General features: G+C 72.0%; 52 protein-coding genes, 1 tRNA gene and 1 pseudogene (1 of these 54 running past the window's edge). 18 read left to right on the top strand and 36 right to left on the bottom strand.

Features of this window, described 5'->3' with window-relative positions; all coding sequences use genetic code 11:
- Both ACGFMM_RS11265 and ACGFMM_RS11260 read right to left on the bottom strand, forming a co-directional pair.
- A protein-coding gene (locus tag ACGFMM_RS11265) for a hypothetical protein (RefSeq protein WP_393645372.1) crosses the window boundary here: on the bottom strand, positions 1-408 show its 5' end (the start). It extends 879 nt beyond the left edge of the window; only the first 408 of its 1,287 coding nucleotides appear in the window; its start codon is at positions 406-408; its stop codon lies off the left edge, out of view.
- Between the two features lie 89 nt (positions 409-497).
- Entirely contained in the window at positions 498-1,007 is a 510-nt protein-coding gene (locus ACGFMM_RS11260) for a SigE family RNA polymerase sigma factor (RefSeq protein ID WP_393645371.1), read from the bottom strand.
- A gap of 170 nt (positions 1,008-1,177) precedes the next feature.
- On the opposite strand from ACGFMM_RS11260, the gene ACGFMM_RS11255 reads away from it, so the two are divergent.
- Both ACGFMM_RS11255 and ACGFMM_RS11250 read left to right on the top strand, forming a co-directional pair.
- Complete coding sequence (locus tag ACGFMM_RS11255; RefSeq protein WP_393645369.1) at positions 1,178-1,549, top strand: DUF6479 family protein; 372 nt, start codon at positions 1,178-1,180, stop codon at positions 1,547-1,549.
- An 18-nt stretch (positions 1,550-1,567) separates the two neighbouring features.
- Complete coding sequence (locus ACGFMM_RS11250) at positions 1,568-2,407, top strand: sigma-70 family RNA polymerase sigma factor (RefSeq protein ID WP_393645367.1); 840 nt, start codon at positions 1,568-1,570, stop codon at positions 2,405-2,407.
- On the opposite strand, the gene ACGFMM_RS11245 is transcribed toward ACGFMM_RS11250, so the two are convergent.
- From ACGFMM_RS11245 to ACGFMM_RS11235, 3 genes are all read right to left on the bottom strand, one after another.
- Entirely contained in the window at positions 2,352-3,701 is a 1,350-nt protein-coding gene (locus ACGFMM_RS11245) for an MFS transporter (protein ID WP_393645365.1), read from the bottom strand. The two genes, ACGFMM_RS11250 and ACGFMM_RS11245, sit on opposite strands and share 56 nt — an antisense overlap.
- Before the next feature lie 97 nt (positions 3,702-3,798).
- Positions 3,799-6,540, bottom strand: a complete 2,742-nt coding sequence (locus ACGFMM_RS11240) for an ATP-binding protein (protein ID WP_393645363.1) — start codon at positions 6,538-6,540, stop codon at positions 3,799-3,801.
- Positions 6,541-6,812: 272 nt separating this feature from the next.
- Positions 6,813-7,577: a multiprotein-bridging factor 1 family protein gene (locus ACGFMM_RS11235; protein WP_393645361.1), complete on the bottom strand. Its 765-nt coding sequence runs from the start codon at positions 7,575-7,577 to the stop codon at positions 6,813-6,815.
- A 307-nt stretch (positions 7,578-7,884) separates the two neighbouring features.
- Between ACGFMM_RS11235 and ACGFMM_RS11230 the strand changes: the two genes are divergently transcribed.
- From ACGFMM_RS11230 to ACGFMM_RS11190, 9 genes are all read left to right on the top strand, one after another.
- Positions 7,885-8,367, top strand: coding sequence for a DUF6907 domain-containing protein (locus tag ACGFMM_RS11230; protein WP_393645359.1), 483 nt, complete (start codon positions 7,885-7,887; stop codon positions 8,365-8,367).
- The gene (locus tag ACGFMM_RS11225) at positions 8,364-8,723 is read left to right on the top strand and encodes a DUF6907 domain-containing protein (protein WP_393645357.1); all 360 of its coding nucleotides are present in this window, start codon (positions 8,364-8,366) and stop codon (positions 8,721-8,723) included. Before ACGFMM_RS11230 ends, ACGFMM_RS11225 begins: the two co-directional genes overlap by 4 nt.
- Positions 8,720-8,920, top strand: coding sequence for a hypothetical protein (locus ACGFMM_RS11220; protein ID WP_393645355.1), 201 nt, complete (start codon positions 8,720-8,722; stop codon positions 8,918-8,920). Before ACGFMM_RS11225 ends, ACGFMM_RS11220 begins: the two co-directional genes overlap by 4 nt.
- Complete coding sequence (locus ACGFMM_RS11215) at positions 8,917-9,693, top strand: DUF2637 domain-containing protein (RefSeq protein ID WP_393645353.1); 777 nt, start codon at positions 8,917-8,919, stop codon at positions 9,691-9,693. The genes ACGFMM_RS11220 and ACGFMM_RS11215 overlap by 4 nt, the downstream gene beginning before the upstream one ends.
- Positions 9,690-9,998, top strand: coding sequence for a hypothetical protein (locus tag ACGFMM_RS11210; protein ID WP_393645351.1), 309 nt, complete (start codon positions 9,690-9,692; stop codon positions 9,996-9,998). Before ACGFMM_RS11215 ends, ACGFMM_RS11210 begins: the two co-directional genes overlap by 4 nt.
- Positions 9,995-10,150, top strand: a complete 156-nt coding sequence (locus ACGFMM_RS11205) for a hypothetical protein (protein ID WP_393645349.1) — start codon at positions 9,995-9,997, stop codon at positions 10,148-10,150. Before ACGFMM_RS11210 ends, ACGFMM_RS11205 begins: the two co-directional genes overlap by 4 nt.
- Positions 10,147-10,323 carry a DUF6257 family protein gene (locus tag ACGFMM_RS11200; RefSeq protein WP_393645347.1) on the top strand — a complete coding sequence of 59 codons (177 nt, stop codon included), beginning with the start codon at positions 10,147-10,149 and terminating at the stop codon, positions 10,321-10,323. The genes ACGFMM_RS11205 and ACGFMM_RS11200 overlap by 4 nt, the downstream gene beginning before the upstream one ends.
- The gene (locus ACGFMM_RS11195) at positions 10,320-10,508 is read left to right on the top strand and encodes a hypothetical protein (protein ID WP_393645345.1); all 189 of its coding nucleotides are present in this window, start codon (positions 10,320-10,322) and stop codon (positions 10,506-10,508) included. Before ACGFMM_RS11200 ends, ACGFMM_RS11195 begins: the two co-directional genes overlap by 4 nt.
- Before the next feature lie 86 nt (positions 10,509-10,594).
- Positions 10,595-12,727, top strand: coding sequence for a cell division protein FtsK (locus ACGFMM_RS11190; RefSeq protein ID WP_393645343.1), 2,133 nt, complete (start codon positions 10,595-10,597; stop codon positions 12,725-12,727).
- 219 nt (positions 12,728-12,946) lie between these two features.
- Here ACGFMM_RS11190 and ACGFMM_RS11185 read toward each other — a convergent pair whose 3' ends face one another.
- From ACGFMM_RS11185 to ACGFMM_RS11135, 11 genes are all read right to left on the bottom strand, one after another.
- Positions 12,947-15,160 carry a hypothetical protein gene (locus ACGFMM_RS11185; RefSeq protein WP_393645341.1) on the bottom strand — a complete coding sequence of 738 codons (2,214 nt, stop codon included), beginning with the start codon at positions 15,158-15,160 and terminating at the stop codon, positions 12,947-12,949.
- A complete protein-coding gene (locus tag ACGFMM_RS11180; RefSeq protein WP_393645339.1) occupies positions 15,153-15,581 on the bottom strand; it encodes a hypothetical protein in 429 nt (142 codons plus the stop codon). Before ACGFMM_RS11180 ends, ACGFMM_RS11185 begins: the two co-directional genes overlap by 8 nt.
- 318 nt (positions 15,582-15,899) lie before the next feature.
- The gene (locus ACGFMM_RS11175) at positions 15,900-16,292 is read right to left on the bottom strand and encodes a hypothetical protein (RefSeq protein WP_393645337.1); all 393 of its coding nucleotides are present in this window, start codon (positions 16,290-16,292) and stop codon (positions 15,900-15,902) included.
- The gene (locus tag ACGFMM_RS11170) at positions 16,289-16,762 is read right to left on the bottom strand and encodes a hypothetical protein (RefSeq protein WP_393645335.1); all 474 of its coding nucleotides are present in this window, start codon (positions 16,760-16,762) and stop codon (positions 16,289-16,291) included. The genes ACGFMM_RS11175 and ACGFMM_RS11170 overlap by 4 nt, the downstream gene beginning before the upstream one ends.
- Positions 16,759-17,034, bottom strand: a complete 276-nt coding sequence (locus ACGFMM_RS11165; protein ID WP_393645333.1) for a hypothetical protein — start codon at positions 17,032-17,034, stop codon at positions 16,759-16,761. The genes ACGFMM_RS11170 and ACGFMM_RS11165 overlap by 4 nt, the downstream gene beginning before the upstream one ends.
- Positions 17,031-17,249 (bottom strand): hypothetical protein, encoded by a 219-nt coding sequence (locus ACGFMM_RS11160; protein ID WP_393645331.1) that lies wholly within the window; start codon positions 17,247-17,249, stop codon positions 17,031-17,033. Before ACGFMM_RS11160 ends, ACGFMM_RS11165 begins: the two co-directional genes overlap by 4 nt.
- Positions 17,246-17,422 carry a hypothetical protein gene (locus ACGFMM_RS11155; protein ID WP_393645329.1) on the bottom strand — a complete coding sequence of 59 codons (177 nt, stop codon included), beginning with the start codon at positions 17,420-17,422 and terminating at the stop codon, positions 17,246-17,248. The genes ACGFMM_RS11160 and ACGFMM_RS11155 overlap by 4 nt, the downstream gene beginning before the upstream one ends.
- Positions 17,419-17,673, bottom strand: coding sequence for a hypothetical protein (locus tag ACGFMM_RS11150; RefSeq protein ID WP_393645327.1), 255 nt, complete (start codon positions 17,671-17,673; stop codon positions 17,419-17,421). Before ACGFMM_RS11150 ends, ACGFMM_RS11155 begins: the two co-directional genes overlap by 4 nt.
- Before the next feature lie 176 nt (positions 17,674-17,849).
- On the bottom strand, positions 17,850-19,484 hold the full coding sequence (locus ACGFMM_RS11145) for a phage/plasmid primase, P4 family (RefSeq protein WP_393645325.1): 1,635 nt from the start codon (positions 19,482-19,484) through the stop codon (positions 17,850-17,852).
- On the bottom strand, positions 19,481-19,957 hold the full coding sequence (locus ACGFMM_RS11140) for a hypothetical protein (protein ID WP_393645323.1): 477 nt from the start codon (positions 19,955-19,957) through the stop codon (positions 19,481-19,483). Before ACGFMM_RS11140 ends, ACGFMM_RS11145 begins: the two co-directional genes overlap by 4 nt.
- Positions 19,954-20,160 carry a helix-turn-helix transcriptional regulator gene (locus tag ACGFMM_RS11135; RefSeq protein WP_393645321.1) on the bottom strand — a complete coding sequence of 69 codons (207 nt, stop codon included), beginning with the start codon at positions 20,158-20,160 and terminating at the stop codon, positions 19,954-19,956. Before ACGFMM_RS11135 ends, ACGFMM_RS11140 begins: the two co-directional genes overlap by 4 nt.
- A 125-nt stretch (positions 20,161-20,285) precedes the next feature.
- Between ACGFMM_RS11135 and ACGFMM_RS11130 the strand changes: the two genes are divergently transcribed.
- Together ACGFMM_RS11130 and ACGFMM_RS11125 are read left to right on the top strand one after the other, a co-directional pair.
- Positions 20,286-20,768, top strand: a complete 483-nt coding sequence (locus tag ACGFMM_RS11130) for a helix-turn-helix domain-containing protein (RefSeq protein ID WP_393645319.1) — start codon at positions 20,286-20,288, stop codon at positions 20,766-20,768.
- On the top strand, positions 20,761-21,963 hold the full coding sequence (locus tag ACGFMM_RS11125; protein WP_393645317.1) for a tyrosine-type recombinase/integrase: 1,203 nt from the start codon (positions 20,761-20,763) through the stop codon (positions 21,961-21,963). Before ACGFMM_RS11130 ends, ACGFMM_RS11125 begins: the two co-directional genes overlap by 8 nt.
- A 94-nt stretch (positions 21,964-22,057) precedes the next feature.
- On the opposite strand, the gene ACGFMM_RS11120 is transcribed toward ACGFMM_RS11125, so the two are convergent.
- The 11 genes from ACGFMM_RS11120 to bldG form a co-directional block, all read right to left on the bottom strand.
- A tRNA-Thr gene (locus tag ACGFMM_RS11120) sits at positions 22,058-22,131 on the bottom strand.
- A gap of 85 nt (positions 22,132-22,216) precedes the next feature.
- Entirely contained in the window at positions 22,217-23,746 is a 1,530-nt protein-coding gene (locus ACGFMM_RS11115) for an alpha/beta hydrolase (protein ID WP_393645315.1), read from the bottom strand.
- A gap of 58 nt (positions 23,747-23,804) precedes the next feature.
- The gene (locus tag ACGFMM_RS11110; RefSeq protein ID WP_393645313.1) at positions 23,805-25,007 is read right to left on the bottom strand and encodes a DNA polymerase III subunit delta'; all 1,203 of its coding nucleotides are present in this window, start codon (positions 25,005-25,007) and stop codon (positions 23,805-23,807) included.
- A gap of 179 nt (positions 25,008-25,186) precedes the next feature.
- Positions 25,187-28,384 carry a dTMP kinase gene (gene tmk, locus ACGFMM_RS11105; RefSeq protein ID WP_393645311.1) on the bottom strand — a complete coding sequence of 1,066 codons (3,198 nt, stop codon included), beginning with the start codon at positions 28,382-28,384 and terminating at the stop codon, positions 25,187-25,189.
- Positions 28,385-28,563: 179 nt separating this feature from the next.
- Complete coding sequence (gene topA, locus ACGFMM_RS11100) at positions 28,564-31,434, bottom strand: type I DNA topoisomerase (RefSeq protein ID WP_393645309.1); 2,871 nt, start codon at positions 31,432-31,434, stop codon at positions 28,564-28,566.
- A gap of 259 nt (positions 31,435-31,693) precedes the next feature.
- Entirely contained in the window at positions 31,694-31,891 is a 198-nt protein-coding gene (locus ACGFMM_RS11095; protein WP_393645307.1) for a hypothetical protein, read from the bottom strand.
- Positions 31,892-32,119: 228 nt separating this feature from the next.
- Entirely contained in the window at positions 32,120-33,670 is a 1,551-nt protein-coding gene (locus ACGFMM_RS11090; protein ID WP_393645305.1) for a methyltransferase, read from the bottom strand.
- Positions 33,671-33,782: 112 nt separating this feature from the next.
- Complete coding sequence (locus ACGFMM_RS11085; RefSeq protein WP_393645303.1) at positions 33,783-34,415, bottom strand: small secreted protein; 633 nt, start codon at positions 34,413-34,415, stop codon at positions 33,783-33,785.
- 163 nt (positions 34,416-34,578) lie between these two features.
- Positions 34,579-36,975, bottom strand: a complete 2,397-nt coding sequence (locus ACGFMM_RS11080; protein ID WP_393645301.1) for a sodium-translocating pyrophosphatase — start codon at positions 36,973-36,975, stop codon at positions 34,579-34,581.
- A 271-nt stretch (positions 36,976-37,246) separates the two neighbouring features.
- Complete coding sequence (locus tag ACGFMM_RS11075; RefSeq protein ID WP_393645299.1) at positions 37,247-37,705, bottom strand: ATP-binding protein; 459 nt, start codon at positions 37,703-37,705, stop codon at positions 37,247-37,249.
- Positions 37,706-37,727: 22 nt separating this feature from the next.
- A complete protein-coding gene (gene bldG / locus ACGFMM_RS11070) occupies positions 37,728-38,081 on the bottom strand; it encodes an anti-sigma factor antagonist BldG (protein ID WP_393645297.1) in 354 nt (117 codons plus the stop codon).
- Between the two features lie 79 nt (positions 38,082-38,160).
- Between bldG and ACGFMM_RS11065 the strand changes: the two genes are divergently transcribed.
- The gene (locus tag ACGFMM_RS11065; RefSeq protein WP_393645295.1) at positions 38,161-40,704 is read left to right on the top strand and encodes a DEAD/DEAH box helicase; all 2,544 of its coding nucleotides are present in this window, start codon (positions 38,161-38,163) and stop codon (positions 40,702-40,704) included.
- Positions 40,705-40,744: 40 nt separating this feature from the next.
- Here the strand turns inward: ACGFMM_RS11065 and ACGFMM_RS11060 are convergent.
- The 7 genes and pseudogenes from ACGFMM_RS11060 to ssd all read right to left on the bottom strand — a co-directional run.
- Positions 40,745-40,942, bottom strand: a pseudogene (locus tag ACGFMM_RS11060) (Rv3654c family TadE-like protein); the annotation flags it as partial.
- A gap of 59 nt (positions 40,943-41,001) precedes the next feature.
- Positions 41,002-41,394 (bottom strand): TadE family type IV pilus minor pilin, encoded by a 393-nt coding sequence (locus tag ACGFMM_RS11055; protein ID WP_393645293.1) that lies wholly within the window; start codon positions 41,392-41,394, stop codon positions 41,002-41,004.
- A complete protein-coding gene (locus tag ACGFMM_RS11050; RefSeq protein WP_393645291.1) occupies positions 41,381-41,587 on the bottom strand; it encodes a DUF4244 domain-containing protein in 207 nt (68 codons plus the stop codon). The genes ACGFMM_RS11055 and ACGFMM_RS11050 overlap by 14 nt, the downstream gene beginning before the upstream one ends.
- Before the next feature lie 61 nt (positions 41,588-41,648).
- The gene (locus ACGFMM_RS11045) at positions 41,649-42,422 is read right to left on the bottom strand and encodes a type II secretion system F family protein (RefSeq protein WP_393645289.1); all 774 of its coding nucleotides are present in this window, start codon (positions 42,420-42,422) and stop codon (positions 41,649-41,651) included.
- Complete coding sequence (locus tag ACGFMM_RS11040) at positions 42,419-43,273, bottom strand: type II secretion system F family protein (protein ID WP_393645525.1); 855 nt, start codon at positions 43,271-43,273, stop codon at positions 42,419-42,421. The genes ACGFMM_RS11045 and ACGFMM_RS11040 overlap by 4 nt, the downstream gene beginning before the upstream one ends.
- A gap of 20 nt (positions 43,274-43,293) precedes the next feature.
- Positions 43,294-44,475, bottom strand: a complete 1,182-nt coding sequence (locus ACGFMM_RS11035; RefSeq protein WP_393645287.1) for a TadA family conjugal transfer-associated ATPase — start codon at positions 44,473-44,475, stop codon at positions 43,294-43,296.
- Complete coding sequence (ssd, locus tag ACGFMM_RS11030; protein ID WP_393645285.1) at positions 44,472-45,575, bottom strand: septum site-determining protein Ssd; 1,104 nt, start codon at positions 45,573-45,575, stop codon at positions 44,472-44,474. Before ssd ends, ACGFMM_RS11035 begins: the two co-directional genes overlap by 4 nt.
- Positions 45,576-46,056: 481 nt before the next feature.
- On the opposite strand from ssd, the gene ACGFMM_RS11025 reads away from it, so the two are divergent.
- Positions 46,057-46,893 carry an HAD family hydrolase gene (locus ACGFMM_RS11025; RefSeq protein ID WP_393645523.1) on the top strand — a complete coding sequence of 279 codons (837 nt, stop codon included), beginning with the start codon at positions 46,057-46,059 and terminating at the stop codon, positions 46,891-46,893.
- A 323-nt stretch (positions 46,894-47,216) separates the two neighbouring features.
- Here the strand turns inward: ACGFMM_RS11025 and ACGFMM_RS11020 are convergent, their stop codons facing one another.
- Positions 47,217-48,035: an oxidoreductase gene (locus ACGFMM_RS11020; protein ID WP_393645283.1), complete on the bottom strand. Its 819-nt coding sequence runs from the start codon at positions 48,033-48,035 to the stop codon at positions 47,217-47,219.
- Positions 48,036-48,137: 102 nt separating this feature from the next.
- Between ACGFMM_RS11020 and ACGFMM_RS11015 the strand changes: the two genes are divergently transcribed.
- The gene (locus tag ACGFMM_RS11015) at positions 48,138-49,124 is read left to right on the top strand and encodes an ATP-binding protein (RefSeq protein WP_393645281.1); all 987 of its coding nucleotides are present in this window, start codon (positions 48,138-48,140) and stop codon (positions 49,122-49,124) included.
- Positions 49,125-49,294: 170 nt separating this feature from the next.
- On the opposite strand, the gene ACGFMM_RS11010 is transcribed toward ACGFMM_RS11015, so the two are convergent.
- Positions 49,295-50,608 carry a hypothetical protein gene (locus ACGFMM_RS11010; protein ID WP_393645279.1) on the bottom strand — a complete coding sequence of 438 codons (1,314 nt, stop codon included), beginning with the start codon at positions 50,606-50,608 and terminating at the stop codon, positions 49,295-49,297.
- Positions 50,609-50,837: 229 nt separating this feature from the next.
- On the opposite strand from ACGFMM_RS11010, the gene ACGFMM_RS11005 reads away from it, so the two are divergent.
- Together ACGFMM_RS11005 and acs are read left to right on the top strand one after the other, a co-directional pair.
- On the top strand, positions 50,838-53,204 hold the full coding sequence (locus ACGFMM_RS11005; RefSeq protein WP_393645277.1) for a SulP family inorganic anion transporter: 2,367 nt from the start codon (positions 50,838-50,840) through the stop codon (positions 53,202-53,204).
- A gap of 232 nt (positions 53,205-53,436) precedes the next feature.
- Entirely contained in the window at positions 53,437-55,392 is a 1,956-nt protein-coding gene (gene acs / locus ACGFMM_RS11000) for an acetate--CoA ligase (RefSeq protein ID WP_393645275.1), read from the top strand.
- Positions 55,393-55,528: the final 136 nt, after the last annotated feature.

The following is a 55,528-nucleotide window of genomic DNA, read 5'->3' as shown; positions in this document are numbered from 1 at the left end:
GGTCACGGACTGCCCCGTGCCGCCGAGGTTGTCGATCTTCCAGTCGCCGGCCGGGGTGTTCTGCTTCAGGACCCTGGCCAGGTCCTGGACCGGGATCCGCGCCTCCGGCATCGGCTTCCGGGCCTTCCCCGTCCCGTTCGCGCCGACCGACGACTGGGTCGCGACGTCGGCCGAGCCGTTCCCCCCGAACAGCCCGCCGCCGTACGCGCCGGCCGTGCCGACCAGGGCGAGCGCGAGCACGCTGCCGCCCACGGCGACGGCGCGACGGCGCGCCAGCCGGCGCCGGCCGCGGCTCAGCCCGCCGGAGGCGAGGTCCGGCAGGGTGACGGCGCTGAAGCTGTCCCCGGCGCGGTGGAGCACCGTGCCGAGTTCCTCCTCGAACGGGTTCGGGTCCTGGTCCTGGCGCATGCCGAATCAACTCCGGTCGGTGTGTGCGGTCATCGGAAACGGTGTCTCGTCGGGCTCGGCGGGGCCCGGCGCAGTCACCGCGGTGTCTCTCAGCGGGCGGCGAACTCGGCGATGCTGCCGCCGAGCCGTTCCCTGAGCTTCGCCAGGGCCCGCACCGAACGGGTGCGGACCGCGGCGGAACTGACGTGCAGGGCGTCGGCGGTCTCCTCGATGCTGCGGTCCTCCCAGTAGCGGAGCACCACGACCGCCCGGTCCTTCGGCGCCAGCGCGGCCAGCGCGTCGAGGAGGGCGATGCGCAGCGCCGGGTCGTCCCCGTTGTCGGTGACGCGGTCGGGCAGCTCCCCCAGCGGCCGCTCGGTCGCGGACCTCCTGCGCCGGTGGCTCAGGAAGGTCCGCACCAGCACGGTCTGCGCGTACCCGGCGGGGTTGCCGATCCGGGAGGCGCGTCCCCACAGCGCGTACATCCGGCCCAGCGTCTCCTGCACCAGATCCTCGGCCAGGTGGACGTCCCCGCTGGTCAGCAGGCATGCCGACCGGAAGAGATGCCCGGAGCGCGCGGAGGCGAACTCCATGAACTCGTCCGTGCGGGACCTTCTCATGCGCCGCGTCTCCCCCGTTGTCCTTCGTTCTTCGCCCTACACCTCAATGACGCGATGGCCCGCACGGAATGTTTCACACGGATTCCCTGTGGTGCCGCGAACAGGACTGATACGACCTCGGACCGGGTATTTGTCCGGTTATGAACGCATTTGCCCTGCACTCCGCAGACATGACGTCGGCAGCCGGGGTCTGGCAGTCAGGACTGGGCCAGGTCCTGGGCGGTCTGATCCTCGTCGCCCTTCTGCTCGGCGCCTTCGCCTGGGGGTGGTACCTCCGGAACCGCGAGTCCCGGACCCCGAAGCCGGAGGAGCAACCGCACCGGCCGGAGACCGACGAGCTGCCCGGCGAGATGACCGAGTACCGCCGACCTGCGGTGATGCCGCAGACGGACGGGGAGCACCGGCTCATGCCCTACCAGCTCAACGACTCGGGCACCTCCGGCACCGAGACCTCCCCGGAGCCACCGAGCGAGGAGAAGCGGCGCTGGGGCGGCATCTCCAGCGGCGGATTCGGCAGCGGCGGCCCCGGCCACGGCGACTGAGCGGCGCCGGAACGCGCCATGCCGTCGCAGGAGACCGTCGCGGCCCTGCCCGCGCTGTTCGAGGAGCACCGGCCGCAGCTGCGCGCGGTCGCGTACCGGATGCTCGGCTCGTTCGCCGAGGCGGACGAGGCCGTACAGGAGACCCGCCGACGCCTGGAACGTACGGGCGCCGCACCCGTCGCGGATCCGGGCCGGTGGCTGGTCACGGCCGTCGGCCGGGTGTCGCTGGAGATGCTGCGCGCCCGGCCGCCGGGCCGTGAGCCGCCGACCGCACCGGACGCGGAGGCCGCCGATCCGGAGGAGCGGGGGCTGCTCGCCGACACGGCGGATCACGCCGTACTGCAGGTCCTGGACACGCTCACCCCCGCCGAGCGCCTGGCGTTCGTCCTGCACGACCTGTTCTCGGTGCCCGTCGACGAGATCGCGCCGCTCGTCGAGCGCACCCCGGCCGCGACCCGCCAGCTCGCCGCCCGGGCCCGCCGGCGTACCGAGGGCCTGGACGACCTGCCGGAACCCGACCCCGAGCAGCAGCGGCAGGTCGTCGCGGCGTTCCTGGCGGCGGCCCGAAGCGGCGACGCGGAGGCCCTGGAGGCCCTGCTGGACCCGGACGCGGTGCTGCGCACCGACGAGACGACCACCGCCCACGGCGCGCGGCCGGTCGCCCGGACCGTCGCCGAGCGGGCGGCGGCGGCGACGCCGGCGCTGGTCAACGGCGTCGCGGGCCTGGTGTGGCCCGCGGAGGGCTCGCCGCGGACGGTCCTGGCCTTCACGGTCCTGGACGGCCGGATCACGGCGATCGACGTCATCGCGGACGAGCCCCATCTGGCCCGCGTGCACCTGAGCCCGACCGGGCCGTGACGATCCCGCCGCCCTCCTGCGGCAGCTCCCGCCGCGTGCGAACGGGCGACAGGAGGACGGGCAGGAACGAGACGGCCATCACGACGCCGCCGGCCCACAGGGCGAGGCGGAGTCCGACGAGTTCGCCCAGTACCCCGGACAGTGCGGCGCCGACGGCCAGCGCGCCCGTCAGCAGGAAGCGGAAGGTCGCGTTCATGCGGCCGAGGAGCGTGTCGGGGGTCATCCGCTGACGCAGGCTGACGCCGACGACGTTGTTCGTACCGACCATGAAGAGCACGAGCAGCCAGCCCGCGGCCGCGACCCACAGCCAGGCGCCCCGGTCGATCAGCGGGACCAGCAGCCCGGCCGGCGCCAGACACACCCCGACGACGCTGAGGGACCGCCCGTACCCGAGCCGCGCCGCGAACCATCCGGCGCAGCGCGACCCGAGCAGGATCCCGAGCCCGCCGACCGCCCAGAAGGCCCCCAGCGCGCCCGCGGACAGCCCGAGTTCGCGCACGAACAGCACGGGGAGCATCGTGTTGACGATCTGCATGCCGAAGTTGACGACGGCGGCGGAGAGGGCGAGCGCCCGCAGCTCGCGGTTCCCGAGCACATGCCGCAGTCCTTCGGCGATCTGTGCCCGCAGCCCGGCGGCCGCCTTGCCCGCCCCGTCTGCCTCGTCCGCCCTGTCCGCATCGTCCGCCTTCTCCGGCGCCCGAGGCGGAACCGCGCCGCCGTCCCGCACCCCGGCGAGCCGGATCGCGGAGCCGAGATGGCTCACCGCGGTCCAGACGAGGGCGAGCGGCGCGGTCAGCCACTGCACGAGCGCCCCTCCCGCGCCGCGGCCGGCGACGTTCGCGGCGGCCTGGAGGCCGACCATCGCGGAGTTGGCGGCCACCAGGCCGTCCCGGCCCACGAGTCGGGGCAGCACGCTCTGCGAGGTGACGTCGAAGAACACGGTCGCGCAGCCGCCCAGGAACACGATCGCGTACAGCTGCCCGAGCGTGAGGACGTCCAGCCACCAGGCGAGCGGCACGGAGGCGAAGAGCAGGCCCCGGGCGAGATCCGCGACGATCAGCACCCGCCGCTGCCGCATCCGGTCCACCCAGGCCCCGGCCGGCAGCCCGATCAGCAGGAACGCCACGGTGCTCAGCGTCGCCAGCGCCCCCACCTCGCCGGGCCCGGCGTCCAGGGAGGCGACGGCGACGAGCGGCAGCGCGACGTAGCCGACGTTGGTTCCGAGATTGCCGAGCACGGCGGCCGAGAACAGGGCCCGGAAGTCGGCCACCCGCCAAGGGGAGTCAGCACGCATGGTTCTGACGCTGCCGCAGATGAATCGACAGCACAATCAAATAATCCTCAGGGAACGCTTAAGCACAGCTAACCGAACGAGCACCTGCCACGGGGTACTAGTCCTCCTCGGCGTCAGGAGTCGGGCGCGGCTTGCGGATGGGGCGGGAGAACGCCTTGAGCGCGGCTGCGAAGCGCTTCGACCACTCCTCGGAGGGGTCGAGGCAGCCCGTGATCTTCTCGAGGCGGGACGGGGCGTAGCGCCCGTGGTAGTACTGCCGGGTCTTGGTGCCCTTGCGGGCCTTCCAACGAGGTTCGCCGACCGGACAGGGGTCGTCGCCGTCGAGCTGGGCGCGCATCGTTTCGGCGACGTGTCCCGCGAGTGCGGCCGGTTCGCCGATGGCACCGCCCCGGTCGGCGACCGCGCGGTCCACGGCCTGGCCGATGGCGCACTCGACGAGGCGGCGGTCGCCGGTCCACAACGGTTGCAGGGAGCGACGCATCGCGTCGCCGGGGAGCGGCGTGGTCCAGCCGAGCATGTGGGCCGCGACGGACATCTCCGCCCAGAGGGTGATCCGCAACTCCTGCTGTTCGGTGAGGTGCTGTGCGGTGCGGAGCTGCCGGAGCGTACACGGCATGGCGTGGCACTCCTTGCCGCAGGCGCGGCTGCGCGGGGCGACGAGCGGAGCCGGTGAGGCGGGGCGGATCACCGCACCGTCCTCCCGCTCGGTGCCGTCTTCCATGCGCACGAGCAGGGGGTAGTCCATGCCGTCGGTGAAGACGGCGGCCTCGCCCGGCTTGAGGGTGACGAGGTATTCGGACTGGGATTCCGTGATGTTCATGGTCGCGCCGACCGCCTCGCGATCGTCCTGGGCCGGAAGCCGGTGGACGATCTTGACGGCGGTGTTCTTGATGAGGTCGGGGACCAGCCTGCTGGGTATCTGGTCGGCGACGACCAGGCCCTCCCCGTAGGCGCGGATCTCCGCCAGCAGGCCGGCGAACATCTCCACGGCGTGTGCGCTCGCCCCACTGCTCTGCGAGCGGCGCAGCAGCCGGTGGGCCTCCTCGAAGACGGTCAGGTGCCGCAGGGGGAAAGCCAGCCGGCGGGTCGTGCGCTGCTCCATGCGCAGGTACTCCACGAGCCTGATGAGGACGGTGCCCATCAGGAACGCCTTGTCCTTGTCGTCGCCGACGTCCTCGATCTCGAACACGACGTTGTGTCGCAGCAGTTCCCCGAAGTCGATGGGGTGCCCGCCCTCGAAGAACCGACCCGTGGTGCCGAGCCGCAGGCTGGTGAGGCGGATCTTGATGAAGCCGCGGACGTTGCCGGTGATCTCCTTGCCGTAGCCGATTTCGGAGACCACCTTCAGGGCGGTGTCCTCCAGGTCCTCCAGGGTGGGATAGCGGGGTTCGGTGCCGGGGAACCGCGGCTCGCCCAGCGTCAGGTCCCAGCCCAGGTCCTCGTACACCCGCGTCAGGGCTGCGCTGAGCACCTGGGGGAACGGATCCTGGGGGTCGAAGGAGGCGAGGAACAGCGCCCGGACCATGTCCAGGTGGGTCTGGAGCGGGAAGCGTTCACCGTCGCCGTAGACGGAGGGTTCCAGTGGGTTCAGCCCGGCGGGGAGGGCGGCGAGCTCGCCCGGCTTGATGACGATGACCTCGCCTTCGTCGCCGAGGCGCGCCGACATGAACCGGTACTCGGCCTTGGCCGGTTCGACGACCAGCCACGGCAGACGTTCCCGGGATGCGGCTTCGAGCAGGCCGCGTACGGTCTGGGACTTGCCGCCGCCGGTCGCGCCGCAGACGAAGGTGTGCCGGTTGAGGCTGGATCGCGGGAGCGAGAAGTCGCCGACGGGGTGGAGGTTGCGGTCGAGGACCGAGCCGAGGCGGACCGGGATCCCACCGGACTCGGCGGCGGGGCGGCTCTCGGGGGTGACGTCGAACTCGGGCCGGAGGGCGAACCGCACTCCGGGGATCTCCTGGACCGGGGGCCGGGCGAGCGCGGCCAGCAGATCGGACGAGGCGTCGAATCCGACGTTGCGGTCGATGACGGAGCTCAGTCCGGCTACCTCGCCGTGGGGCTTGAGGGCGTACGGCAGGCCTTCCAGGTCGGCCGACGAACACACCAGGGACGCCACCCGGGTCGCCGCCTGCGGGGTGCGGCCGCCGGCGAGCAGCCGGATGTGCCACAGCCCCCTCGACGAGGCCTTGGCCAGCTCGCGCTGGCGGCGGTTCAGCCTGGTGGCGTCCATGGCGTATTCGGGGGCGATGATCGACGTGAGCTCCGCGCTGTGCTTGCGGTCCGCGACGTCGTTGATCAGTTCGTCGATCACGCCGGCGCCTACGGGTTCCGCGAACACCAGCCAGGCGAAGGGCCCCTGCCACACGCTCAGCAGGCAGTCCTCCAGGGTCGGCCGGAGCACGGAGGACACCGGATCCCGCGGCTGCTCGTCCATCAGCAGCCCGTCGGTGATCCCGGATATCGACGTCCAGTACGGGAACGCCTCCAGCGCATCCGCGACGACGCCGCTGCCCTGCCGCCTCGCCCGCGCCCCGGCCGGAAGGCTCAGAAGTGCCGTGTCCGTTCCGGGCCCGGCCGGGTCGCCCACCAGGGCGGAGCCGCCCACGAACACGTCGAGAGGCCGACCCGCCACGGGGCGGGACCAGCCGAGCAGAACGGCACCGCTGTCCGGCCCGGCCGAGTGGTAGGCGGAGACGAGCGCGGCGAGCCGCTGCCCCCGCAGTTCGTCGAAGCCCCCGGAACCCGCGGGCCGGGAGACCGCCGGCCTGGGGATCTCCTCGACCAAGCAGGTGTCCATGGACTGGAGTTGCTGCCAGGGCCCGAGCCGCATCGCCGTCATGAACACCAGAGCCTACGGTGATCATGAAACGCAGTCATCCGAGGGGCCGCAGGAAAAGCAAAAGCCCCAGGTCACGGCGAGTGAGTCCTGAGGCCTTCGACAGAGCCGCCTTCGGGATTCGAACCCGAGACCTACGCATTACGAGGTCTTGATGACCCCTGCCCGGACCAGCATCTAAGCCGTGACAGCGCCCTGACCTGCGAGTTTTCTTTCCCGGGCAATCTTCGACTATCCCCAACTTTCCCGGAGTCACGTGTACGGCATGTGTACGGCTACTCCGGCGGCCGGTTGTACCTGGCGAGGGTGGACTGCGTCGTCGAGGCGTCGCGGAAGACCAGCTCCCACGGCCCGGTGTTGATGTCCATGTCCTTGCCGAAGCCGACCCACTTGCCCGCCATGCGCCGGCCTGTCGGTTCGACGAGCATCTGCACGGCTCCGTGGTAGCGGGCGCCGCGGTAGTAGCCGTCGGTGGCGGTCTGCTCGACCCATGTGCCGGTGACGACGCTTCCGTCGGCTGTGAGGTCCATGGTGAGCGGGGAGTCGGGGTTGGTGGAGGCTCCGGGCAGGGATCGGACGGTGAGCCGGTTGCCGTGCTGCAGGACGACGACGTGGTGCTGGCAGATGTAGGTGGTGTCGCGGCCGCTGGAGTAGAACTCGTAGCGGGAGAGCCAGACGCCGGAGTAGTTGGCGCGCGGTTCCTGCTGGGTGCCGGCGACGGTTACGGGCGGCGCTACGCCTTCCTCGGTGGCGGCGACGTCGTGGCCGCCCTGGCCGTCGTTGCCGACGCGTGCTGTGGGGACGATGCCGGCGAAGCCGAGTGAGGCGATGGGGAGGCCGGTGACGGTCTCGAGGGCGCGGGCGTATTCGGGGCGGGGTGCGGTGACGGTGCCGGATTCCCAGCGCTGTACGAGCCGCTTGGTGGCTCCGTTGGGGCGGCCGACCCGTTCGCCGGCCTGGCGGATTGCGTGGGCGAGATCGTCCTGGCTCATGAGCATTCCCATGCGTACAGCCCGGAGTGTCGGGTTCGGTGTGGTCATGGGCTCAACGTAGCGCGAACGCGCGTTCAGTGACACCGAAATGACGCCCCATCGGACGCCGAAGTGTCGCCTCCCGTGACGCCGCGCCAGGCGTCAAACGGGCGTCATGGTGAGACCGTCCAGCGCCCTCACCAGGAGGAATGGCATGGGGTTACGACGGGATACCCAAGAGTCGTCGCGTGAGTTGCTTTTCGACTCATCCAGGCTTACAGTCGACTCATCGCTTCCGAAAACGGAAGCGGCCCCAGACGGTGCTACCAACACCGAAAGGGGCCTAGGTACCGACCCTCTGTCGAAGGGACGAACCATGAGCTTCACCGTACCGTCCGCCGTCAAGGCCCTCCCCGCCTCTCTGCCGGCCGCGTTCCTGCCCGGCATTCCCGCCCAGCCGACGGCCGGCCGTCAGGCGGCCGAGCCGGTCCCGGGCTCGCGCCTGGTGCCGGCGGTCGCGTCCGGCGTCCGCGTGTTCGTGGAGTGCCCGTCCTGGTGCACCATCGACCACACCGAGGACCCGAACGAGCCCATCGAGGACATCTGGCACAGCAGTGACCACGTCGACCTCAAGCTGCCCCACCTGGGCGACTCGGACGACCTGTTCACCTTCGCGCGGCTCGGCCTGGACCCCACGGCCTCCAACCTGCAGCACCGGCAGACGTTCGTCCTCGTCGAGGACGGCGGCGAGGGCTACTACGCGAACCCGGACCAGGCCGACGAGTTCGCCGACAACCTTGAGGCGTTCGCGGCCCAGATCCGTGAGATGGCGCGTGTTGCCCGCGGTGGCGTCCAGTGACCGCTCGCAAGGTGACCGTGTGGACCGGCGACCACGGTGACGTCACCATCCCCGAGCCGGTCTGGTGCCTCGACGAGCACGAGGGCGAGAACTACCGGCAGGACATCGAGCACCGCGGCGCTGACATGCCGGCGGTTGTCGAGACGTCGTGCCACGGCCCGGTGCCGACGCTGGTCGCGTGCCTGGTGCAGCGGCCGTTCAGCGAGCGGGATCGGCGGACGCTGGTGTCCCTCGACTTGGGCGACGACTGGCACGAGCTGGCGGCGCCGGACCTGGACGCGGCGGCCGCGGTCCTCGTCGAGCACGCCGCGACGCTGCGCCGTCTGGCGCGAGAGCTGCGGGTGATGGAGCGATGACCTCGAAGTGGCCGATCCCGCGACCCACGGAGGCCGCGGCCATCCGCGCGGCGGACCTGGTGCAGCGGGCGGTTCCCCCGATTCAGGTGGTCCTGGCGGACCTGCTGGCCGCGAACCAGCTGGGCGACCGGCACGGCGTCAACCTCTGCGCGCACAGGGCTGCGCGCGTGGCTCTCGGAAGGGTGGGCGAGCAGTGAAGACCTTCAACCCCTCGAGGGCCCTCGCCGTCGGCGCCGGGCTGGTCATCGTCGCCCTGACGGGTGCGGCGTTCTGGCTGTCCTACGCGCACCTCGCCGAGGTCGCCCTGGCCCACGGGCTCAGGGCGGCCCCGGTGCGGGCGTGGGCGTGGCCGGCCACCCTCGACCTGTTCATCGTGGCGGGCGAGCTGCTGATGCTGCGGGCGGCGCTGGCGAAGAAGGTCGACCCGTGGGCCATCGGTCTCACCACGGTCGGCTCGCTCGGCTCCATCGTCCTGAACGTTGCCGGGGTGACCGGCAGCCGGGACCCGGGCACGGTGCCGGTACTGGACTACGTGGTGGCCGCTGTGCCTCCGACGGCCGCGCTGCTGGCGTTCGGCGCGCTGATGCGTCAGATCCACCAGGCCCTCGCGGCGCGGGACGCCGAGACCGTGGTTACCGCCCCGGTGACCGTCGAGCGTGCCGACGTGGTTCCGCTGCCGGCGGTCACCACCCCGGGCCTCGAGCTGCCTGCTGCGACGCCGCTGTGGGACGACTGGGCGACCAGCAAGGTGACCACGGCGGTACCTGCCGAGCAGACCCGGCAGGTGGTCACCGAGCAGATCGCGCTCACGCCCACTGAGCTGCGGAAGAAGGCCCGCACGCTGCACCGTCAGGTGGTCAGGTCGGGCGGCCGTGGGGTGACCATCGACCAGCTGCGGGAAGAGTTCGGGCTGTCGCGCCGTGAGGCGACGGAGCTGCGCCGCGAAGTGGTCACGGGGGTGGCGTCGTGAGCGACATCGAGAAGGCCGCCCGGGACGCCGTCGAGGCGCAGGCCAACACCGAGCAGGTCGCCCTCGTCCTGGCCGTGCTGCAGGCACAGCAGCTCGTCCAGCAGCAGACCCCGCCGCCCGCCCCGGCACCCCTCCAGCAGCCGAACACCGGCAAGTGGATCGCCCTCGGCGTGGCCGCCCCGTTCCTCGCCGTCACCCTCGCCATCTCGCTGGTGGCGTTCGCCATCACCGCGGTGTGCCTGACCATCTGCGCCCTGGTCCTCAAGGGCATGTGGACCGACCTCCAGAAGGAGAAGAACTCATGACCAGTGCCGAGTACCGCGAGCGCGCCGAGGACCTGCTGACCGGCGACCGGCCGGAGTTCATCAGCGCGTGGGCCGTCGAGCAGGCCGCCGTGTGGGCACAGCTCGCGACGGCTGCCGCGATCAGCGAGACCGCCAAGGAGGGCGACCGGTGAGCGACCCGAAGCTGACGGCAGGCGAGAAGGCGCAAGTCGCCTGGTACGTGGCCCGCATGGCGAAGCGCTCCGTCGCGAGCGAGACGGTTCACATGCGGGACCTGGAGCGGAAGATCGAGCGGATCATCGACGGCGCGCAGCAGCGGGCCGAGAAGAACGGCAAGCAGCGGTGAGCGCCCGCCTGTCGACGTGGAAGTTCACCGTCGAGGCGACCGACAGCACGGGCCGCCGGGGCAAGCACCGCGGCCTCGTCGACTCGCACAGCGAGACGGCGGCCCGGCAGGGCGTCGTCGAGTCCGTGCAGGCCGCCGGCTATCAGCCGTGCGGGCCCGTGCAGCTCACGCCGAAGCGCAAGTAGCTACGCCGCGGGGCGGCCGTCACCGGGCAAGGAAACCGGCCGCCCCGCGCCCCTACCGCTCCCCAGAGCAGCAAGGAGGCACCATCATGACCGAACTCCTCGAGCGACCCGTCAACGGTCACCCCATCGTGAAGGTGAACCTGCTCAAGCCGCAGTACACCGTCGTCCCCGAGCAGCCGGCTGCCGATGACCGGCAGAGTGTTCCGGTCGTCGAGGCCGTCGACCGGGACGACAACCCGCTCGCCGACTGGCTGACCGTCCCCGACGTGCCCGTGCTCCCGGCGTGGGCCCGCACCCCCGCCGTGTTCAAGGCCAACACGACCGCCCTGGCGCGGCTGTGCTGGTGGCACACCCGCTTCCACGGCATTCGCGTCCCCAAGTACGCGGTGAAGACCGTGTGGCTCGCCTCCCGCGGCTTCTTCCGTGCGTCCGTCGGTCTGTGGCCGACGCTGTCGGCGCAGGACCACACCGCGGCGGTGAAGGCCCTGAAGGCGCAGACGAAGCTGAAGCCGGAGGACGTCGACCTGGCGACGCGGCTGCAGATGGCGCACGCCGAGCGGACCAAGACCCGGCGGTGGCGGTTCGGTGCTGCGGCCGCCGGTGTCGCTGCCGCAGCGCTGGGCGTGTACCTGGCGCCGCCGCTGCTGCAGACCGGGCTCGCCGGCGCGGTCGTCACCCCGCTCGCCTACCTGGGCCGCGGCGAGGCGACGCAGCTGCTCGACCACGGCACCCCGCCGCTGCGCGTCGACATGTCCGCCCAGCAGCTCAACGACGCCCTGCGCGCCTCCGGCCTCCTCAAAAGCGGCAAGGGCGACGACGAGGGCCCCAAGGTCTCCTGCATCATGGGCCCGGTCCGCGACGGCCGCGGCTGGGCGGTGGTCTTCGACCTGCCGAAGGGCGGCGGGAAGACTGCTGCCGACGTCCTGGCGAAGCGCACCACCATCGCCGCCGAGCTCGGCGTAGACGAGATCCAGGTGGTCATGTCCCGCGTCCGCGCCGCGCAGGGCGGCAACGCGTCCCGCGTCAGCATGTGGGTGGCGGACGATGACCCGTACCTGGCCGACCCGGTGCCCTCGGCGCTGGCGAAGATGGAGCGGTTCTCCATCTGGGACCCGATCCCGTTCGGGCAGGACGCCCGCGGCAACCGGGTCGCGGTGCCGGTCGTGTGGCAGTCGATGTTCTTCGGCGGCCTGCCGCGCCGCGGCAAGACGTTCACGCAGCGGCTCATGACTGCGGCCGGCCTGCTCGACCCCTACGTGCGGCACTACGTCGCCGACTTCAAGGGCGGGCAGGACTGGATGCAGATGCGGCAGGTTGCTCACCGCCTGGTCCTCGGCGCCGAGGACGACGCCATCGAGGCGTTCATCGCGATGCTGGACGAGCTGCTGCGGGAGATGGAGCGCCGCTTCGCGATCCTGCGGGAGCTGCCGACGAGCATCTGCCCGGAGGGCAAGCTGACCCCGGAGATCGTCGAGCGGTACAACATGCCGTTCGTCTTCTTCACCGTCGATGAGCTGCAGGAATGCTTCATCGCGATCAGCGACGAGAAGGTGCGCAAGCAGGTCATTGACGATATGGCGCGCATCGCCCGTCGCGGGCCGGCCGCCGGGTTCATCTCCAACTACGCCTCCCAGCGCCCGGACGCCGAGTCCGTGCCCACGAAGCTGCGGGAGATCATCACCGTCCGGGCGTGCACGCAGGTCACCGACCAGACCAGCAGCGACATGGTGCTGGGCAAGGGCAAGGCGTCCATGGGCGCCGACGCGTCCGTGCTGTCCGAGGACCACAAGGGCGTCGTCGTCCTCGTCACCGGGCCGGCGTCGTTCGCCACGGTCAAGAACGACCTGCTCACCACGGCCGAGTTCAACGCCCTGTGCGCCAAGGGCCGGACGCTGCGGAAGGAAGCCGGGCAGCTCACCGGCGACGCCGCGGGCGACGTCGTCGCAGAGGCCGGCGAGCAGGGCTACCGCGTCCCCGCCGTCGTGTCCGACGTCCTGGAGGCCATGCAGCACTCGCCGCGGATGTTCACCCGCGACCTGCTGCAGCGGCTCGTCAACCTCGACGAGGACACCTACGGCGACTGGGACGCCGAGAAGCTCGCCAAGGAGCTCGAGCTGGCCGGCGTGAAGCGCACCAGCAAGCAGGTGAAGATCAACGGCGAGAACGGCGCCGGATACCAGCGCCGCGACATCGAGGGCTCCATCCCGTTCCCCCAGTAGCTCCCGGTAGCGGGGGAGGACCCTACTCCCCCCGCTCCGGGCACCCTTGCCGGCGTCGTATCTCGCAGCCTCTCGAGGGCCCCCAAAGTAGCGGGGCCTCTTTACCCCGGTAGCCGGGGCAGTAGAGGGCTCTGACCTGCGAGGTAGCGCTGGTAGAGGGGCGTACAGAAGGGCCCCGCCACAGACCGTGGCGGGGCCCTTTCGTCGTTCCCGGACCGCTCACAGCGCCCGGCCCGTCGTAGCCCGCCGCGCCTGCCGCTGCTCCGAGTCACGGATCTTCGGCTCGACCGTCACATTGATCAGATCCCGCAGCGCCGGGTCGTCGAAGTGGACGTGGACGTGAACGTCTCCGGCCGGCCGCGCGGCCGCCTGGCGAGGAACGGGCAGCGCCGGCGTCGGTGCGGGCATCGCCGTCCCCAGCCGGCCCTGGTTGATGGCGTGCAGCACTTCGGGCCCGTACTTCTGTACCGACGCGGCACGCACCACGAACTCACCCTTGGAGACTCGGGCGAGGATGCTGTCCGACGTGCCCGTGCCCGGCCCGTGGACCATGCCGCCGCCCGGGAACCCGACGAGGCCACCCCGGGCGAGCTTGAGCTGCGAGCCGTGGACGCCGGCCTTGCGGGCGGCGCTGCTGTCACCGACGACCACGTAGCGGGTCGTCACGGTGACGTTGACGTTCTCGTCCTCGATCGAGGCCAGGGCCCGGTTCGCCTGCGCAACCTTCGCCTGCAGATCGTTGATCCGCGCCTTCAGCTCGGCCTGCTTCTCCGGCGGCACACTCTTCATCTGCGCCTTGGCCGTCGCGATCTGCGACGTCCAGTTGTCGATGTTCATCTTCAGCTGGTTGCGTTCGAGGCGCGGCAGGGTCTCCTGGGAGAAGTTCCGCGTGGCCTGCTCCGCCTCCGCCAGGCCGCGCAGGAACCCGCCCTTGAACTCGTCGAACGCGGCGTCCGCGGCCCGCAGCTTGTCGCCGATCCCGGGGATCCAGCCGAACGCACTGGCGGCGCCGGACACCATCACGTCGAGGGACTGCAGCACGCCGAACGACAGCTGCCTGAATCCGCCGATCAGCTCCGGCAGGGCGGCGACCCCGAACGCCACGAAGTTGATGATCGAGTTCGCGATAACGCGCGAGCCCTCTTGGATGAGCAACTTGTTCTCTTCGATCGACTCCGAGAGCCGCTGCAGCGGGCCCTTCATCTCGTCGACCCTGGTGCCGGCGGGGATCAGGGCGCCGAGGATCGCGCCCGCCGTGTCCTTGATAGCGGGGGCCATGAGGGCGAACATCTGCGTCGTCGCCTTCACCCCGAACGCCAAGTCCTTGAAGATCGGCGCGAGGAACCGCACCGCGCCGCCCAGCATGCCGAGCACCGCAGACGTCCTCTGACCTGCGTTGACGGCGAGCTCGCCAAGGAGCGGGCCGAAAGTACGGGCCACCTCACCGGCGAACCGGCCCAGCGCGGGCAGGATCTGGTTCAACATCGAGAACAGGCCGGACAGGAACGCCGACGTGCCGCCGATCCCGCGCTCCAGGCCCTGGAACATGCCGACGAGGCCCTTGCCCAGCAGGTCACGGATCCCGCCCGAGAGAACCCGCAGCGTCGGCCCGGACGCCGCACCGAAGCTGAGGAACCCGCGGGCCAGTCCGCCGACGCCGGTCGTCAGGTCCTTGACGAACACGCCGCCCAGCTTCAAGACCTGCGTGAAGTCCTTCTGGAATCCGGAGTCCTTCATCAGCCGGCCGAGCCCGGCCGCCGCCTGCCCGAACCCGCGGCCCATGTCAGTCATGCCGCGGCCGACGATCCGCACGAGCGGCCCACTGGACTTCAGGGCCTGCGTGAACCCGGGCAGCATCGCCCTCTGAACACTCTTGCCGATCCCCGCGAACTCGCCCTTGACGTCGACCAGGGCCCTCGTGAAGCTCCGCGCCTCAGGGCTGAGTTTCTTCAGGGCCGCGGCGTACTTCTTCTTGTCCTCGCCCGCCAGCGCCGCAGCCTCACCGACACCCTTGAAACCCAGCTTCAGCGTTCCGATCGCCAGGCCCGCGCCCGCAGCCATCGGCACGACCGCGCCCAGAGCAGGCAGCAGCGACAGGCCCGCGATCGCGGCGACGCTGGCCATCACGCCGCCCAAGTGGCCGCTGCTGCCCGCGGCGTCCGTAGCGGCGCTGGACAGGTCCCCCAGCGCGGGCGCCACACTGCCCGTGTCGCCAGCCATGACGCGCGCCGCCTCACCCGCCGACAGGAACCTGCCCTGCACGTCCCTCAGACGGCCGTTGGCGTCCCTGTGGAAGCGCGCCAGGGCGCTGCTGCCCTGGCGGGCCGCGTCGTCGATGCGGCGGCCCATGTCGTCCGCCGAGTCGCCCGCCCGGTTCAGGACCCGGGACAGGTTGTCCCGCCCGTCGAGGGTGAACGTCAGCCGCTCAGCCACCGTTCGTCACCCCCTCCGGCAGCCGGCCCCGCGACTCGGCGATGTACACCGCCGCGGCCTCAGGGTCCGCCGCGCTGTCGGCGAGCTCCCGGTAGGCGGCCTCGATCTCGTCCGGGTCCGAGGAGGACTCGGCGGCGGCGATGCGCTCGCAGTAGTCGGCGACCTCCTGCGGGGCGAACGCCGCGGTCAGCTCGTCGGTGCCGGGGTCGAAGTCGTCGAACTGCAGGTCGGGGTCCTCGCGCCTTCTCAGGACCCATGCGATGCCGCGCATGGCGTCGACGTCGCCGAGGAGCAGGCCGGCCCGCACGACGGGCCACGGCTTGTCAGTGGCGCGGGAGACGAGCGACGCCTCCGAGCACTTGAGGGTGGTGGCGTCGTACTGCTCGGCGTCGCCGTCGGTCGGGCGGTAGATGACGATCATGGCGTGCCTTTCGATCTGACGGGGCGTCACGCAGAGTGATGTCACGGAGAGTGACGTCGCTAATTGGGCTTGATCTTGAATTCGGGTCAAGATCTTTTGTTGAAATTCGGCGCAAAAAAAAGCGGGTGAGAAGTGCTTTGGGGTCGCTCATCTGCGCTTTCTCAAGGGAGACTGCCCGCCCCCCTACCTGGGGGTTCTCGGGTGACGAACGGGCGTCGAGCGTCGCTCTCGGTGTTGCGCGACCTCGCGGCGCCGGTCCGGCCGCGGCTACGGACACGCATCGTGACGCAGCGCGCGGCCTGCACCGACACCCGAACCTCACCGCCGTAGCTGTCCGTGCTCGTCGTACCTGAGCAGCGGTGTGCGCATCAGCTGGTCGGCGAGCCTGACGACTGCCTCGCGACGCTGCTTCAGCACGCTGCGTGCGGCACGCTGCGCATCCCACAATTGGCTCAGTCCGTGGTCGCGCTCGAAGTCCCGCAGGTCGCCACACCCGTAGTCCTCGTAGGGCACGGTCCCCTGCTCCTTGTTGAACAGGTCGCCGGCCGCGGTGACGACTGCTCGCTGCCACAGTTCGGCCGGACCGAAGTCGACGAGGGTGTGCCCGCTGCTGCGACCCAACACGATCTCGACGACGGGCAGTCCGAAGTGGCGGGCGACGACCGCGTGCGCGGCCTCATGCTCGGCGAGGATGCGGCTGCGGGGCTTCATGCGGCGTCTCCGCCGCCGAACCACTGGTCGGCGTAGTCGGAGCCTTCGCTGTCCCGTAGGGCGTCGTACAGGGCGTCCCTGCTGGCGAGTTCGGCGTCCGCGCGGCGTCGGCGTGCGGCGTGCTCGGCGCGCGCGTCGGCCTGGCGGTCCTCCAGGTCGGAGAAGATGAACCCGGCGGCGAGGAGCTGTTCGCGCTCGCTGGGCTGCTTGGCCGCGCGCTGGCGGGGCTGGGGGTTGCCGCAGCGGGCGATGAGCCGCCTGCGGGCTTCCTGGCGGGCTTCCATGGCTTCGTCGGACCAGTAGTTGTCGCTCATCGTCTTCTTCTCTCGTGCGGCCGCGAGTGCGGCGGGGGCTTGGTCGAGCAGCTGCTGCAGCTCGCGGTGTGCGCGGGTGGAACGCTTGGCCTTGCGGCGGTCCTTGGCCCACGTGTTGAACGTGGCCCACTTGGACCGCCTGATGTCGGTGGTCACTGCTCCTCCTTGTCGAGTGCTGCCTGTTCGTCGGCGTGGGCTTGGGCGACCTTGGCCGCGTAGATCGCCCACACCGCCTGGGGGGTGGTGTCTTCGGACTGGGCGAGGGCGTTGATGAACGTGTGGGTGACGCCGATGAGGGCGGGGACGGTGAACCCAGGGTCTACCTCGATGAGGGCGGCGATGAGCGTGTCGGCGAGGGCGTCGTCTTCGGCGATGAGCGCTGTGATGGCGGCGATGACGTCGCGGTGCGCGTCGATGAGGTCGCTCATGCCGTGTTCCCGGGGCTGTCGGTGTACGTGCGGGCCTGCCGGGGGCATTGGGTGTTGTGCCGGCCGATGCACCACTTGTGGCCGCGGCAGAGCTTGGCGTCGCAGCCTTTGCTGCAGAGCACGTAGGTGCCGCGGGTGAGGGGCCTGGCGCAGCTGCCGCAGAACCCGAGCCGGGTCGCGGCTTTCCGGGCGCGTGCGGATCCTCGGGGGGTCACGGCTGTACTCCCTTGCCGGCGGCGCTGAGTCGGCGGAGTTTCGCCGCGTGGCGGGCCCTGAGGCCGATCCTGCGGCGCCGGCCGAACTCGGCGCGCTGCTGCTGCCGTTCGGCTTGCTTGGCCTTCGCTGCGGCTATCCGGGCCGCCACCTGCTGCTCGACGTGAGAGGTCACGGCGCCACCTCCGGCTCTGCGTGGATACGCAGCGGGGCGTAGACGATCCGCCGGTTGCAGTACTCGAAGGCGCTGAGGTTCATGAGGATCGCGGGGAAGCCGTGGCCGCCGCTGACGTAGGGCAGCAGTACGTCGTCGAGGTCGGCGTCCTGGCCGGCCTTCCAGGCGATGATCGGAACGAGTTCGGTGATGCCCTCCTCGTTTGCCTCTTCGAGGTACCAGCCGGGCTGTGCGGGGATGAGGTCGGTCATTCGGTGGCTCCTGGTCTGTGGTTGCTGCCAAAGGCGGCAGCAGAAGGGGGTGAGTGGGGGCTTGGCTGGGAGGCTCTGGCACGGCTGGCACGGCACTTCTGTGGAACGCCCTATAGAAGAGAAGGGGTTTTGTCTGAGGAGCCGTGCCAGCCGTGCCAGTTAGCGAAAAGCGCAGGTCAGGCGGCTGCCTTGTTGCTGCTGCTTTCCGCCTCGCCACTCACCTCCTCGTCGTCGGCCGCGGTGCGGAACCTGACGCCGAGCCAGGCCGCGTACCGCATGGGCGTGGGCCGGTGGGGCTCGTCCCATGCCTCGCCGATGGGCGGCCGGGAGAGGCTGGGATCGAGCCGTACCTGTCGCTTCTCGACCCTGTGCTTCGTCGTCTCGTCGTGGCTGGCGAAGCGGGAGTAGAACGTCTTGTCGGACCACTTCTGGTGGTTGTGCGTCCGCAGCCAGGTGTTGAAGTCGTCGAGCAGATCCTGGGACATGACGTGGTTGTCGGGCGCGGGCACGATGCGCTCCGACCAGTAACCGAGGATCAGGTCCGACTCGGCTCGCCACTTCCTGGTGTCGGCCGCGACCCGCGCTGGCGGTTCGGGGAGGACGCGCTGGCTGGCGTACCACTGGCGGGCGCCCTCGACTGCCCAGGCGAGCGCGGCCTGGCGCTGCTCACGCCCCTCCTTGAGCCGCTGACGGAGCGAGGGGTCGCCGCGGAGTTCGTTCGGGGCGCCGGTAAGCGGCTCGTGCGGCTTGAGGAACTTGTACGGGAACGTGAGCAGCTGCAGGCGCCGCCACGTGCCGTGGTCGGTCTCCTCAATGATCGGCAGGTAGTTGGTCGACAGGAACAGGGAGTGCGTGGCCTCCCATTCGACGTTGTTCTGCCGGATGTACCGGGCCTTCATGCGCGGGGTGCCGACCGCGTCCTTCAACCGCTTTACGGACATGCGGCGCGCCTCGGGCAGCTCCTCGGCGACGGCCAGGCGCGCGCCGCGGAAGTCCATGAGCTCGGTGGGGTGTGCTCCGGGGTCGGCCATGAGGACGCGGTCCGAGACGAGGACGTGGTAGCCGCCGGCCGCCTCCATGAGGGTGCCCATCACGGTGGACTTGCCGTTTTCGCCTCCGCCCTTGAGGAGCACCATGGTGTCGTCTGGGGTCATGTAGCCGGTGAGACCCTGTCCGACGCGGATCTGCAGCCACGCGTGGCAGTCCTGGGGGCACGCCATGAGCGCAGCGTCCCAGTCGTCGTGTCGGGCGCCGGGTCGGTACCCGACGGTCGTGATCTTTGTGAGGAGCTTGGCCGGGTCATGGGGCGACAGTTCGCCGGTGCGCAGGTCGACGATGCCGGTCGGGGTGTTCAGCAGGTCGGGGTGGCTGTCGAACGCTTCGGCGTTCTCCTCGACGATGCCGCGCGCGAGGGAGGTGATGGCGTTGATCCGGTTGCGGCCGAGGAGGCTGGTCAGGGCCGCGCGGGCGCGCCAGTCCTGGGAGACCTTCGGCAGCTCTCGGTTCACCTCCTCGACGATGTACTGGCGGACCACTTCGATCACGGAGACTTCGTCGCAGCGGTCCCATCGCTTGCCGTCCCAGCGCATCCACCCGAGGCCGGCCGCCCAGCAGAAGCGTCCGGCGAGGAGTTCGCTGCTGACTTGGTCGGCGAGGATCGCGTCGGTGAGGCTGCCGTCGCCGTCCTTGACGGGGGTCTTGGCGTCGCCCTGGTCGACGTGGTCGGGCGGCTCTTCGTTGCCCCACCACAGCTCTTCGTCGTGCTGAGGTACGGCCTGCAGGGGGATGGGCCGCTTATCGGGCTCGCTCATGCGGCCCTCCTCTCTTCGGTGTAGGTCAGGTAGCGGCCGTGACCGCCGGGGATGCGGATGGGTGGCCATCCGGGGGTGGCCTGCAGCTGGTGCGGCTCGGCGGGCTTGGCGAGTTCGTCGAGTTCGTCTTTGGTGCGGCGGGCCCACAGCGGTGTGCGGGGGGCGTCGAGGCTGCGGAGCCACTCGATGAGCGCTTCTTCGTCGCCGTATTTGCGCCACATCTCGGCGGCCTGGAGTGCGCCGGCGAGCCGCTTGGGGTCGTCGGGCTCGAGGTCCATCCATGCGGGGCTGGCGTACTTGGGGTAGACGCCGGCGAAGTACAGGGCTCGCGCTTCTGCCCACAGCTGGACGATGTCGCCAGGGTCGATGGCGGGCGACTCGTCGGGTACCGTGGCCGCAGACGCACCGCCCCCGGCGGAGTCTTCCTGAAACGCCCCGGATAGCCGCCGGGGCGTTTCTGCGTTCTCGGTCATACCGTGGCGCCTCCGGTCCGGACGGTCTGCGCCTGCAGCCACGCCTCGATGGCGCTGCGCCGGTACTTGATGCGCCCGCCCTTGCCGGGGGTCTGCTTGATGTAGTCCGGCCCGTTCCCCGTCCACCGCCAGTTGGCGAGCGTCTGCGGGCTGAAGCCGTATTCGGCGTGCACCTGCTTCGGGTCGAGCAGTGAGTCATGCATATTCGCTCCTCAGTTGAGTTGCTTTGGGACTCAATTGGAGACACAATCGGCCCATGACAAGGACAGTAGCAGAGGTACCGAGGACAGACGAGACTCGATTGAGTGCGCGGCCTAGGCTGAGGACCATGACGCAGCCGCCCCGCCCCAAGCCCCAAGTCACCGATGCGACCGGAAGGACCGTCGCCGCGAACGTGCGACGCCTCCGCGAACTGCGCGGCCTCTCGACCTATGAGCTGGCAAGGAAGCTCAAGGAAGCAGATCGCCCCATCGCCCCATCCGCCCTGGCCAAGGTTGAGCGGGGAGAGCGGCGGGTGGACGTAGGTGACCTGATGGCGCTGGCTGTGGTCCTGGGTGTCTCCCCCACCGCCCTGCTGCTGCCGCCGAACGCGCGCGGCGAGGCAGAGGTGACCGGAGCCGGCTCGGTCAGCGGGTACGACGCATGGATGTGGGCCTGGTGCCAGTCACCCCTGCGGATGCCGGCCGACGAAGACTCTGAAGAGGGCATGCGCGCCGTCCGCGAGTTCGAACTGGTCTCCCGGCCGATCGGCCTGTACAGCCAGGAAGGCGACGACCGCCTGACCCACTGGGCGAGGAAGTCCGATGGCTAGGGTCTGGATTGAGGACCGGGAGGCGCACGCCGACTACCAGGCGTCGATGGAGGCGTGGCAGGCCGCGAAGAAGTCGGGCAGCAAGCGTCAGCCGCCGGGCCGTTGGCGGGTCCGCTGGTACGGCCCGGACGGCAAGGGCAAGGCCAAGACGTACCTGAAGCTGCCGCAGGCTGAGGCCGAGGTGCACGCCATCACGGCCCGCCTCGACAAGGGCAGCTACAGGGATCCGAAGTCGGGGAAGACCGCGGTTCGGATCGTCGCCGAGGAGTGGTTCGGGTCCAAGAGGAAGATCGGCCGGACGACACGCCACGACTACCGCGAGCTGCTGGACAACTACGTCATCCCGTACTGGGGCGACTGGCAGATCGCCGCGATCCAGTGGGAGGACGTCTCCGGCTGGCTCACGGACCTCTGCACGAAGCCGGGGAAGTCCGGCAAGCAGCTCGGCGCCCAGCGGATCATCAAGACGTACCGCGTGCTGTCGATGGTGATGAAGCACGCGGTGTTCTCCAAGCGCATCAGCACGAGCCCGTGCCACGACCACGACCTGCCGCGGCCGGACGACGAGGACGAGCACGTCTACCTCACCTACGACCAGCTGGAGCGCTTGGCGCTCGCGGCCGGCGAGTACCGGCTGCTGATCCTGACGCTCGGGTACTGCGGCATCCGCTGGGCGGAAGCGTCGGCCGTCAAGACGGGACGGCTGAGCGTTCCGCAGCGCCGCATCCGCATCGTCCAGAACTACACCGACGTCAAGGGCGAGCTGGCCCTCGGCCCTGTGAAGAACCACGAGAAGCGGTCCGTCCCCCTCCCCCGGTCGTTCGCCGACGAGCTGGGCAGCCTGGCCCTCGGGAAGGGGCAGGGCGACCTGCTGTTCACGGCGCCGGAGGGCGGGCCGCTCAGGTACAACAACTTCCGCAACCGGGTGTTCGACCCTGCAGTCAAGGAGGCGGGCCTGGGCGGGATGGGCATCACGCCTCACAAGCTCCGCCACACGGCGGCCTCATTGGCCATCGCGGCCGGCGCGGACGTGAAGGTGGTTCAGCTGATGCTGGGTCACAAGGACGCGTCGATGACGCTGAACGTCTACGGGCACCTGTTCCCGGACCGGCTCGACGAGGTGGCGGACGCGCTCGATGCGGGCCGAAAGGTCGCACTGGCACTGGCAGATGCGTCGCTCATGCCGCCTGGGTGATCAGATCCAGGTGTACGGAATGCGTATGGGCCCCTCGGAATGATCTCCGTGGGGCCCATCGCCATGTGGCCTTTGACCAGCCACTTTCCATCTGAGCCGCCTTCGGGATTCGAACCCGAGACCTACGCATTACGAGTGCGTTGCTCTGGCCAACTGAGCTAAGGCGGCATGCCGTGCGTTCCCATGGTGGGTGCAGCAGCGTCGCCAAGTCTACACAGTTAATCGGGGTGCTCAGACCAACCCCGCGCGGGCCTCATGAGCAGCGCTTTCCGTCGGTCGGGGGCGTGCCTTCCAGGAGGTAGGCGTTGACGGCGGTGTCGATGCAGTCGCTACCGCGGCCGTAGGCCGTGTGGCCGTCGCCGTCGTAGGTGAGGAGGACGCCGGAGGAGAGCTGGGCGGCGAGGGAGCGGGCCCACTTGTAGGGGGTGGCCGGGTCGCGGGTGGTGCCGACGACCAGGAGCGGCGGCGCGCCCTCGGCGGTGATGCGGTGGGGGCGGCCGGTCGCGGGGGTGGGCCAGTACGTGCAGTTCAGGGCCGCCCAGGCGAGACCCCGGCCGAAGACCGGGGACGCCTTCTCGAAGGACGGCACCGCCTTCTCGGCCTCCGCCGGGCCGGCGAAGGCCGGCGGAAGGTCGAGGCAGTTCACGGCCGCGTTGGCGTACATCAGGTTCGAGTACGTGCCGTCCGCCTCGCGCTCGTAGTAGCTGTCGGCGAGTGCGAGCAGGCCGGAGCCCTCGCCGCCCATCGCCTGCGTGAGCGCCTCCCGCAGCTGGGGCCAGGCGGCCTCGTCGTACATCGCCGCGATCACCCCGGTGGTGGCCAGCGACTCGCCGAGCTCGCGGCCCTCGTCCGTCGGCACCGGCTTCGCGTCGAGCGCGCGGAAGAAGGCACGCATCCGGGCCGTGGCCTCCTGCGGGGACTTCGTGCCGAGCGGGCAGTCCGCCGCCTTCACGCAGTCCGCCGCGAACGCCTGGAACGCCGTCTCGAAGCCCGCCGTCTGGTCGCGGTTCAGGGTCCGGGCGGGCAGCGACGGGTCCATCGCCCCGTCGAGGACCAGGCGCCCGGTCCGCTGCGGGAACAGCTCCGCGTACGTCGCGCCGAGGAACGTCCCGTACGACGCGCCCACGTACGTCAGCCGCTCGTCGCCGAGGACGCCCCGCAGGATGTCCATGTCGCGCGCCGCCTCCACCGTGGAGACGTGCGACAGCACCTTCCCGGCCCGCTGCTCGCAGCCGCTCGCGAACGAACGGAACGAGGCCGCCAGCGCCGCCGACTCCCGGGCGTCGTCCGGCGTCGCGTCGACCTGCGTGTACGTGTCCATCTGCGGTCCGGTCAGGCACTCCACCGGCTCGCTGCGCGCCACGCCCCGCGGGTCGACGGCCACCATGTCGTACCGCGCCCGCACCTGCGCCGGGTAGCCGATGCCCGCGTACCCCTGGAGGTAGCCGACCGCGGAGCCGCCGGGCCCGCCCGGGTTGACCAGCAGCGAACCGAGCCGTTCGCCGGGGCCGGTGGCCCGCACGCGGGAGACGGCCAGCTTCACGTCGCCGGCCTCCGGCCGCGCGTAGTCCAGGGGTGCCTTGAGCGTCGCGCATTCGAAATCCGGCACACCGCAGGACCGCCAGCTCAGCTTCTGCGCGTAGTACGGCTTCAGGCCCGCCGTCCCCGACGCCGACTGCGACGGCGCGGCCGCGTGGCCGCCCGCCGCCGTACAGCCCGAGACGAGGAGGCCGGTGACGGCCAGGGCCAGGGCGGATCTGCGCAACAGACGGCTGGACTTCATACCCGGAGCGTATCCAGGTCGGTACGCAACGTGTCCAATTCGGAGCCCTCCATGCCGCTCAGGCGCGCAGTTCCATCGTCATCGCCTCCACGGCCAGCAGCGGCGCCACGTTGCTGTCCAGGGCCTCACGGCAGGCCAGGACCGCCTCGATACGGCGCAGGGTCCGCTCCGGGGTGGTGTCGCGGGCCATCCGGTCGAGCGCGTCCCGCACGTCCTCGTTGGCGATCGGCGTGCGCGCGCCCAGCTGGAGGGCGAGCACGTCCCGGTAGAAGCCGGTGAGGTCGGTGAGCGCGAGATCCAGGCTGTCGCGCTGCGTCCGCGTTCTTCGCCGCTTCTGCCTCTCCTCCAGCTCCTTCATCACGCCCGCCGTGCCGCGCGGCATCCGGCCGCCCTGGGCCGCGCCCAGCGCCGCCTTCAGCTCCTCGGTCTCCCTGGCGTCGATCTCCTCCGCGACCTGCGCCGCGTCCTCCGCCGCCGCGTCGATCAGCTCCTGCGCGGCGCGCAGCCCGCCGCCGACGTCCGCGGCGCGCAGCGGCAGCTTCAGGACCGTCGCCCGGCGGGCCCGCGCCCGCTCGTCGGTGGCCAGCCGGCGCGCCCGGTCGATGTGGCCCTGGGTGGCGAGGGCCGCCGCGTGCGCGGCCTCCGGTTCGATGCCGTCGCGGCGTACGAGCACGTCGGCGACGGCCGCCACCGGCGGCGTACGGAGCGAGACGTGCCGGCAGCGGGACCGGATCGTCGGCAGCACGTCCTCCAGGGAGGGCGCGCAGAGCAGCCAGACCGTGCGCGGCGCGGGCTCCTCTACGGCCTTCAGGAGCACGTTGCCCGCGCCCTCGGTGAGCCGGTCCGCGTCCTCCAGGACGATGACCTGCCAGCGGCCGACGGCCGGGGACAGCTGGGCCCGGCGGACGAGGTCGCGGGTCTCCTTCACGCCGATCGAGAGCAGGTCGGTACGGACGACCTCCACGTCGGCGTGGGTGCCGACCAGGGCGGTGTGGCAGCCGTCGCAGAATCCGCACCCCGGCGCCCCGCCCAGCGCCCGGTCCGGGCTGACGCACTGCAGCGCCGCGGCGAACGCCCGCGCGGCCGTCGCCCGCCCCGAGCCGGGCGGGCCGGTGAACAGCCAGGCGTGCGTCATCCTGGACGCCTCGGGGCCGGGCTCGCCGGCGGCCTGGGCGGTCACGAGCGCGTCGGCGTCGCGCGCGGCCGCGGCCAGCTGCTCCTCCAACCGCTCCTGTCCGACCAGGTCGTCCCACACGGCCATGTCCGCCCCGCCTCCTCAGGCCTCAGGTACGCACTCCATTGTGGGGCACCCCACTGACAGGGCGACAACGCGGACCGACCGCACCCCGAGCGGGGCACGGCCGGTCCGGGCGGTACGGGTCCGGGCGGTACGGGTCCGGGCGGTACGGGTCCGGGCGGTACGGGTCCGGGCGGTACGGGTCAGCGACGGCGGCGCCGGCCGCCGTCCGACTCGTCGTCGTGCGGGCCGAGCAGTTCGTCCGCGAGGCTCGGCAGGTCGTCCAGCGGGGTCTCCTCGGCCCAGTCCGAGCGCCGCCGCGGCCGGCCCTGCTCGTCCATCTGCGGCAGCTCGGCGGTCCGGTCGTTGGCACCCTGCGACTCCGGCTGCCCGCCCTGCCCGGCCTGCTCGTCGCGGAAGAAGCCCTGCGGCACCCGGTCGGCCGGGGCGTCGTCCCGTACGGTCGGCAGCACCGCGGTCTCGTCGGCGCGCGGGGCGCGCGTCTCGCGCACCGGCGGCAGCACGGCCGTCTCGTCCGCGGCAGCGGACCGCTCGGAGGAGGACGACGGCGGCACCTGCGGCAGGACCGTGGTCTCCTCCTCCGGCCTCACCACCGGCGTCGGCACGGTCTGCGTCACGTCGTCCGGCTGGACGACCGGCGTCGGCACGGTGACCTCGTTCGGGGAGACGACCGGGGTCGGCACCGTCACCTCGTTCGCGGACACGGTCGCCGCCGCCTCCGCCTCGGCGCGCGCCTTCGCGGCGGCCTCCGCCTGCGCCTTCGCGGCTGCCCTCGCCGCGGCTTCCGCCTCGGCCTTCTCCTCGGCCGCCTTGGCCGCGGCCTCCGCCTCGGCGGCCCGGCGCGCCTCCTCGGCGCGGCGCAGCGCCTCCTCGGCCTTGCGCTGCTTCTCCAGCCGGCGCGCCTCGGCCTCGGCCCGCAGCCGAGCCTCCTCCTCGGCCTGCTTGCGCAGCCGCTCCTGCTCCTCCCGGTGGGCCTTCTCCTCGGCCTCGCGCCGACGGCGCTCCTCCTCGGCGGCCTTGCGCGCCTCCTCGGCCCGCTGCCGGGCCTCCTCCGCCTGGCGCTCGGCCTCGCGGCGGCGCGCCTCTTCCTCCTCGGCCTGGCGGCGGGCCTCCTCCTCGGCGCGCAGCTTGGCGAGCTGCTCCTGGCGCTCACGCTCCAGGCGCTCCTCCTCGGCCTTGCGCGCGGCCTCCTCCTCGGCCCTGCGGCGGGCGTCCTCCTCGGCCTTGCGCCGCGCCTCCTCCTGGGCCTTCACCTCGGCCTCGGACAGCGGCAGCATCTGGTCGAGCCGGTGCCGTACGACGGTGGTGACGGACTCCGGCTCCTGGCCGGCGTCGACGACGAGGTAGCGGGCGGGGTCGGCGGCCGCGAGGGCCAGGAACCCGGCCCGGACCCGGGCGTGGAACTCCGGCGGCTCGGACTCGAGCCGGTCCGGGGCCTCGGTGAACCGTTCCCGCGCGGTCTCCGGGGAGACGTCGAGCAGCACCGTGAGATGCGGGACGAGACCGCCGGTGGCCCAGCGGTTGATGCGGGCGACCTCGGTCGGGGACAGGTCGCGGCCGGCGCCCTGGTAGGCGACGGACGAGTCGATGTACCGGTCGGAGATGACGATCGCGCCGCGCTCCAGGGCGGGTTTGACCAGCGAGTCGACGTGCTCGGCGCGGTCGGCCGCGTACAGCAGCGCCTCGGCGCGGTGGGACAGCCCGGCGCTGGACACGTCGAGCAGGATCGAGCGGAGCCGCTTGCCGATCGGGGTGGCGCCGGGCTCGCGGGTGACGACGACCTCGTGGCCCTTGGCGCGGATCCACTCCGCGAGCGCCTCGACCTGCGTGGACTTGCCCGCGCCGTCGCCGCCCTCCAGGGCGATGAAGAAGCCGGTCGGGGTCGGGGCCTGGACCGGGTCGGCGCCGCGCAGCGCGTCGCGCAGGTCGCGGCGGAGCGGGACGCCGGCGCGGTCGTCGGTCTTGGCGAGGACGATCACGGCGACGGGCAGCAGCAGCGCGCCGACCAGCATCAGCGTGAAGGCCGCGCCGCCGTGCGCGAAGACGAAGTCGCCGGAGGCCAGTCGGTGCGGGCCGATCGCGGCCGCGAGCAGCGGCGCGGCGATCGCGCCGAGCGCGATGGCGACCCGGACGACGGCCTGCAGGTGCTCGGTGAACCGGGCCCGCCGGAACTCCTCGCTCTCCTGGTCGATCAGGGTGTGCCCGGTGTTCGCGGCGACGCCGGCCGCGTACCCGGCGAGGACGGCGAGGCCGAGGACGGTCGCGGTGTCCGGGACCAGGCCCATGGCCAGCAGTGCCACCCCGGTCAGCGCGATCGCGATCGCGAGCAGCCGGCGGCGCGACAGGACCGTGAGGACGGCGGGGGCGGTGCGGATGCCGACGCCGACCCCGCCGGTCAGGGCGAGGATCAGCAGCGCGTACGTGACGGGGCCGCCGCCGAGGTCGAAGGCGTGCAGCGCGGCGACGGCCGCGGCGGAGGCGATCGCTCCGGCGACGGTCGCGCAGGCGAGCACGAGCAGCGGCACCGCGCCGGTGCGGCCCTTGTCGGGGCCGTCGCCGGTGGTGGGGCGGCGCAGGCCCTCCAGCGGGGAGCGCGGGCGCGGCGTCTGCGCGTCGGGCAGCTCGACGAAGTACAGGACGGACAGCGAGGCGGAGAAGAGTCCGGCGGCGAGGTACGAGCCGAGCGCCGCCTGGTGCTGGGCGAACCACTCGACGCCGGTGCCGAGCAGGTTGCCGATCAGGGTGGCCACGAGCAGGGCGGCGGCCCCGGCGGGGGCGGCGACGAAGGTCGTACGGAGCGAGAGCCGGCGCAGCGCGTCGAGGTGGTCGGGCAGCGGCCGGACGGCCGCGCCCTCCAGCGGCGGCGCGGGCAGCAGCGCGGGCGCGACGCTCTCCTTGGCGACGGTCCACAGCCGCTCGCACAGGCCGAGCACGAAGACGGTGCCGAGCAGGAACCAGACGGCGCGCTCGGGAGCCCAGTCGATCCACAGCGGGGCGATGACGAGCAGCGCGAGCCGCAGCCCGTCCGCGGCGATCATGGTCCAGCGCCGGTCGAGCGGGCCGCCGGACCGGGTCAGCGCCGTGAGCGGACCGAGGAGTACGGCTCCGAACAGCACCGTCGCCAGCAGCCGCGCCCCGAGTACGGCGGCGACGCCGAAGGCGAGACCGCGGTACCCGCCGCCGAACGCGCCCTCGGCGGCGGTCGCCTGGAGGACCAGCAGCACGGTGACGAGGAGGGCGAGGGCGTCGGCCGTCCCGCCGACGAACTGCGCGCTCCACAGCCTGCGGAGCGGCTGATGGCGCAGCAGCGCCCGTACGGCGCGTTCTCGGGAGTCCGCGACGAGTGCGGCGTCGAAGTCTGGCTGCTCGGCTCGCGTCATCCGCCCAGCCTATCCGGAGCGCCCTGCTCCCTGGGTTCCGCACCCGAACATTTGCGTGGCTCGGCAAGGGCGGGATCCCGCCGATCCGGGACGGCGGCCCGCCGGGAACGCGAAGAGCCCGGAGGCCGCCGCCCCCGGACCCTTCCGGACCTGCCTGCGACGTCCCGTCAGGGACCTGCCTACTCGTCCGTCGACGTCTTCGCGGCCGCCGTCTTCTTGGCAGTCGTCTTGGCGGTCGTCTTCTTGGCCGCCGCCGTCGTCGTCTTCTTCGCCGCCGTCTTCTTGGCCGTCGTCGTCTTCTTCGCGGCCGTCTTCTTGGCGGCGGTCTTCTTCGCCGGGGCCTTCTTGGCCGTCTTCTTCGCCGGCCCCTTGGCCCGCTTCTCGGCGAGCAGCTCGTAGCCGCGCTCCGGCGTGATGTCCTCCACCGAGTCGCCGGTCCGCAGCGTCGCGTTGGTCTCGCCGTCCGTCACGTACGGGCCGAACCGGCCGTCCTTGACCACGACCGGACGCTCGCTGACCGGGTCCGTGCCGAGCTCCTTCAGCGGCGGCTTGGCCGCGGCCCGGCCGCGCTGCTTGGGCTGGGCGTAGATCGCCAGCGCCTCTTCCAGCGTGATCGAGAAGAGCTGGTCCTCGCTGGTCAGCGACCGCGAGTCGGTGCCCTTCTTCAGGTACGGCCCGTAGCGGCCGTTCTGCGCGGTGATCTCCACGCCCTCGGCGTCCGTGCCCACCATGCGCGGCAGCGACATCAGACGCAGCGCGTCCTCCAGCGTCACCGTGTCCAGGGACATGGACTGGAACAGCGAGGCCGTCCGCGGCTTGACCGCGTTCTTGCCGGTCTTCGGGGTGCCCTCGGGCAGGATCTCCGTCACGTACGGGCCGTAGCGGCCCTTCTTCGCGACGATCTCGTTGCCGCTGACCGGGTCCGCGCCCAGCTCGTAGTCGCCGCTCGGCGCGGCGAGCAGCTCCTCGGCGTGCTCGACGGTCAGCTCGTCCGGGGCGAGGTCGTCCGGCACGTCGGCGCGCTGGTGGCCCTCGGTGTCCTTCTCGCCGCGCTCGATGTACGGGCCGAAGCGGCCGACGCGCAGCACGATCCCGTTGCCGACGGGGAAGGAGGAGATCTCCCGGGCGTCGATCGCGCCCAGGTCGGTCACCAGCTCCTTCAGGCCCCCGAGGTGGTCCCCGTCTCCGTTGCCGGCGTCGGCGGCGCCGCCGGTCCCGCCCGCGGCGAAGCCGCTGTCGGGCACGGTCTCGCCGAAGTAGAAACGCTTCAGCCACGGCACCGACTGGGCCTCGCCGCGCGCGATGCGGTCGAGGTCGTCCTCCATCCGGGCGGTGAAGTCGTAGTCGACGAGCCGGCCGAAGTGCTTCTCCAGGAGGTTCACCACGGCGAAGCTCAGGAAGGACGGCACGAGGGCCGTGCCCTTCTTGAACACGTAGCCGCGGTCGAGGATCGTGCCGATGATCGACGCGTACGTCGACGGGCGGCCGATCTCCCGCTCCTCCAGCTCCTTGACCAGCGTGGCCTCGGTGTAGCGGGCGGGCGGCTTGGTGGCGTGGCCCTCCGGGTTGATCTCCTCGGCGCGCAGCGCGTCGCCCTCGGCGACCTGCGGCAGCCGGCGCTCGCGGTCGTCGAGCTCGGCGTTCGGGTCGTCGGCGCCTTCCACGTAGGCCTTCATGAAGCCGTGGAAGGTGATCGTCTTGCCGGACGCGGAGAACTCGACGTCCCGGCCGTCGGCGGAGCGGCCGCCGATCTTCACGGTGACGGAGTTGCCGGTCGCGTCCTTCATCTGGGAGGCGACGGTCCGCTTCCAGATCAGTTCGTAGAGGCGGAACTGGTCGCCGGTCAGGCCGGTCTCCGCCGGGGTGCGGAAGCGGTCGCCGGACGGGCGGATCGCCTCGTGCGCCTCCTGCGCGTTCTTGACCTTGCCGGCGTACAGGCGCGGCTTCTCCGGGAGGTAGTCGGCGCCGTACAGCTGGGTGACCTGCGCCCGGGCCGCGGCGACGGCGGTGTCCGACAGCGTGGTGGAGTCGGTACGCATATAGGTGATGAAGCCGTTCTCGTACAGCTTCTGCGCCACCTGCATGGTCGCCTTCGCGCCGAAGCCCAGCTTGCGCGAGGCCTCCTGCTGGAGCGTGGTGGTACGGAACGGGGCGTACGGCGAGCGGCGGTACGGCTTGGACTCGACCGAGCGCACCGCGAACGCGGTCTCGGCGAGCGCCGCGGCCAGCGCGCGGGCGTTCGCCTCGTCGATGTGCAGCACCTGGCCCGCGGAGGCGCCCTTGAGCTGCCCGTCCGGGCCGAAGTCGCGGCCCGTCGCGACGCGCCGGCCGTCGACCGTGTTCAGGCGGGCGACCAGCGACGACGGGTCGGAGGAATCGCCGGCGCGGCCGGTGGAGAAGGTGCCGGTGAGGTCCCAGTACTCGGCGGTGCGGAACGCCCGGCGCTCGCGCTCGCGCTCGACGACGAGGCGCGTCGCGACGGACTGCACGCGGCCGGCGGAGAGCCGGGGCATGACCTTCTTCCACAGGACCGGCGAGACCTCGTAGCCGTAGAGGCGGTCGAGGATGCGGCGGGTCTCCTGGGCGTCGACCATGCGCTTGTTCAGCTCGCGCGGGTTGCGCACGGCGTCCTGGATCGCGTCCTTGGTGATCTCGTGGAAGACCATCCGGTGGACCGGGACCTTGGGCTTCAGGACCTCGAGGAGGTGCCACGCGATGGCCTCGCCCTCGCGGTCCTCATCGGTGGCGAGGTAGAGCTCGTCGGACTCGGCGAGCTGCTCCTTGAGCTTCCTGACCTGCGCCTTCTTGTCCGCGTTGACGACGTAGATCGGCTGGAAGTCGTGCTCGACGTCCACGCCGAGCCGGCGCACCTCGCCGGTGTACTTCTCCGGCACCTCGGCGGCGCCGTTCGGGAGGTCGCGGATGTGCCCGACGCTCGCCTCGACGACGTAGCCGGGGCCGAGGTAGCCCTTGATCGTCTTCGCCTTGGCAGGCGACTCGACGATGACGAGTCGGCGGCCGCCCTGTGCGGTCTCGCTGGTCGGGGACAACTTCGCTCTTCTCTCGGGTCGACGCTCGGTGAACGTACGGCGCAGGGTGCGTGGCGCGTGCGTGGCCGCGGCGTGGCACCTGCTGTCGCTGCGGAGTGTGACGGTACAACCCGCACCCGTGTCAAACGGCAAAAGCCCGCAACGGCCACTCGAACGGTAACCCGACTCCGGGCATTCCTGCCGCCCGGACCCTGCGTCACATCGAGCGGATCTTGTTCGACCGGCCGGTCGGGGGCGCGTCCGGTTCCTTCCGGTTCCGTCAGACGCGGCCGAAGCACCACACCCCGAGAGCGAGGAAGATCACGCCGGCGTTGGCGGAGAACGCGACGGCCGCGGCGGGGCCGACTCCGTGGGCGACCGGCGCGCGGTGCAGCAGGCGTGCCCCCGTCCAGACCAGCAGTGCCGCCCCGAACAGCGCGAACGCCGTTCCGGCGAAGATCGCAGGTCCGCTCTCCATGCCCGTACCCCGTTTCCGTGTCCACGGCACCCGTCCCGGAGGCCGAGGCTGGCACCTCCGGGCGTCGTGGGCGCGAATTCCGGGTGAACGACGCGACCCGGCCGGACGAGTTCACGAAGATGGCCGGTACTGAGCGCAACCATCCGGGCGTCGTCAGGTCGGGCGACCTGGTCGGTACGCGGTGGGACCCGCGCCGCCCGTGGGAGCCGCGCCGCCCGTGGGAGCCGCTCAGTGCGCGGCCGGCTCCAGGAAGCCCTCCGACACGAGCAGCCGGATGGCCTGGGGGGTGCGGTCCCGCAGCATCACCGGGTCCTCGCCGGTCAGCTGGCCGATCGCGTCGAGGATCCGGCCCGCGCTGAGCGTGCCGTCGCACACCCCGGCGAACCCGGCCCCGACATGGTCGACCCGGGTGGCCCGCCGCATCCCGCGGTTCTGCCGCAGCACCACGTGCTCCGGGTCCTCCGCGCCGGGCAGCCCGACCTGCTCCTGCACCACCTCGGGCGCGAGGCGGAACGCGTCCGCGAGCAGCGCCGCGTCGTCGTGGGTGCGCAGGTAGTCCTGGCGGGTGAAGTGGGCGTGGACCACGTCCCCGAGCGGCTGCTCCACCGGGTGCGGCCACTCCTCGATCACGATCGACGGCTCGGCCTCGCCGGCCTCCACGGCCGCCGATCTGCGCAGCGTGATCCAGCCGAAGCCGACCGCCTTGGTGCCGCGGGCCTCGAACTCGTCGAGCCAGCCCTCGTACCGGCGGGCGTACGCCTCCGGGTCCTCGCGGTGGTCGCCGCTGTCCCGCAGCCACAGTTCCGCGTACTGGGTGATGTCCTGCACCTCGCGCTGCACGATCCAGGCGTCGCAGCCGCGCGGCACCCAGGACCGCAGCCGGTCCTGCCACTGCTCGCCCTCGACGTGCTGCCAGTTGGCGAGGAACTGCGCGTATCCGCCGTCGTTGAGCCGGGCTCCGGCCTGCTGGACGAGCGTGCGGCACAGGTCGTCGCCGCCCATCCCGCCGTCCCGGTAGGTCAGCCGGGCGCCGGGGGAGATGACGAACGGGGGGTTGGACACGATCAGGTCGAAGGTCTCGACGTCGACCGGTTCGAAGAGGGAGCCCTCGAGCAGCGTCGCCTCGTGCACGCCGGAGAGGGCGAGGGTCAGCCGGGTGAAGCCCAGGGCGCGCTGGTTGAGGTCGGTGGCGGTGAGCCGGGTGGCGTGCTGGGCGGCGTGCAGCGCCTGGATGCCGGAGCCGGTGCCGACGTCGAGCGCCGAGGACACCGGCGTACGGACCGTGATGCCGGCGAGCGTGGTGGACGCGCCCCCGACGCCGAGCACGACGCCCTCGTCCTTCTTACCGATGCCTCCGGCACCGCCGACCGCGCAGCCGAGGTCGGAGACGATGAACCAGTCCTGCCCCTCGGGCCCGCCGTACGGCCGTACATCGACGGCGGCGGCGACCTCCTCGCCGTCGGCGCCGGGGGCCCGCACCAGCCAGCCGTCGGCCAGCGCCTCCTCCAACGGCAGCGCGCCGGCGGCCCGCTCGGCGGGGACGGAACGCTGCAGCAGGAAGAGCCGGACGAGGGTCTCCACCGGGCTGCCGCCCCGGGTGGCGCGCAGCGCGGGCACGGTCTCGCTGCGGGCGAGCGCGGCGTACGCGGGGGCGCCGAGCAGGTCGAGCAGGCCGTCGGCGGTGAAGTCGGCGGCGAGCAGCGCGTCGCGGAGGCGGCCGGCCCGCTCGGGCGTCGGCAGGCCGGGGAACTGACCGGGGGTGTCGCTGGTCGTACTCACCACCCCATTGTGACCGCCGCCACCGACAATCCCGTCACGCGGGACCGCCGGTGGCCTGTCGGAACGGAGCGCGTGACGACTTCGGCCTACGACCTCGGCTTACAACTTCGGCTTACGACTTCGGCTTGGCCGAGGCGGACGGCGACGCCGGCGCGCCGGGCTTGGCGCTCGCGGAGCCGGCCGGGCCGGGCGCGGCGGACGGCGTCACCTTCTGGCAGCCGGGCTGCTTGGCCATGGCCGTGCCGAGCTCGCCGGACTGCAGCTTCGCCAGCGCGTCCTGGTCCATCTTCTCGATCTTCTTCAGACCGTCGGCGACGCCCTGCAGTCCGTCCGCGAACTTCTGCTGGTTGTTCGGGTCGAGCGCGTCGACCTGCTTCTTCAGGTTCTCGTACGCGACGGCGGTGGCGTTGAGCTCCTTCACCGCGTCCGCCTGGAGCTGCTCGCCGTTGTCGACCGGCGGCGCTCCGGCGCCCTGAACGGCCTTGGCGAGGGCGCGGTCGGCGTCGGCGATGTCCTGGAAGGCCTTCGAGTCCGCAGCCTGGATGTCGGCAGGCTTGCCGTCCGCCGCGGTCGAGATGATGACCTGCTGGGCGTTGGCACGCTTCTGCAACTGGGGCTTCGCCTGGTCACAGACCGTCTTGGCCCAGGCGTTCACCTTGTCGTCGTTGCCGTCGTCGCTGCAGCCCGACAGCGCCAGCATCAGTACCGCACCACCGGACAGCGCGGCCGCAAGCTTCTTGTTCACGATCGGTCCCTTCCAAGGCTCTCGGCCCCGGAACATACACGCCGATCGGGCGACATCCACCTTTCGTGGGACCGATCCCTGCCCCATTGCAGCCATTTGCACCAGACGCGAGTGAGCGGACGACGCGTCAGAACGCGTCGTCCGCCCACTGTCTGACCAGCTGTTACGACACCACCGCGGGATCGGCGGCGCCGGCGCTGCGTTCCGCGGTGTTGTCCTCGTCACCCATGACCACACTGCGGCGCTTGGAGACGTACACCGCGACGACGATGACCAGAGCCGCGAGTACGGCGATCAGCGCCCGCAGCCCGGGACTGGCGTCGTCGCCGTAGCTGAACTGCACCACGGCGGGCGCGATCAGCAGGGCGACCAGGTTCATCACCTTCAGCAGCGGGTTGATGGCCGGGCCCGCGGTGTCCTTGAACGGGTCGCCCACCGTGTCGCCGATCACGGTCGCGGCATGGGCGTCGCTGCCCTTGCCGCCGTGGTGCCCGTCCTCGACCAGCTTCTTGGCGTTGTCCCACGCGCCGCCGGAGTTGGCGAGGAAGACGGCCATCAGCGTGCCGGTGCCGATCGCGCCCGCGAGATACGCGCCGAGGGCGCCGACGCCGAGGGTGAAGCCGACCGCGATCGGGGCCAGCACGGCGAGCAGGCCGGGGGTGGCGAGTTCGCGCAGCGCGTCCTTGGTGCAGATGTCGACGACGCGCCCGTACTCCGGCTTCTCGCTGTAGTCCATGATCCCCGGGTGCTCGCGGAACTGGCGGCGCACCTCGAAGACCACCGCGCCGGCGGACCGCGAGACCGCGTTGATCGCCAGCCCGGAGAAGAGGAACACCACCGCGGCGCCGAGGACCAGGCCCACCAGGTTGTTGGGCTGCGAGATGTCCATCGACAGGTTCATGTCGCCGGCCGTCGCCCCGACGTCGGAGACCGCGGAGGCGATCGCGTCCCGGTACGAGCCGAAGAGCGCCGCCGCCGCCAGGACGGCGGTGGCGATGGCGATGCCCTTCGTGATCGCCTTGGTGGTGTTGCCGACGGCGTCGAGGTCGGTGAGGACTTGCGCCCCGGCGCCCTCGACGTCGCCGGACATCTCGGCGATGCCCTGGGCGTTGTCGGAGACCGGGCCGAAGGTGTCCATGGCGACGATGACGCCGACCGTGGTGAGCAGGCCGGTACCGGCCAGCGCCACGGCGAACAGCGCGAGCATGATCGACGCCCCGCCGAGCAGGAACGCGCCGTAGACGGCGAGGCCGATCAGCAGCGCGGTGTAGACGGCGGACTCCAGGCCGATGGAGATGCCGGCGAGTACGACGGTGGCGGGGCCGGTGAGCGACGACTTGCCGATGTCCCTGACCGGGCGCCGGGTCGTCTCGGTGAAGTAGCCGGTGAGCTGCTGGATCAGCGCGGCCAGGACGATGCCGATGGCGACCGCCACCAGGGCGAGGACCCGCGGGTCGCCGCTGTGGGTGAGGACGCTCTCCTCGGTTACGCCCTTGAGGTCCGCGTACGAGGACGGCAGGTAGGCGTAGACCGCCACGGCGACGAGGACGAGCGAGATCACGGCGGAGATGAAGAAGCCGCGGTTGATCGCGGACATGCCGCTGCGGTCGGCGCGCCGCGGGGCGACCGCGAAGATGCCGATCATCGCGGTGACCACGCCGATCGCCGGGACGATCAGGGGGAAGGCGAGGCCGAGGTCGCCGAAGGCGGCCTTGCCGAGGATGAGCGCGGCGACGAGCGTCACGGCGTACGACTCGAACAGGTCGGCGGCCATGCCGGCGCAGTCGCCGACGTTGTCGCCCACGTTGTCCGCGATGGTCGCCGCGTTGCGCGGGTCGTCCTCCGGGATGCCCTGCTCGACCTTGCCGACGAGGTCGGCGCCGACGTCCGCGGCCTTGGTGAAGATGCCGCCGCCGACACGCATGAACATGGCGATCAGCGCGGCCCCGAGGCCGAAGCCCTCCAGGACCTTGGGTGCGTCGGCCGCGTAGACCAGGACGACGCAGGACGCGCCGAGCAGGCCGAGGCCGACGGTGATCATGCCGACGACTCCGCCGGTGCGAAAAGCGATCTTCATCGCCTTGTGGGCGACGGTGGTCAGATCCTTTTCCGGTCCGTCCTCCGCCGGGGTCGCCTCACGGGCCGCCGCGGCCACCCGCACATTCGCCCGTACGGCGAGTCGCATGCCGATGTATCCGGTGGCCGCCGAGAAAAGCGCGCCCACCAGGAAGAAGAGAGATCGGCCCAGTCGCTGCGACCAGGTGTCGGCCGGCAACAGCATCAACAGGAAGAACACCACGACGGCGAAGATCCCGAGAGTGCGCAGCTGCCGGGCCAGATAGGCATTCGCGCCTTCCTGCACGGCCGCCGCGATCTTCTTCATCGCTTCGGTGCCCTCGCCCGCCGCCAGCACCTGGCGCACCAGCACCTGGGCGACGAACAGGGCCGCGAGCGCGACGACCGCGATGACGATCACGATGGTCCGGTTCTCGTCCGTGAGCACCGCAGCAGCGAGTGAGGAGTGGTCGTCGATCATTTGTGGATTGAAGAGCCCCGCCATTCGTCCTCCTTGACGTTCTGAGCTCAAGATGTGGACGGATTGTAGGGAGCGGAACCCGATCAAAACAGGGCGCCGCAAATCTCATCGGGCCCTACCTGCACTTCCCCATCAAAAGTAGTAATGGGGCTGAAGCATTGACGCGTGATCGAAGAACAGGAGAAATGAAAAAAGGCCCTGCCGGAGCAGGGCCTCTTTTCATCTCGGATCTTCAGTTTTCCGATCTTCGATTCTCTGATCTTCAGTTCTCGGATCGGGTCAGGGCATGGTCGCGTCAGGGCATGGCGATCGCCGGGTTCGTCGGCCAGCTCATCCGGATGACCCCGCCGTGCTCGCCTGCGCGCACCTCGACGTCGTCGACGAGCCCGCTGATCACGGCGAGACCCATCGAGTCCTCGCCATCGGCGTCGTCGAACTCCTCCGCCGGTGCGGAGCCCCGGGCCCCGGGCACCCCCGCCGCGTCAGCGGCGGCGACACCCGCGCCCGGCACCTCGTCGCCGACCTCGATGGAGAACGACTTCTCCTCCTCGGTCAGCACCACGCGGATCGGAGCGGGCACACCGTTGCTCCGGTGCAGCCCGACGGCGCGCGAGCACGCCTCGCCGACGGCGAGCCTGACCTCGTCGAGGACCGCCTCGTCGACCCCTGCCCGGCGCGCCACCGCGGCCGCCACCAGACGGGCGGTGCGGACGTGCTCGGGCTGGGCGCTGAAGCGGAGTTCAACGGTGGCCATGCAGAGTCCCCCTCGGGCGACGTCAGTCGGTGGCGTTGACGGCCTCGTCGACCGAGGTGTGGATCGGGAACACCTTGGTCAGGCCGGTGATCCGGAAGATCTTGAGAATGCGCTCCTGGTTGCAGACGAGACGCAGCGAGCCCTCATGGGCGCGCACACGCTTCAGGCCGCCCACGAGCACGCCGAGACCGGTGGAGTCGAGGAAGTCCACGCCCTCCATGTCGACGACCAGGTGGTAGCTGCCGTCGTTCACCAACTCGACCAACTGCTCGCGCAGCTTGGGCGCGGTATACACATCAATCTCGCCGCCGACCTCGACGACCGTACGGTCGCCGGTGGGTCCAGGCACGGTTCGAGTCGACAGGGACAGGTCCACGGATCCTCCAGCACCTTGCTATCGAGCGGTCGCCCCTCAGGGCTCCCCGGCGGAGCCAGGGGACAGATCGCCAGCCGCGATGGCATTCAATCACTTACCGGCAGCCATGCACGACGCCTTGGAAGCATTGTCCGTCAAGCCAGTGACACACTCGGTGCCGATGGCCAGGAATCACCGCCCCAGCAGGCCCGCGGAGAGCGGGGGCAGCCGCCCCTCTCCCCGTGTGGTCCTCGACCGGCTCACCGCTACGGAGAGTCGGGCCGCGCGCATCACTCATACGGAGCACTTGCCCCCCAGAGCGGGTCGTCATGCAGTCTGGCCGCACCGCATCCGGCCGGAAGTGATCCGGGCCGTCCAGGACGCCGGGATCGAGCATCCCTGGGCCCACCAGGCAGAGGCCGCCGAGCTCGCCCTCGACGGCTCGTCGGTGGTGATCGCCACCGGCACCGCCTCCGGCAAGTCCCTGGCCTATCTCACACCCGTCCTGTCCACCCTGCTGGACGGCTCCGAGGCCGCGAACGGCCGCGGGGCCACCGCGCTCTACCTCGCCCCCACCAAGGCCCTCGCGGCCGACCAGCGCCGCTCCGTACGGCAGCTGGCCGCCCCGCTCGGCAACCGGATCCGGCCCGCCGTCTACGACGGCGACACGCCGGTCGAGGAGCGCGAATGGGTCCGGCAGTACGCGAACTACGTGCTGACCAACCCCGACATGCTGCACCGGGGCATCCTGCCCTCCCACGCCAAGTGGTCCTCCTTCCTGCGCGCGCTGCGCTACGTCGTGATCGACGAGTGCCACACCTACCGGGGTGTCTTCGGCTCGCACGTCGCCCAGGTACTGCGCCGGCTGCGCCGTGTCTGCGCCCGGTACGGCGCCGACCCCGTCTTCCTGCTCGCCTCCGCCACCGCCGCCGAGCCGGCCCTCGCCGCCGGCCGGCTGACCGGACTGCCGGTGGCCGAGGTCGCCGACGACGCCTCGCCCCGCGGCGAACTGGTCTTCGCCCTGTGGGAGCCGCCGCTCACCGAGCTGCACGGCGAGCACGGCGCCCCCGTCCGCCGCACCGCCACCGCCGAGACCGCCGACCTCCTCACCGACCTGACCGTGCAGGGCGTCCGCACGGTCGCCTTCGTCCGTTCCCGGCGGGGCGCGGAACTGATCTCCGTGATCGCCCAGGAACGCCTCGCCGAGGTCGACCGCTCCCTGGCCCGCCGGGTCGCCGCCTACCGCGGCGGCTACCTCCCCGAGGAGCGCCGCGCCCTGGAGCAGGCACTGCACTCCGGCGAGCTCCTGGGACTGGCCGCCACCACCGCCCTGGAGCTGGGCATCGACGTCTCCGGTCTGGACGCCGTGGTCATCTCCGGCTACCCCGGCACCCGGGCCTCCCTGTGGCAGCAGGCCGGCCGGGCGGGCCGCTCCGGCGAGGGCGCCCTCGCCGTCCTGGTGGCCCGCGACGACCCCCTGGACACCTATCTCGTCCACCACCCGGAGGCCCTGTTCCGGCGGCCGGTCGAGTCGACCGTCCTGGACCCCGACAACCCCTACGTCCTCGCCCCCCATCTGTGCGCCGCGGCCGCCGAGCTGCCGCTCACCGAGGCCGACCTGTCCCTGTTCGGACCCGCCGCGCCCGGGCTGATGCCGCAGCTGGAGGCCGCGGGCCTGCTGCGCCGGCGCACCGGCGGCTGGTACTGGACCCGGCGCGAGCGGGCCGCCGACCTCACCGACATCCGGGGCGGCGGCGGCAACCCGGTCCGGATCGTCGAGGCGGGCACCGGCCGGCTGCTCGGCACCGTCGACGAGGCCGCCTCGCACGCCGCCGTCCACGACGGGGCCGTCCACCTCCACCAGGGCCGTACGTACCTGGTGACGGAACTGGACCTGAAGGAGTCCGTCGCCCTGGTCGAACAGGCGAACCCGCCGTACTCCACGGTCGCCCGGGACACCACCTCCATCTCCGTGCTCGAGACCGACGTCGAGATCCCCTGGGGCGCCGGCCGGCTCTGCTACGGCTCCGTCGAGGTCACCAACCAGGTCGTCTCCTTCCTGCGCCGCCGTCTGATCACCGGCGAGGTGCTCGGCGAGACCAAGCTCGACCTGCCGCCCCGCACCCTGCGCACCCGGGCCGTGTGGTGGACGGTCACCGAGGACCAGCTGGACGCCGCCCGGATCACCCCCGAGATCCTCGGCGGCGCCCTGCACGCCGCCGAGCACGCCTCCATCGGCATGCTGCCGCTGTTCGCCACCTGCGACCGCTGGGACATCGGCGGGGTCTCCGTCCCGCTCCACCCGGACACCCTGCTGCCGACGGTCTTCGTGTACGACGGCCATCCGGGTGGTGCGGGCTTCGCCGAGCGGGCCTTCCACACCGCCCGCGCCTGGCTGGCCGCCACCCGCGAGGCCATCGCGTCCTGCGAGTGCGAGGCCGGCTGCCCCTCCTGCATCCAGTCCCCCAAGTGCGGCAACGGCAACGACCCCCTCCACAAGCGAGGCGCCGTCCGCCTCCTCACGGAACTGCTGCGGGGCGCTCCGGAAGCTTCCACGCCGGAGGACCCGCGGCTGGAGGGCCCGGAACGGGGAAGCCCAGGCCGGGCCCCGGAGCCGCCGTCGGTGGGCCCGCCCGGGACCTGACCTCCGGCGCGTACGGCCCTGAGCGCGCCCGCGCCGTCACGTCGGCGATGTCGCCGTCCACGGCGCAGGCCACGACCTCCGCGTCCTGCCCGGCGGCCACCCGGGCCGCGGCGGCGCAGGCGTCCGCCTCGCCCCACAGCGCCCGGTCCGCGGCGGCCAGCGCCGCCAGGTCGGCGGCCCCGCCCGCCCGGTGCCGGGCGGCGACCGCCTGCCCGAGCAGCAGCACCACCCCGAACACCGCGCACAGCGCGCAGGCCGCGAACGCCGTCCACACGGTCGCCAGCCCCCGGTCGTCCCTCACGGCTCCGCCCCCACGGTGTCCTCCGCGAGCGCCGCGGCCTCGGCGCTGAGGGTGAGCCCCAGTCCGCCGGGGCCGGGCGCGGGCGCCCGGACGGTCACCCGCCACAGCTCGCCGGCGCGGACGATCGAGACCGCGGCCCCTTCGGGCGCCGCGGCCCTCGCCACGGCCTCCGCCGTCGCCGTCGGCTCGGACCGGGCGGCGGCCCTCGCCCCGGCCCGTGCCGCGTCCACGCACTGGATCTGCGCGGCGGCCGCGCCCAGCGCCCAGAGCAGGGCGGCGGCGAAGGCCACGAGCGCGGGCAGCGCCGTCGCCGCCTCGGCGGTCACCGAGCCCCGGTCACGCGTACCGGTGCCACGGGTCGCGGCACCACGGGTGTCAGAACTGCGCATCGAGCGCTTTCCCGATCACACCTTCGAGCGCCTTCGAGACCGCCCCGCTCGTGACGATCTTGTAGAGCACCGTCCCGAACATCGCCGCCGCGATGGTGCCCATCGCGTACTCCGCCGTCGTCATGCCCCGGTCCCGCTGCCGCCGGAGCGCCTCCAGCCGGCTCCGCGACCACTTCCAGTTCCGCCAGTTCACGCCAACCCCCTTGTGTTGCCGATGTCTTGCCGATGCCTTGTCTTCATGTAGTCGTGCGCGGTCAGCCGCGCAGGAGCCCGGTCAGCAGCCCGATGACCACCGGGGCCACGCCCAGCGCAAGGAAGGCGGGCAGGAAGCAGAGCCCGACCGGCGCGGTGATCAGCACCTGAGCCCGTTGGGCCCGCGTCTCGGCCTCCCGGGCACCCGCATCCCGCAGCCCGGACGCCAGCCGCGAGACCGCGTCCGCGGCGGGCGCCCCTGAGGACCCGGCCCGCTCCAGGCAGCGGGCGAGGCCCTCGGCGCCGGGTATCGCGCCGAACCTCCGCCACACCTCGGCCGGTTCGCCGCCGAGTCTCAGCTCGGCTGCCGTCCGCAGCAGCGCCGCGCCCACCGGTCCGTCGAGTGAGCGTCCGACCGCCTCGGCCGCCTGCCCCGGCCCCGCGCCGGCGGAGACGCAGGCCGCCAGGAGGTCCGCCGCGAGCGGCAGTTGCCGCACAGCGGCCCGCTCCCTGTCCGCCGGCGCCCGGCGCGCACGCCAGCGCAGCGCTCCGTACCCGGCAGCGATCCCCAGCAGGCACCCGGCGACCCCGCCGATCACCGCCCAGCAGACGAGCAGCGCGCCGAGGGGGACGAGCCAGGGCCGCAGCCGCTCCGGGCAGCCCGGCCGCCACCCGCGGCCCCGCCCGTACTCGACCGCGAGCAGTTCCGTGATCCGCCGCCGGATCCGCCGTTCGCTTCGCCGTCGCGCCACCGCCGACACGGCCCACAGCAGCCCGCCCAGCACGGCGGCCACCGTCCCCAGCCTGTGGAGGAACTCGGCCGGCCATCCGGTCATGCCGCCTCCCCCTTGCGCACGATCCAAGTGGCCCATCGCAGCCCCGCGCCCTGCAGCAGCGCCCCGATCACCAGGCAGGCCAGTCCGGCAGGCGTGTGCAGCAGGACCCGCAGCGGGTTCGCGCCCATCGCCGTCCCCAGCAGCAGCCCCACCACCGGGAGCGCCGCGAGCACCGCTACCGTGGCCCACGTCCCGGCCAGTTGGGCGCGCAGCCGCTCTCTGCCGTCCCGCGCACCGCGCAGCGCGCCCTCCAGCCGGTCGACCCCCGACGCCAGGCCCGCGCCGCCGTCCACCGCGACCTGCCAGCACGCCGCGAGACCGGCCAGTCCCTCCGCACCGTCCCGGCGCGCGGCCCGCCGCAGCGCCTCGGCCACGTCCCCGCCGAACCGGGCCGCGGCCAGGACCTCCGCCTCGTCCGGGCCCAGCCCCCGGGTCGACGCGGCCGCGAAGCAGAGCGCCGGTCCGGGCTGCCGACCCGCGCGCAGTTCGCCCGCGAGCGTCCCGCACAGGGCGACCACCGCGTCCTGCCGCGCCTCGTGCTCCTTCCTGAGCCGCGAGGCGCGCAGCCTCCGCCTCACCAGCGGCACCGCGAGGGCCCCGGCGGCCAGCGGCAGCGGCGACCCACCGAGCAGTGCCAGCACGCCCGCCGCCACCAGGCACAACCACTCCGGCCGCGCCCGCAGCGCAGCCCGCCGCCGCACCGCGCTCCCCGGCAGCCACAGCGCTCCGTGCGGCGGCACGCCCTCGACACCGCCGCCCGCGAGCACCAGCCGTGCCCGGCGCAGCCCACGCCTCCGCCCGTCCACGACGAGCCACGCCGCCACCACCGCGCACCCGAGCGCGGCGCTCATGGCCGGCGCCGGCGCTCCCGTCAGCACGGCGCACCTCCTCCGGCCAGCGACCGCAGCCGCTCCCAGCCGCGTTCGCACACGAAGCCGTCCGCACCCCAGCTCAGCGCGGGCACGGTCAGCACCAGTCCGGCCGGGTCCCGTTCCAGTACGTGCACCTCGGCGATCCGCCGCCGGCCCTCCCGGTCCCTGACGAGGTGGAGGACGACGGACAGCGCCGCGCCCAACTGGCTGTGCAGTGCGGCCCGGTCGAGCCCGGCCGCCGTCCCGAGCGCCTCCAGCCGGGCGGGCACGTCCGCGGCGGTGTTCGCGTGCACCGTCCCGCAGCCGCTGTGTCCCGTGTTCAGGGCGGCGAGCAGGTCCACCGCCTCGCCGCCGCGGACCTCGCCGACCACGAGACGGTCCGGGCGCATCCGCAGCGCCTGCCGTACGAGATCCCGCAGGGTGACCAGTCCGGCCCCCTCCTGGTTGGCGGGCCGGGCCTCCAGCCGGACGACATGCGGGTGGTCGGGCCGCAGTTCGGCCGAGTCCTCGGCCAGGACGATCCGTTCGCGCGGGCCGACCAGGCCGAGCAGCGCGGCCAGCAGCGTCGTCTTGCCCGAGCCCGTACCGCCGCTGATCAGGAACGAGACGCGTCCCTCGATCAGAGCGCGCAGCACGCGCTCGCCGCCGGGCGGCACCGTGCCCGCCGCGGCGAGCTCGCCGAGGGTGAACGCCCGGGGCCGCACCACCCGCAGGGACAGGCAGGCCGAGCCGACCGCGACCGGCGGCAGCACCGCGTGCATCCGCGTGCCGTCCGGGAGCCGCGCGTCCACCCAGGGCCGTGCGTCGTCCAGCCGGCGCCCGGCCACCGCGGCGAGCCGCTGGGCCAGTCGGCGCACCGCCTCGGCGTCGGGGAACACGACGTCGGCCGGTTCCAGCCCGGAGCCCCGGTCCACCCACACCGCGTCCGGCGCGGACACCAGCACGTCGGTCACCGAGGGGTCGGCCAGCAGCGGCTCCAGCGGCCCGGTGCCGACCAGTTCGCAGCGCAGTTCCTCGGCCGCGCCGAGCACTTCCGCGTCGCCCAGCAGCCGGCCCTGCGCCCGCAGGGCGGCCGCCACCCGCGCCGGGGTCGGCTCGGCGCCGCTCTCCGCGAGTCGCCGTCGCACCGCGTCCAGCAGCCGTGCCCCGCTCTGCGGCCCCAGGACCGCGGGGGCGTTCATGACGCGCCGTCCGGGACGAGGGCCTGCTCCCAGAACGCCGTACAGAACCGGGCCAGCGGGCCGCGGGCCGCCGCCCCCGGCGGCAGTCCGGCGTCCTGCGCCGCCGACAGTCCGGGATCCAGGGGGAGTTCACCGGCCAGCGGCAGCCGCAGCGCGTCCGCGACCCACAGCGCGTCGAGCCCGGCGGCGTACGGACCGCGGACGACCGCGCGCAGGTCCCGCAGCACCATGCCGACCAGCGAGGCGACCCGGCTCGCCGCCGCGGCCGCACGCAGCTCGCCGGGGACGACGAGCAGCCCGACGTCGAGCTGGGCCAGCGCCTCCGTCGCCGCCGCGTCGACCCGGCGCGGCAGGTCCACGACGACCACGCCGCCGCGCCTGCGCGCGGCCGCGAGGACGGACCGCATCGCGTCGGGCGGCACGACCACCGAGTCACCGCGGTCCCAGCTCAGCACCCGCAGCCCGCGCACCGCGGGCAGCGACTCCTCCAGCGCCCCGCCGGCCACCCGGCCCTTCGAGGCCGCGAAGTCCGGCCAGCGCCGGCCCTCGGCGCGCTCCCCGCCGAGCAGCACGTCCAGGCCTCCGCCGAGCGGGTCGCCGTCGACGAGCAGCGTGCGCCGCCCGGCGCGGGCGGAAGCCAGCGCCAGGGAGCAGGCCAGCGTGGACGCGCCGGCTCCGCCTCTGCCGCCGATCACCCCGACGGTCAGGGCCTGCCGACCGACGCCCTCGGCGACGTCGGCGATCCGGTCGACCAGCCAGCCCTCGCCGTCCGGGAGCCGCAGCACGCCGTCCGCGCCGATCTCCACCGCCCGCCGCCACACGTCGGGGTGGGCCTGCTCGCGGCCGACCAGCAGGACGCCGGGCCGCCGCACGGCTCCCCGGCAGCGCGCCGCCGCGTCGTCGCCGACCAGGACGAGCGGCGCGTCATCCCAGCTCGGGCGGTGCTCCGGCACCGTGTGATGCACCTCGGGCTCGGCGCCCGCGGCGGCGCACAGCCGCAGCAGGTCGTCGAGGAGCGCCAGGTCCTCGGTCACGATCAGCGGTCCGGCCCGCCGTCCCTCGCCGGCCCGCGCCCGCTCGGCGGTGATGGATCCGGTCATCGTCCACGCCCTCTCCCCCGTGATCCCTTCCGCGCTTCTGCCGCGCGGGGCGAGATCCGTGATTCCTGTCGTCCGCGAACTTCGCGGCAGGAATCACGGTGGACCGATCCCGGAAATAGAGTGGATCTTGCTCAAAAGCTGTGGATAACTCGCCAGTTGTGAATATCCGCGCCGCCCAAACAGGCGACTTCCGGAGCGCAGTGCTACGACTACGCTGAGTGATGCAAGCGGAACTGCGGACCGTCGCCGACGCGCGGCGGAGGGGAGGGCGTCATGAGCGGATGCGAGACCGGAAAACACGTCCGGACATGCGACGACCCCCGCCGGGGGGGAGAGCGGGGGTCGTCTCTCCGGCCGACTCGGGGGGGGAGGAGCCGGACCGGGTTAGCACGGTCGCGAACGATCCGTGACTTCCATGGTGTACCCGAGAGCCTTCTCAGGCAAACCCACGCGCCTGAGCGTACGCCGAATGGCTGCACCTATGCTCGGGCTCGTGGAAAACCACTCGTTGCCGCGCACAGCCGCCTTCTTTGACCTGGACAAGACGGTCATTGCGAAGTCGTCGACGCTGACCTTCAGCAAGTCCTTCTACCAAGGCGGACTGATCAACCGCCGCGCCGTCCTGCGGACGGCCTACATCCAGTTCGTCTTCCTCGTGGGCGGCGCCGACCACGATCAGATGGAGCGGATGCGCCAGTATCTGTCGGCGCTCTGCAAGGGCTGGAACGTCGCGCAGGTCAAGGAGCTCGTCGCCGAGACCCTGCATGACCTGATCGACCCGATCATCTACGACGAGGCCGCCTCCCTCATCGAGGAGCACCACGCCGCCGGCCGGGACGTGGTGATCGTCTCGACCTCCGGCGCCGAGGTGGTGGAACCCATCGGCGAGATGCTCGGCGCCGACCGGGTCGTCGCCACCCGGATGGTCGTCGGCGACGACGGCTGCTTCACCGGGGAGGTGGAGTACTACGCCTACGGCCCTACCAAGGCGGAGGCGGTCCGGGAGCTGGCGGAGTCGGAGGGGTACGACCTCTCGCGCTGCTACGCGTACAGCGACTCGGCGACCGATGTCCCGATGCTGGAGGCCGTCGGCCACCCGTACGCCGTCAATCCGGACCGGGCCCTGCGCCGCGAGGCGACCGCCCGGGACTGGCCGATCCTCGTCTTCAACCGGCCCGTCCGGCTCAAGCAGCGGCTCCCCGAGTTCAAGATGCCGCCGCGCCCCACGCTGGTGGCTGCGGCAGCCGTCGGAGCGGCCGTCGCCACGGCGGGACTGGTCTGGTACGCCAGCAGGAAACGCCAGGCCAATCGCGCGTGACGCTTTGTCTAGTTTTGAGACCAATGGCAAAGAAGTGCAGCTTAGGGGTTCCGCTTCCCATATAAGCGAGGTACAAAGGAATCAGGCCCGCGAGACCTGGGACATCCGAGAGGATCACCTGTTGAGCATGAAAGGCCCCACGGACCTGAGCACAGAAGCTTGGCACCCACGCGACGTCGACCCGTCGATTACGGGCCAGCCGCACCAGGCGTAGGGCAAAGTCCCCGCCTGATGGGCACATATCGAGGACGCTTGGTAACTGGGCAGATGTGCCAGCGGCGGTACCGAAGGCTGGTACCGCCGCAACCCGTTTCCGGGGTGATTCAGGCCGCGCCGCGCTGCAGCGCTTCACAGACCGCCGTCGACTCCCGGACCCCCAGCTCGACCGAGCGCCCGCAGTGCGCGATCCACGCCGCCATACCCTCCGCGGTCCCGGAGAGATAGCCCTCGAAGGCTGCCAGATAGGCATCCGCGCCCTGCTCCGCGTGCCCGACCTCCGCCGGGCAGATCGCCTTCGGGTCCAGACCGCTGCCGATCAGCACGATCCGCTCCGCCGTCCGCGCGATCAGGCCGTTGTACGAGGTGAAGGGCCGCAGGGCCAGCAGTTCGCCGTGCACCACGGCCGCTGCCACCAGCGCCGGGGCGTCACCGCCCGCGATGATCAGGCGCGCGAGCCCGTCCAGCCGGCCCTCGACCTCGGCGGCGTCCGGCAGCGGGGCCTCGATCAGCGGCTCGTCGACCGCCTCGCCGTCCCGGCGCGGGCGGCCGGTCGAGTCGGTCGGCTCACCGGAGGCGACGAGGTGCAGCCGGGCCAGGACCCGCAGTGGCGACTGACGCCAGATGGACAGCAGCTGACCGGCCTCGGAGCCCAGGCGCAGCGCCGCGCCGACGACCCTGGCCTCCGGGTCGCCGCCGAAGTCGGTACGCCGGCGGACCTCCTCCAGCGCCCAGTCGGCGCCGGACAGCGCGGCCGAGCCGCGCGCCCCGCGCAACGCAGCCTCCCCGGTGATCTCGGTGCTGCGGCGCCGCATGATGCGGTGCCCGTAGACCCGGTCGACGGCCTTGCGTACGGAGTCCACCGAGTCGGCGACGCCCGGCAGGGAGCCGAGGGCGGCCAGGGGGTCAGAGGCGTGCGTACTCATAAGTAGCGAGGCTACGCGCCCCGGGGCCGCACCCCACCTTGGAGTGGTCTTCTTCACGCACATCGACCACCTCCAGCGATCGACCGACTACGGTAGGTGAACATGAAGATCGCTTTCGTAGGGAAGGGCGGCAGCGGGAAGACGACGCTGTCCTCGCTCTTCATCCGTCATCTCGCCGCGAACGAGGCGCCGGTCGTGGCGGTGGACGCGGACATCAACCAGCACCTCGGCGCCGCGCTCGGGCTCGACGAGGCGGAGGCGGCCGCGCTGCCCGCGATGGGCGCGCAGCTGCCGCTGATCAAGGAGTACCTGCGGGGCGAGAACCCGCGGATCGCCTCCGCCGACACGATGATCAAGACGACCCCGCCGGGCCGGGGCTCGCGGCTGCTGCGGGTCCACGAGGACAACCCGGTCTACGACGCGTGCGCGCGGCCGGTGCGGCTCGACGACGCCGAGATCCGGCTGATGGCGACGGGCCCGTTCACCGAGTCGGACCTCGGGGTGGCCTGCTACCACTCGAAGGTCGGCGCGGTGGAGCTGTGCCTGAACCATCTGGTGGACGGGCCGGACGAGTACGTCGTGGTCGACATGACGGCCGGCTCGGACTCCTTCGCGTCCGGCATGTTCACCCGCTTCGACATGACGTTCCTGGTCGCCGAGCCGACCCGCAAGGGCGTCTCCGTGTACCGCCAGTACAAGGAGTACGCACGGGACTTCGGCGTGGCCCTGAAGGTCGTCGGCAACAAGGTCCAGGGGCCGGACGACCTGGACTTCCTGCGCGACGAGGTCGGCGACGACCTGCTGGTGACCGTCGGCCACTCGAACTGGGTGCGCGCGATGGAGAAGGGCCGGCCGACCCGGTTCGAACTCCTGGAGGCGGACAACCGGATGGCGCTGCAGGCCCTGCAGAACGCGGCGGACGACTCGTACGCCGAGCGCGACTGGGAGCGCTACACCCGCCAGATGGTCCACTTCCACCTGAAGAACGCCGAGAGCTGGGGCAACGCCAAAACCGGGGCCGACCTGGCAGCGCAGGTCGACCCCGGGTTCGTGCTCGGCGAGCAACTCGCGGTACCGCAGCCCAGCTGACGGCGCCACGGCCGACGGACGGAGTCCGGCGCAGCACGCCGAAGCCCGGGAGGCGCCCCCGGCGCCGAGCGGTGCGAGGGGCGCGGGAAAAGCACAGCCCGGGGCCGACCTGGCGGCGCAGGTCGACCCCGGGTTCGTGCTTGGCGAGCAGCTCGCGCTCGGTGAGAGGGTCAGCGCTCGTCAGCCCGCTTAGGGGCCTTGGCCGGGTTTCCGGGCGGGCCCGCGGGGGCGGCGGCGAGGAAGGACTGCCAGCCGCCCTGCGGGGCCTGACCGACCTTCAGGGTGCGGAGCTTGTCCAGGACCTGCGGGTCCTGGGCGTCCAGCCAGTCGGCGAGCTGGCGGAACGAGACGCAGTGGACCTCCCGCTTCACGCAGACGGTCGAGATCGTCTCCTCGATGGCGCGCATGTACGTGCCGCCGTTCCAGGACTCGAAGTGGTTGCCGATGATCAGCGGGGCGCGGTTGCCGTCGTAGGCGCGGTCGAAGGCCTGCACCAGGCCGTCACGCATCTGGTTTCCCCAGTACTGGTGCATCGAGCGGGAGCCCTGCGTGGTCGTGCCGGACTGGTTGACCATGAAGTTGTAGTCCATGGACAGCGTCTCGAAGGCCCGGCCGGGCACCGGGACGAGCTGCATCGACAGGTCCCACAGGCCCTGGTCCTTCTTGGGCCAGACCTGGTTGTTGACGCCGCTGGTGTCGTAACGGAAACCGAGCTGGCTCGCCGCCTGGACGAAGTTCTTCCGTCCCTCCAGGCAGGGGGTGCGCGCGCCGACCAGTTCCTTGTCGTAGTCGAACGGCAGCGGCTGCTCGGCGCTCAGGCCGGCGTTGGTCCGCCAGTTCTTCACGAAGGACTTGGCCTGGGCGATCTCGCTCTTCCAGTCCTCCACCGACCAGTTGCCGACGCCGCTCTCCGGACCGCAGAAGTGGCCGTTGAAGTGGGTGCCGACCTCGTTGCCCTCCTGCCAGGCCCCGCGCAGCTCGCGGACGGTGTCGCGGATGCCCTCGGTGTCGTTGAAGCCGATGTCGGAGCGTCCGGCGGCGTGCTGCGGGGGCTTGTAGAGCTCCGACTTCCCCTCGGGCAGCAGGTAGACCCCGCTGAGGAAGTACGTCATCGTCGCGTTGTACTTCTTGCCCACGGTCCGGAAGTGGGAGAACAGCTTCTGGCTGTCCTCGCCGGCGCCGTCCCAGGAGAAGACCACGAACTGCGGCGGCTTCTCGCCGGGCTTGAGGCGCTTCCAGGCCGGCTGGTTCGGCTGGACGCCGGTATACGCGGTGGAGCCGTCGCCGATGAGCCGCACCGGACTCTTCTTGGGCGCCGCGCCCGGGGCGCCCTTCTCGACGGCCTGTCCGCCCGTTCCGGTCTTCGCCGGCGCGGCGCCGTCGGAGCCGGAGCAGCCGGCGAGTCCGGCGACCAGCGCCGCGGCAACCGCACCGGCGGCGAGCGTTCTCCTGCGGAGCGTGTTCCTTGTCCCGGCGGCTGTCATCGCCCACCTCTCCTCGGTCCGTGGTAGCGGCGTCAACGTCGCACCACGGCCGCCGGAACGATGAAACGACAAGCGGCAGAAAGCCCGGCAACCACCGGAACGGGTGAATCATTGCCCTATTTGCCCCGAAAATCATGCCGCAGTCTTTACTCTGCATTACGATCCGTTTACTGAGCGTTGATATTCGCTCGAACAGGCCCGCCGCCCGGAACGAGGAAGACGGGACTCCATGACCCTCTGCTCACCGAACCGCACGACGACCCGACCCCGCTCGCAGCGCCCGCACAGTCCGCCGGGCGGCCAAAGCCGTTTCCGCATCGCCGGCGCCGACCTCTCCGCGTCCGTCACCGTCTTCCTGATCGCGCTGCCGCTCTCGCTCGGCATCGCCCTCGCCACCGGCGCGCCGCTCCAGGCCGGCCTGGTGGCCGCCGCCGTCGGCGGCATCGTCGCCGGACGCCTCGGCGGCTCCCCCCTCCAGGTCAGCGGCCCCGCCGCCGGACTGACCGTCGTCACCGCCGAGCTGATCCAGCAGTACGGCTGGCGCACCACCTGCGCGATCACCGTGCTGGCCGGACTCGCCCAACTCGCCCTGGCAGCCGTCCGCGTCGCCCGCTCGGCGCTCGCCGTCTCCCCCGCCATCGTGCACGGCATGCTGGCCGGCATCGGCGTCACCATCGCCCTCGCCCAGCTCCACATCGTCCTCGGCGGGACGCCGCAGAGCTCCGCCGTCGACAACGTGCTCGGACTGCCCGCCCAGCTGGCCGGCACGCACCCCGCCGCGCTGTCGGTCAGCGTGCTCACCATCGCCGTCCTGCTGCTCTGGCCCAGACTCCCCGGCCGGACCGGGACGTACGCGAGAAAGCTCCCCGCGGCGCTCGCGGCCGTGGCCGCCGCCACGGTGCTCGCCGCGCTCGCCGGCCTCGGCGTTCCCCGGGTCGACCTCGAGTCCTGGCGCAGCCACGCCCTGCCCGGACTGCCCGAGGGGCCGGTGCTCGGCCTGATCGCCGCCGTGCTCACGATCACGCTGGTCACCAGCGTCCAGTCGCTGCTCTCGGCCGTCGCCGTCGACAAGCTGGTGACGGCCCGCCCCGACCACGGCCACGGCGTGCCGCGCTCCCGCCTCGACCGCGAACTCGCCGGACAGGGCGCGGCCAACATCGTCTCCGGAGCCCTCGGCGGCCTGCCGGTCGCGGGTGTCGCCGTCAGAAGCGTCGCCAATGTCGCGGCGGGCGCGGTCAGCCGCCACTCCACGATGCTGCACGGCGTGTGGGTCGTGGCGGCGGCGTTGCTCCTCGCGCCCGTGCTGGGCCTGATCCCGCTGCCGGCGCTCGCCGCCCTGGTGATGGTCGTCGGCGTCCAGATGGTCAGCATCACCCACATCCGCACGGTCACCCGGCACCGCGAAGTGCTCGTCTACGCCGTGACGTTGAGCGGCACGGTCGTGATCGGCGTCCTGGAGGGCGTGGCCCTCGGCATCGCCGTCGCCGTCGCCGTCGCGCTGCACCGCCTCACCCGCACCCGGATCACCCACGAGGAGCTGGGCAAGGCCCACCTGGTCCGCGTCCGCGGTCAGTTGACCTTCCTCGCCGTGCCCCGGCTCAGCCGGACGCTGCACCAACTGCCGCCGGGCGGCCATGTGGTGGTGGAGCTGGACGGCTCGTTCATGGACCACGCGGCGTACGAGTCGCTGAGCGAGTGGCAGGCCACGTACATCCGGCACGGCGGCACGGTCGAGACGACCGGACCGGCCGGCGGACGGATCACCGAGCCGGCCTCCGAGGCGCACACCTGCTGCCGCCCCTGGACGCCCTGGCGCAACCACCACTGCGGCGAGCAGCCGCCGACTGACGGCAGACCGCCCACCACCGGGCACCAACTGGCCAGCGGGATCGGCAAGTTCCAGCGCAACACCGCCCCGCTCGTACGGGACGAGCTCGCCCGGCTCGCCCGTGAGGGCCAGCGTCCCTCCCAGCTCTTCCTCACCTGCGCCGACTCCCGCCTGGTCACGAGCATGATCACGTCCAGCGGCCCCGGCGACCTGTTCACCGTGCGCAACGTCGGCAATCTGGTGCCACTGCCCGGCGCGGAGAGCGGGGACGACTCGGTCGCGGCGGCCATCGAATACGCCGTGGACGTGCTCCGCGTCGAGTCGATCACGGTGTGCGGGCATTCCGGCTGCGGCGCCATGCAGGCCCTGCTCTCCGCCGGGCCGGACGCCCCCCAGACGCCGCTGCGCCGCTGGCTGCGGCACGGGCTGCCGAGCCTGGAGCGGATGGCGAGCCGACGCCACGCCCAGGCGCGGATCTCCGGCAGACACGCCGCCGACGCGGTGGAGCAGCTGTGCCTGACCAACGTGGTCCAGCAACTGGAGCATCTGAAGGCGTACGAGCCGGTGGCGCGGCGCATCGCCGAGGGCACGCTGCAACTGCACGGCATGTACTTCCACGTCGGCGAGGCCCAGGCGTACCTGCTGACGGAGTCGACCGAACCGGCCGAACCGGTCAGCCCGGCCGAACCGACACCCGCCGAAGCACCCCGCCACGGTGACGTCTTCGCCCTCGTCCCGCCCTCCTCCCTGGAGAGAGCGGGGGCCTGACGGCCCTGACCTGCGCTTTTCCGCGCGTCCTGAACCATTCCGCGCCAGGGTCCGTGAGACGGTGTGGCCCCCTCTCCCCACCGCCCGGGGAGCCGGGGCCACCCGTACCACGCCCAGTCCACTCACAGGTCTAAACCAATTCCCGGGAGGCTCTTGTCACCCGGGCATCTGGCTGATGAGCTATGGCCTGGGACACAGAGGCACATAGGACGCCCTGGGAAAGGGAGATGTCGTGAGCAACGAAAGCCTGGCCAACCTACTCAAGGAAGAGCGGCGGTTCGCGCCGCCGACCGAGCTGGCCGCGCACGCCAACGTGACGGCGGCAGCGTACGAGCAGGCCGCTGCGGACAGGCTTGGCTTCTGGGCCGAGCAGGCGAGGCGGCTCACCTGGGCCACCGAGCCGACCGAGACCCTCGACTGGACCAACCCCCCGTTCGCGAAGTGGTTCGCCGACGGGCAGCTCAACGTCGCGTACAACTGCGTCGACCGGCATGTCGAGGCCGGGAACGGGGAGCGGATCGCCCTCCACTTCGAGGGCGAGCCCGGCGACAGCCGCGCCATCACCTACGCCGAGCTGAAGGACGAGGTCTCCAAGGCCGCCAACGCCCTCACCGAACTCGGCGTCACCAAGGGCGACCGTGTCGCCGTCTACCTGCCGATGATCCCCGAGGCCGTCGTCTCGATGCTGGCCTGCGCCCGCATCGGCGCCACGCACTCCGTGGTCTTCGGCGGCTTCTCCGCCGACGCCATCGCCACCCGCATCGAGGACGCCGACGCCAAGCTGGTCATCACCGCCGACGGCGGCTACCGCCGCGGCAAGCCCTCCGCGCTCAAGCCGGCCGTGGACGAGGCCCTCTCCCGGGTCGACCGCGTGAACAAGGTGCTCGTCGTCCGCCGCACCGGCCAGGACGTCGCCTGGACCGAGGGCCGCGACGTGTGGTGGGACGACATCGTCGCCCGCCAGTCCACGGAGCACACCCCGGAGGCCTTCGACGCGGAGCACCCGCTCTTCATCCTCTACACCTCCGGCACCACCGGGAAGCCGAAGGGCATCCTGCACACCTCCGGCGGCTATCTGACGCAGGCGGCCTACACCCACCACGCCGTCTTCGACCTCAAGCCGGAGACCGACGTCTACTGGTGCACCGCCGACATCGGCTGGGTGACCGGCCACTCGTACATCACGTACGGACCGCTGGCCAACGGCGCGACCCAGGTCATGTACGAGGGCACCCCGGACACCCCGCACCAGGGCCGGTTCTGGGAGATCGTGCAGAAGTACGGCGTCACGATCCTCTACACCGCGCCGACCGCGATCCGCACGTTCATGAAGTGGGGCGACGACATCCCCGCGAAGTTCGACCTGTCCAGCCTGCGTGTGCTGGGCTCGGTCGGCGAGCCGATCAACCCCGAGGCCTGGGTCTGGTACCGCGAGCACATCGGCGGCAACCGGACGCCGATCGTCGACACCTGGTGGCAGACCGAGACCGGCGCGATGATGATCTCGCCGCTGCCGGGCGTCACCGAGACCAAGCCGGGCTCCGCCCAGCGTCCGCTGCCGGGCATCTCCGCCACCGTCGTCGACGACGAGGCGAACGAGGTGCCGAACGGCGGCGGCGGTTACCTGGTGCTGACCGAGCCGTGGCCGTCGATGCTCCGCACCATCTGGGGTGACGACCAGCGCTTCCTCGACACGTACTGGTCGCGCTTCGAGGGCAAGTACTTCGCCGGCGACGGTGCGAAGAAGGACGAGGACGGCGACATCTGGCTGCTCGGCCGGGTCGACGACGTCATGCTCGTCTCCGGGCACAACATCTCGACCACCGAGGTCGAGTCCGCCCTGGTCTCCCACCCGGCGGTCGCCGAGGCGGCGGTCGTCGGCGCGGCCGACGAGACGACCGGTCAGGCCATCGTGGCCTTCGTGATCCTGCGCGGCACCGCCAGCGAGAACGAGGACCTGGTCGCCGAGCTGCGCAACCACGTCGGCACGACGCTCGGCCCGATCGCCAAGCCCAAGCGCGTCCTTCCGGTCGCGGAGCTGCCGAAGACCCGCTCCGGCAAGATCATGCGCCGCCTGCTGCGGGACGTCGCGGAGAACCGCGAGCTCGGCGACGTCACGACGCTGACGGACTCCTCGGTCATGGACCTCATCCAGACCAAGCTGCCGGCAGCGCCCAGCGAGGACTGACCGAAGCGACGACACAGACAGCGGCGGCCCCCCCCCCCCCCCCCCGGGGGGGGGCCGGGGCGGTGTTGCCCCAAAAAAAAAAAAAACCCCCCGGGGCCCCCCCCCCCGGGGGGTGGGGTGAAAACCGGGCCCCCAC

The sequence above is a fragment of the Streptomyces sp. NPDC048604 genome, from assembly GCF_043199435.1.
GTDB lineage: Bacteria > Actinomycetota > Actinomycetes > Streptomycetales > Streptomycetaceae > Streptomyces.
This window is presented reverse-complemented; position numbering and strand designations above follow the sequence as displayed.

What these genes read in the sequence shown, in the direction of transcription:
- ACGFMM_RS11045 (WP_393645289.1), bottom strand. Translation starts at nt 42,422, where the DNA reads ATGACCGGATGGCCGGCCGAGTTCCTCCACAGGCTGGGGACGGTGGCC.
- ACGFMM_RS11080 (WP_393645301.1), bottom strand. Translation starts at nt 36,975, where the DNA reads ATGGCGGGGCTCTTCAATCCACAAATGATCGACGACCACTCCTCACTC.
- ACGFMM_RS11095 (WP_393645307.1), bottom strand. Translation starts at nt 31,891, where the DNA reads ATGGAGAGCGGACCTGCGATCTTCGCCGGAACGGCGTTCGCGCTGTTC.
- ssd (WP_393645285.1), bottom strand. Translation starts at nt 45,575, where the DNA reads ATGACCGGATCCATCACCGCCGAGCGGGCGCGGGCCGGCGAGGGACGG.
- ACGFMM_RS11020 (WP_393645283.1), bottom strand. Translation starts at nt 48,035, where the DNA reads ATGAGTACGCACGCCTCTGACCCCCTGGCCGCCCTCGGCTCCCTGCCG.
- ACGFMM_RS11075 (WP_393645299.1), bottom strand. Translation starts at nt 37,705, where the DNA reads ATGGCCACCGTTGAACTCCGCTTCAGCGCCCAGCCCGAGCACGTCCGC.
- ACGFMM_RS11115 (WP_393645315.1), bottom strand. Translation starts at nt 23,746, where the DNA reads ATGAAGTCCAGCCGTCTGTTGCGCAGATCCGCCCTGGCCCTGGCCGTC.
- ACGFMM_RS11245 (WP_393645365.1), bottom strand. Translation starts at nt 3,701, where the DNA reads ATGCGTGCTGACTCCCCTTGGCGGGTGGCCGACTTCCGGGCCCTGTTC.
- ACGFMM_RS11035 (WP_393645287.1), bottom strand. Translation starts at nt 44,475, where the DNA reads ATGAACGCCCCCGCGGTCCTGGGGCCGCAGAGCGGGGCACGGCTGCTG.
- ACGFMM_RS11240 (WP_393645363.1), bottom strand. Translation starts at nt 6,540, where the DNA reads ATGACGGCGATGCGGCTCGGGCCCTGGCAGCAACTCCAGTCCATGGAC.
- ACGFMM_RS11040 (WP_393645525.1), bottom strand. Translation starts at nt 43,273, where the DNA reads ATGAGCGCCGCGCTCGGGTGCGCGGTGGTGGCGGCGTGGCTCGTCGTG.
- ACGFMM_RS11025 (WP_393645523.1), top strand. Translation starts at nt 46,057, where the DNA reads ATGCTCGGGCTCGTGGAAAACCACTCGTTGCCGCGCACAGCCGCCTTC.
- ACGFMM_RS11065 (WP_393645295.1), top strand. Translation starts at nt 38,161, where the DNA reads ATGGCATTCAATCACTTACCGGCAGCCATGCACGACGCCTTGGAAGCA.
- ACGFMM_RS11145 (WP_393645325.1), bottom strand. Translation starts at nt 19,484, where the DNA reads ATGAGCGAGCCCGATAAGCGGCCCATCCCCCTGCAGGCCGTACCTCAG.
- ACGFMM_RS11205 (WP_393645349.1), top strand. Translation starts at nt 9,995, where the DNA reads ATGACCAGTGCCGAGTACCGCGAGCGCGCCGAGGACCTGCTGACCGGC.
- ACGFMM_RS11125 (WP_393645317.1), top strand. Translation starts at nt 20,761, where the DNA reads ATGGCTAGGGTCTGGATTGAGGACCGGGAGGCGCACGCCGACTACCAG.
- ACGFMM_RS11140 (WP_393645323.1), bottom strand. Translation starts at nt 19,957, where the DNA reads ATGACCGAGAACGCAGAAACGCCCCGGCGGCTATCCGGGGCGTTTCAG.
- ACGFMM_RS11015 (WP_393645281.1), top strand. Translation starts at nt 48,138, where the DNA reads ATGAAGATCGCTTTCGTAGGGAAGGGCGGCAGCGGGAAGACGACGCTG.
- ACGFMM_RS11130 (WP_393645319.1), top strand. Translation starts at nt 20,286, where the DNA reads ATGACGCAGCCGCCCCGCCCCAAGCCCCAAGTCACCGATGCGACCGGA.
- ACGFMM_RS11255 (WP_393645369.1), top strand. Translation starts at nt 1,178, where the DNA reads ATGACGTCGGCAGCCGGGGTCTGGCAGTCAGGACTGGGCCAGGTCCTG.
- ACGFMM_RS11005 (WP_393645277.1), top strand. Translation starts at nt 50,838, where the DNA reads ATGACCCTCTGCTCACCGAACCGCACGACGACCCGACCCCGCTCGCAG.
- ACGFMM_RS11190 (WP_393645343.1), top strand. Translation starts at nt 10,595, where the DNA reads ATGACCGAACTCCTCGAGCGACCCGTCAACGGTCACCCCATCGTGAAG.
- ACGFMM_RS11150 (WP_393645327.1), bottom strand. Translation starts at nt 17,673, where the DNA reads ATGACCGACCTCATCCCCGCACAGCCCGGCTGGTACCTCGAAGAGGCA.
- ACGFMM_RS11110 (WP_393645313.1), bottom strand. Translation starts at nt 25,007, where the DNA reads ATGGCCGTGTGGGACGACCTGGTCGGACAGGAGCGGTTGGAGGAGCAG.
- ACGFMM_RS11180 (WP_393645339.1), bottom strand. Translation starts at nt 15,581, where the DNA reads ATGATCGTCATCTACCGCCCGACCGACGGCGACGCCGAGCAGTACGAC.
- ACGFMM_RS11055 (WP_393645293.1), bottom strand. Translation starts at nt 41,394, where the DNA reads ATGCGCAGTTCTGACACCCGTGGTGCCGCGACCCGTGGCACCGGTACG.
- ACGFMM_RS11175 (WP_393645337.1), bottom strand. Translation starts at nt 16,292, where the DNA reads ATGAAGCCCCGCAGCCGCATCCTCGCCGAGCATGAGGCCGCGCACGCG.
- ACGFMM_RS11235 (WP_393645361.1), bottom strand. Translation starts at nt 7,577, where the DNA reads ATGACCACACCGAACCCGACACTCCGGGCTGTACGCATGGGAATGCTC.
- ACGFMM_RS11165 (WP_393645333.1), bottom strand. Translation starts at nt 17,034, where the DNA reads ATGAGCGACCTCATCGACGCGCACCGCGACGTCATCGCCGCCATCACA.
- ACGFMM_RS11220 (WP_393645355.1), top strand. Translation starts at nt 8,720, where the DNA reads ATGACCTCGAAGTGGCCGATCCCGCGACCCACGGAGGCCGCGGCCATC.
- ACGFMM_RS11250 (WP_393645367.1), top strand. Translation starts at nt 1,568, where the DNA reads ATGCCGTCGCAGGAGACCGTCGCGGCCCTGCCCGCGCTGTTCGAGGAG.
- ACGFMM_RS11135 (WP_393645321.1), bottom strand. Translation starts at nt 20,160, where the DNA reads ATGCATGACTCACTGCTCGACCCGAAGCAGGTGCACGCCGAATACGGC.
- ACGFMM_RS11260 (WP_393645371.1), bottom strand. Translation starts at nt 1,007, where the DNA reads ATGAGAAGGTCCCGCACGGACGAGTTCATGGAGTTCGCCTCCGCGCGC.
- ACGFMM_RS11230 (WP_393645359.1), top strand. Translation starts at nt 7,885, where the DNA reads ATGAGCTTCACCGTACCGTCCGCCGTCAAGGCCCTCCCCGCCTCTCTG.
- ACGFMM_RS11010 (WP_393645279.1), bottom strand. Translation starts at nt 50,608, where the DNA reads ATGACAGCCGCCGGGACAAGGAACACGCTCCGCAGGAGAACGCTCGCC.
- tmk (WP_393645311.1), bottom strand. Translation starts at nt 28,384, where the DNA reads ATGACGCGAGCCGAGCAGCCAGACTTCGACGCCGCACTCGTCGCGGAC.